A 57,671-nucleotide genomic window follows, 5' to 3' on the forward strand; every position below is an offset into this window, starting at 1 on the left:
GGAACGGCCCCACCTGGCCCTGAATTACTTAACCCCCAATCAAGTCCATTTGCAAGGAAAAAGCCCCGCCGGAAAATCCGAGCAGGGCCCTTGCCTTATTCCTGTCAACATATAGCCGGACGAGACACTTATCGACCCTGCGATTTACTCCTCGTGGTACGACACCAAGTCGTCGATAGGGGAGCGGATGATTTTACCAACTTCCATGCCGTGGCCCCGGGCCACCTGCGTCAGCACGTCGCGGAAATTATAGCCTACCGAGCCCACGCAGTTAAACGTATATTCCTGGTAGCGCGGATAGTGCAGCACCAGATTCTGAAAAAACGTCTCGAAGCCGTCGAGCACTATTTCGCGGCAGTAACTCACGTTGTTGTGGTCGTAGGCAAATTTGGCGAAGCTGGCCAGGAAGCGGTTGGGCAGCGGCTGGTTATAGAGCCGGTCCAGAATATCGTTGCGCGAGCCCAGGTTGTAGGTTTCGCGGAACGTTTCCTGCAGGCCATCGGGCAGCAGGCCGCGCAAGTAGTCGCGCAACAGCCGCTTACCAAAAAACGACCCCGACCCTTCATCGCCCAGGAAGTAGCCCAGCGAGTCCACGTTGTAGGTAATCTTCTCCCCATCGTAGAGGCAGGAATTGGTGCCCGTGCCCAAAATGGACGCAAAGCCGGGCTTGCGGCCCAGCAAAGCGCGCGCCGCGGCCAGCAGGTCTTCCGTCACCTTCACTTTGGCATTGGGAAACAGCTGCCGGAGCGCCGCCGCAATCACCTCTGCTTTCTGGGCCGACGATACGCCAGCCCCATAAAAGTGAATTTCGTGGACCTGCTCATGCGGGAGGGTATCGGGCAGGTGCTGGGTGAGCGAAGCCGCGATGGCCGCCGTGTCCATAAAATCGGGATTGTACCCCTCGGTATTAAAATACACCCGGTTGTGTGCGTCATCGAGCTGGCACCAGCTGCACTTGGTTGAACCGCCGTCTGCAATCAGAATCATACGTAAATTGAACAGGTAAATGGGGAACGAAAGTAAGGATTGTAACGCACTTGCCGTGCAACCGTACCAGAAGTATTTCTAACGACAGAAATTAAATGTCAATCCTGGAAATAAAAGCGTTGTAAAAGCTTTAAATTGCCGCATTGGTTGCTATTTTTACCAAGATTCAGGGAGTTCATTCTTGAGACTTCAAAAAAAATGCCCCCTGGAAATCAGATTTTGTTTTTTACCCACCTTTTTTTAATTTTTCACAAAAATGAAAAAACTCTTTACCCTCGCGGCCGCTGGAACCTTGGTTGCAGCGTCAATTAACGCCCAGGCACAGGTAGTGCTTGATGGTGTTATCAATGCCACCGAAATCGGTGCCGGCAAATACGTTTCGCTTGGCCGCTACACGGCTCCTCACCCTGCCGGTTTCGGCGATTGGGGCCTCCTGCAGATGTACGGTGCCAACACTGGCACCAAACTGCACCTGGCCCTGGCTGGCACCATGGAGCGTAGTGGCAACGGTTTCGCTTTCTACATCGACCTGCCCAACGCTACCGGCGTTCCGGTTGGTACGGCCCTGCCGCCCATTGTTTCCGCTATCCCTGCCAATGACAATACGTTCACGCGTGGCGGAGCCCGCCTCGACTTGCAGGCTGATATTGCCTTCAACCTGAAAGGTGATGCCGCCGGGCAGATTCCCCAGTTGGCCAACTACTCATCGGCCACGGTTGGTACTTCGGTGAACCTGACCGTAACGGCTCCGGCCGCCGGTACGGCCGTTGCCTTCCCGGCTGCTGCTACGGTTGGTACGTTCAGCAAATTCGCGGGTGGCCGCGTGGCTTACAAAGACTCGCCCGATGGCAAAGTGCTGACTAACCCCGGCAATGCCAACGGCGGCGGCGTCGGTTCTTTGGCCCTGGAGCTGGAACTGGACCGTACTGCTCTGGGCCTGCCTTCGGGCGCGTCCATCGTGCGCGTGTTTGGTGCCTACATCAGCGCCAGCGGCTTCTGGTCCAGCGACGTGATTCCGGAAGTGCTGACCGGCACGACGCCCAACTCGTCGAACTTTGCTTTCGACCCCGACTTCACGCAGGAGGCTGGTACCCAGGCGGCTACTTTCAACGTAGTACTTGGCACCAAGCAGGCCGATGAGGCTTCGGTAGCCATGAGCGTATTCCCGAACCCCTCGAACAGCCAGGCCACCGTTACCTACCGCGTGCTGAACGGTGCCGAGTATGTGAACGTGGTACTGACCGACCTCATGGGCCGCACCGTGCGCACCCTGCAGGATGGCAAACAGGCCGCCGGCTTCCAGAACATCGGCCTCAACAGCTCGACCATCGCCGCTGGCACCTACATGGTGCGCGTGCAGGTGGGCGACAAAGTAGCTACCCGCAAAGTAGTACTGCTGTAAGCTGAATTAATCAAGTAAAAAAGGCTCCGCTGCATTGCAGCGGAGCCTTTTTTTGTGCCTGAACATTGAATTTAATTGCTTTGTCAGGAAACGAATCCGAGGGTTAAATCAGTAATAAAGCATCCGCTTAACCTGCACCGTAATCAGGGAAATAACCCGAGTAATTATTTGTGCTTTGACGAGCTTATTTCTGCAAATAAAATAGGCTCAGCCACCGCTGAATGAAGTGGTAAATTCTTTGTTATTTACTTATTCAAATTGCGAATAGGTGAACTCCCGGAGCCACCTGTTTGCCGCAATTTCAGGCTGCGTTTCAGAGCGTCGTATTTATCAATTGCCTGGCCGTATCATCCGCCTCGCAAATGAGTTGCTGTTACGCAGCGGGGCTGGCGCGAGTAACAGACGCGCCAGCCCCGCTGCGTAACAGCAGTATTAGAACGAGTTATTTCGATACCCCTAAACAGTGTGAAGCATCAAACAAGGAAGTGTACTGGCATAAAAAAAGCCTTCCCACAGGAAGGCTTTTTTTATGCCAGTACACTTCTAAAACCGCTTTGGTAGAAGGATTTAGTAGCCCTGGTTTTGTACCAGATTGGGATTGGCCGACATGTCGGTAATCGGAATCGGGAACAGGTTGAATTTGGCGTCAACACCTTGGCCAGCGGGCGTATTGCCTTTGTAAGGCCACACATAGCTGCCGCTCGTGAACTTGCCAAAACGAATGAGGTCGGTACGGCGATAGCCCTCCCAATACAACTCGCGGGCGCGTTCGTCTTGGATGTACTGCATATTCATGGCCGCATCGGTGATGTTGCCAGTGGTTACGCCCGCAGTGTTTCCATAGGCGCGGTTGCGGATGTCGTTGAGTAAGCGCAAAGCCTTGCCCCGGTCGCCACCCGCGCCGCCCTGAATAGTAGCTTCGGCATACATCAGGTTCACATCAGCCAAACGGAATACCGGCCAGTCGGTGTCAGTAAAAGTGCCGCTGGCATCCTGGCCCGGTTGTAAAGCACCGGTAGACGTGGGCGTAGAAAGCACGTTGCGGAATTTCTTTACCGCGAAGCCATGGTTGAAGTTGTCGACAGCCGTGATTTCGAGACGCTGGCCATTAGTGTAAAACAGGAACCGCTTATCGGGGCAGGCCTGAGTGGTGTCAGGGAAGAGCAGGGGCAGGTTTTTCTTGGCCCGGGTGCCGGCCCAACCACCGCTGCTGATGCCGAACTGTTCGCCGGGCTTCATGCGCCGACCACCTACGGCAGCGTGAATTATAAATGTAGTGCCGCCATAGCCCTGGGTGCGCACGCCATCAAAGTTGGTAGTGAAAATGAACTCGGGCGACGTGTTGTTATCGGCTAGAAAATTGCGGGCGTAGGCCGGAAAAATTGAGGTTTTTGTAGTCTGCAGCACATAGCCCGCACCAATTACCTTGTCGCAGTAGGTAATACACTTATCGTAGCGGGGCGTGCCGGGCGTTGCGCCCACGCCCGTGTACACCACCGAGTTCAGGTACAGTTTGGCCAGCAACGTCCAGGCAGCAGCCTTGTCGGCGCGGCCGTACTCGTTTTGGCGGGGAGCAATCAGGTCACCGTCGATGGCAAGCAGCTCCGACTCCACGAAGTTGAACAGGCGTGTACGCGAATACTGCGGCGGGGGCGTGGCTCCTACGGCATCAGCTTCGGTCACGAATGGCACGTTACCGAACATATCCAGCGCGTGCCAGTAGCTTAAGGCGCGCATGAAGCGGGCTTCGGCGCGGTAGGCCTTCACGGTTTGCTTGTCGGCATCGGAAATGCCGCGCTCGCTCAGCTTGGCATCAGTGGTTTGGCGCAAAAACTCGTTGCACAACCCAATCTGATAAAAGATGCGGTCATACATGGCCCGAATAAATTCGTTGCCCGAGGTCCAGTTCATGTTCTGGTAAGCAGGCAAGTTGCCGTCGGCCCAGCCGATAATGGCCTCGTCGGTGGTCAACTCCTGTGCTTTCCAGTACCCGCGCAGGTAGTTGGTAAAGCCTTCATCGAGGCCCGTGATATCAGGGCGACCCGAAGGGCCCTGCTGCCCACTGATGGCTAGACCGGCGTAGATTTTGGCCAGGGCAGGCTTGTAATTAGCAAAATCCTGAAATACTTCCTCCGAGCCGGGCTCGAAGAGCGGCTGGCGGTCGAGGTTACAGGAGCTGACGGTTACCAGGCTGGCGGCGATTGCCACCGTGGTCAAACCGCGCGAGAATGCATATTTCATGGCAAATAGGGGTTGAGTAACGGTGGATTAAAAGCCGACGTTCAGACCGAGGGTAAAGGTGCGGGGCCGCGGGTAAAAAGTGCGGTCGATGCCGTTGTTGATTTCGGGGTCAATGCCTTTGTACTTGGTGATAACGAATGCGTTCTGAACAGCGAACGACAAGCCAAGGTTTGCCTTTTTGCCCATTACTTTATCAAAGTTGTACCCTAAAGTGGCATTGTCCATGCGCACGAACGAGGCATCGGTTACGTAGTAGTCCGACTCCCGCTGCACGGCGTTAAAACCAGTAGAAACAGCATCCTGTACCCGGTTATTGAGGAAGAGCACGCCGTTGCCGTAGGTGCCGGCGCGGTAGCCCAGGTCGGAGTTTACGTTGTTGTAAACGTAATTACCCAAGTTGCTGCGCAAGGTGAAAGCCAGGCTCAGGTTGCGATAGGTCATATTCGAGCTGAAGCCCAGAATGGTAACCGGCGCAGCCTGCTTGTAGCGGTACTTGTCGGCCGGCGTAATCTGGCCGTCGCCGTTCAGGTCTTCAAACGCATTGATGCCACCATTCACGCCGTTGGCTTGAATAGGTTGGCCTTGGTCGTTATACTTCTGCTTGTACACGTAGAAGGATTGGGGCGCAAAGCCCACCGTTTGTACTTGGATGCGCTGACCTACGCTGCCCGATATGTCACCGGTTTGCTGACCCACGCCGCCGGGCACGTCGTTGAGGGTAAGTTTGGTGAGCTTGGTGCGATTGAAGGCCACGTTGAAGTTCACGTTCCAGTTGAAATTGGTGCTTTGTACAGGCACAGCATTCAGGGCGAACTCGATGCCGCGGTTCTCGAGGCTGCCCACGTTAAAGAACAACTCGTTGGCAATGTTGGAGCCAGCCGGCGGTGAGGTGAAATTCAGCAGGCGGTCGGTTTTGCGCAGGTACACATCTACCGTACCGCTGAGGCGGTTGCCAAGCAAACCGTAGTCCAGGCCGGCGTTGAAGGTGCTGGTTTCTTCCCACTTCAGGTTGTCGAAATACCCTTGGGGACGGTAGGTACGGATGAAGTTGTTACCCAACTGATACGAAGCGGTAGCTTCGCTGAGCAGGTAGGTAGCCAGGTAACCGTAGAACTGGTCGCCCACTTCCTGTTGGCCCGTGATACCGTAGCCGGCGCGCAGCTTGAGGTCCGAGAACAGTTTCGAATCGCGCAGGAAGCTTTCTTCCTTCAGGCGGTAGCCCACGGCTACGGCCGGAAAATAGCCCGTGCGGTTGGCGGGAGCGAAGCGGGAGGAGCGGTCGGCCCGTAGGGTGGCCGTGAGCAGGTAGCGGTTCTTCAGGCTGTAGTTCAGGCGGGTGTAGTACGACTCGAGAGCATACTCACCACCCGAAAAGGCATAAGCCGGGGCCGCTGCTCCGGGCTGTGGGATGTTGATAGCCGTGAGGGCGATGTTGTTGGGAGCCCGGCGGAAGAACTCCTGGAAGGAGTGACCAGCCAACAACTCAACGCGGCCTGCCGACTCAAACTCGCGGGTGTAGTTCAGATAAAACTCGTTCAGCCAGTTGTTGCGGTTTTGGGAGTACGGGTTGTTCTCCCCATTAAGCTCGGGCTTGGCTACGTCTCGGATTTGCAGGGCCGAAAAGTTGGGTACAAACGTGTTGCCGTCGCTGCGCAGCACATCGTAGCCCAGGTTAAAGTTGGCACGCAGGCCGCTCACGAAAGGCAGCTTGTAGTCGAACTGAATGTTGCCGATGCTGCGCTTTACGCGGCTGGTAGCCTCGCGCAGCGCCAACTGGCCCACGGGATTACGCGGGGCCAGCGAGTTGGGACGGGTGCCTTCCAGGTCTTCGTAGTAGCCACCAAAGGCGGGGTTGCCCGAAAGAACGGACTGAGTGGGATTAAACCGAATCGCATTACCAATGGCTCCCTCGTCGCCGAAGGTATTATCGGTGATGGAGCCTTTCAGGTTGATATCAATCCGCAGGGCGTCGCTAAACAGGCGCGGGGTGAGGCCTATCGACAGTGAGTTACGCTTGAGCTCGCTGGTTTTCAAAATGCCCTCCTGGCGCAAATTGCCGTAGGAAACGCGGTAAGGCACTTTGGCTGCCGTGCCGCTCAGGCTTACGTTGTTGTCGAACGTATAAGCCGTGCGGAAAATCTCGTCCTGCCAGTTGGTATTGGCGGTGCCCAGCAAGTCGGCACCACGAGGCGCGCGTACCCGCGGGCCACCCGGCGCAACAGGGGGAGTAGTGGTGGTGTCGGCCAGCACATAGGCCCGGAATTCGTCGGCCGATAGCACGTTGGTGCTGCGCGTGCGCTTCGATACCGAGAACTGCGAGTTAAAGTTGAGGCGGAAGGTTTCGCCGGCCGCGCCTTTCTTGGTGGTGATAAGGATAACCCCGTTCGAAGCCCGCGAGCCGTAGATGGCCGTCGCCGAAGCATCCTTCAGCACGGTGAAGGTTTCGATGTCGTTGGGGTTGATGAGGGTGAGCGGATTGGTAACACCCTTGTTGTCGCCGAACTTAAATTCGGAGTTATCAATCGGCACGCCGTCGATAATATAAAGGGGCTCGTTGGTGGTCGAAAGCGAAGACCCACCGCGAATGCGCACCTGCGTACCGCTGCCGGGAGCGCCGCCACCGGTCGTGATTTGCACGCCGGCCACCTTGCCCTGGATGAGCTGCTCGGGGTTGGTTACCTGGCCTTTCACGAACTGGCGCTCGTCGACGGTGGCTACCGAGCCCGTCACGTCCTGGCGGCGCTGGGTGCCGTAGCCCACTACAATGGCTTCCGAGAGTTGGGTGGTGTTTTCGGTCAGGTCGGCCGAAATTTCGATGTTCTGGCCCGCAACAACCGTTACCGGGCGGCGCACGGAGTTGTAGCCCACAAACGATATTACCAGGGTCTGTGGACCCGCCGGCACGTTCTGAATGTTGTACGTACCGTCGACGTTGGACGAGCTGCCGAGGGAAGTGCCAGAAATGAGGACCGTTGCGCCCGGGATGCCTTCATTTTTGTTGTCAAGCACCCGGCCGCTTACGGAGCCGGTTTGAGCAAAGGCGCTTGATGGAAAACCCAGGCCCGCAAGCAAAAGCAGAAACATCAGCTTCGCTAAATAGGAGTGTTTCATAGGAAACGGATTTGGTGAAAAAATGGTGGGAGTTTTTTTTAACAAAATAGCTTGCTGAAAGCTCCGCAAGTTACCACTAAAACAGCGTGATAAGTGGTGTACAGGGGGCTCAGTAATGGCCAGTGGCCCACCTGTCGATTTTTAATAAATATACTGATTAACAACGAACTATGCAGAAATCGATTCGGGAAAAAAATAGGCCCAATTTTATTAACAACTGCTTTTAAACTAGGGTTTTAGCTTGAGGTCCATTTTGGCGCAATCGTTTGGAAAAATACGACAATCGATTGGTGAAATTTCTTAAAAGGCGGGACTTTCGGACTCAGCAAGCAGCCGTTTATCCGGTTTTTGGGCCCCACCACTATTTTCCGGATGGCAGGCAATGGTGACACTCAGGGTGCTGAGGCCGCTCTGGAACCGGCAGATTTGGTACCTTGCGGCTGGCTGGCGTATCCACCTCTCAATGGTACTCACTATGGTGGTTGGCGCAGCAGTTGCCTTGCCAGGCCGCCAACTCGTCGCTACTTTTGGCTTTTCCCTAGAAGATGAAAAAGCACATTTTGCTTATTGTGTTGCTGCTGGCCGCTACCCTGGCCAGCGCCGTGGCCCAGTCCCGGCCCGGTTCGCGCAAGCCCGTGCCCAAAAGCAGCGCTAAGCCGGTGCCCAGCGGTCGGAACGTCGTGAAGCCGCCCCCCGTGTACTCCACAATCCGGACGGAGAGCGACAATGATACCGAAGAAAAGCCCCTGCCCATGATGGTGAGCAAGGTGAAGATTAAGAAGCCGGTGCTGGTGTACTACGAAGAGCCGGCCCCCGGCAAATCGGTGCAGCAGCTCATCATGGCCGAAGAAAACCTGGGCCTGCTCAAAACCCTCGACCTGGAGAACCTCATGACGCGGCGCGAGGTGTTCGTGGATGGCCTGGGCAACCTGGCCCTGCCGGGCAGCGACGTAACCAAGTACCGCCTGCTGGGCACCAGCGCCATTGCCGAGGATACCCGCCGCCCCGTGGGCGACGGCCGCAGCTTCTATTCGCGGCTGAAGATGCCGTCGTCGAGCTTCCTGTACGTAGTGCGCGAATCGGCCGAAGAGTATCGGCACTTTGTGAAAGCGCCGCAGAAAAAAGGGTCGCTGCTCGACTTTCAGTCCAATGGCCTGCCGGGGGTCGACTCGGTGCGGGCCGTGTACACGCTCCGCAAGATGGATTCGGCGGAGCGGGGGGCAGGCAGCGGCGAAACGATTCGCTAACGAGCCACTCCTTCATGCAATTGAAAGCGCTGCTAACCAGTGGATTGGTGCTCGTAATGAGCCCGGTTTTTGCCCAAACGATTCTGAAGATTACCCGGGTTCCGGCTGCTACCCCCGCTGCCGATACCCTCTTCGTAGCTGGCTCGTTCAATAATTGGAACCCGCGTAGCCCTCGGTTCGCGCTGCGCAAAAACGCCGATGGCAGCTACCAAATCAACCTGCCTCTCAACTCCGGCCCGGTAGAATACAAGTTTACCCGCGGCAGTTGGCCAACCGTGGAAATCGACGGTAAAAACCAGCAGATTGCCAATCGCAAGGCCGATTTGACGGCGGCCCGTGAAATTTCGCATCAAGTGCTGGCCTGGGATGACCAAAGCGGAATTGTGGCTATGCCCAAAAAGCATACGGCCACGCCGCAGGTGCGTGTTTTGTCCACCTCCTTTTTGATGCCGCAGCTGGGTCGCCGCCGTCGGGTGTGGGTGTATTTACCTGCCGGGTATGCGAAAAACACGGCGCGCCGCTACCCGGTGCTGTACCTGCACGACGGGCAGAATGTGTTTGACGAGGCGACCAGCTACGGCGGGGAGTGGGGCGTAGATGAAGCCCTGGACCAGTTGAGCAAGGCTGGTCAGGACATGGGCGGCACCATCGTAATCGCCGTTGACAACGGTGATGAGTTTCGCTCCGACGAATACATTCCCTGGGTCAGCGCCGCTCTGAAAGGCCAGCCCCACCAGGGCGGTCAGGGTGGGGCCTACGTCGACTTTTTGGCCCAAACCCTGAAGCCGTACGTGGATGCCCACTATCGCACCCGGCCCGATGCGGCGCATACCGGCGTGGCCGGTTCCAGCCTGGGCGGACTGATTTCGGTGTATGCCGCGCTGAAATACCCCGGCGTATTTGGGCGGGTAGGGGTGTTTTCGCCGGCTTTCTGGGTGTGCAACGATTCGTTGCGGGCCTATGCCCGGAAGCACCCGGCCGCGTCCACGGCTCGGTTCTATTTCGTGTGCGGGCCCAAGGAATCGGAAACCATGCTGCTGCTGATGAAGCAGTGGCGCGACGAGCTGCGGGCCGAAGGTGTACCGGCTGCTAACCTGGCCTTTAGCGCCCCGGCCGATGGCGAGCACCGGGAGTGGTTCTGGCGGCGGGAGTTTCCGGCGGCGCATCGGTTTCTGTTTGGTCCGGCGGTGAAAACCAAGCCGTCAGCGACTCAATCGAGGTGAAAAACGGGTGTTGACTTGTTGAGAATAGCAGTTGCGAGATTAGCTGCAATAGAAACCTGTAGTTAGCAGGCTCGTACTGTTTTTTGATTGTGGTTGCAGGAATTCTAAAAAAGCTGCTATATCTTTGCATTGCGCTATCCGACATGGCGCTCGTTCAACATGACTTCACATCGTATTTCCCAGGCTTGGTGGTGGCAGCTCCGAAACATCGGACCGGCCTGCCTGTGTGCCTGGTGAAATCGAGTTTGATTTTGCCATTTATCACAAAAGCCCGGCCCCCAGCCGGGTTTTTTTGTTTTCGCATCGTCCCCAACAGTAGTTCTGCTGCCTCATTTGTTTCGTTTTCACCTCGTGTCTTACCAACTCACTACCCGCACCCGCCGCCTGCTTGCCGATACGGTGACCCCCGTGGGCCTGTTTCTGCGCCTGCGCGACCAGTACGCCAACTGCCTGCTGCTGGAAAGCGCCGACTACCACGGCCAGCAAAACGCCTTCAGCTACCTGGTGTGCGAGCCCCTGGCTACGTTTGAGCTGCGTCGGGGCGCGGTGCTGCACCAGGCCTTGCCCGGTGTTCCCGAAACTACCGAAACCCTGGCCCACCCGCGGGAGGCGCTGGCCCGGCTGCGGGACTTTGCCGCTGCCGGCACGCCCGATGCCACGGCCGAAAAGCTGCCTTTCATCAGCACCGGCCTGTTCGGCTACATGGGCTACGAGGCCGTGCAAAGCTTCGAGGACGTGACCCTGGACCCGGCGAAAATACCGGCCGGCGACATTCCCCTCATTCGTTACGGCGTGTATCGCTACGTTATTGCCTTCAACCACTTCCGGCAGGAGCTGCACCTGTTTGAGCACAGCGTGGCGGGCCAGACCTCAACCGAAACCGACGGCCTGGACCGCCTCGAAAACCTGGTGCGGCACCCCAGCGTCCCGAATTTCAGCTTTAGCACGCTGGGCGAGGAAGAGAGCAACCAGACCGACGAGGAGTTTCTGGCGCGGCTCGCGCAGGGCCAGGCCCACTGCCTGCGCGGCGACGTGTTCCAGATTGTGCTTTCGCGCCGGTTTCAGCAGGGCTTTTCGGGCGATGAGTTTAGCGTGTACCGGGCGCTGCGCTCCATCAATCCGTCGCCCTACCTGTTTTATTTCGACTACGGCGACTACAAAATATTCGGCTCCTCGCCCGAGGCGCAGGTACTGGTTCAGGGCCGCGAGGCCAGCCTGTTTCCGATTGCGGGCACCTACCGCCGCACCGGCGATGACGCGGCCGATGCCGCCGCCGCTCAGCGCCTGGCCGCCGACCCCAAGGAAAACGCCGAGCACGTGATGCTGGTAGACCTGGCCCGCAACGACCTGGCCCGCCACGGCACCCAGGTGCAGGTGCGCACGCTGCGCGAAATCCAGTTCTACTCGCATGTCATTCACCTGGTAAGCAAAGTCACGGCGGAGCTATCGGAAGGCACTGATACCCTGCAGGTAGTGGCCGATACCTTCCCGGCCGGCACGCTCTCGGGGGCCCCCAAGTTCCGCGCCATCCAGCTGATTGATGGGTTGGAACCCACCGCCCGCGGCTACTACGGCGGCTGCCTCGGCCACCTGGGCTTCGATGGCAGCTTCAACCACGCCATCATGATTCGCTCGTTTCTGAGCACTGGCAATCAGCTGTATTTCCAGGCCGGCGCGGGCGTGGTGGCGGCGTCCAATACGCAGTCGGAGCTGGAGGAAGTTCACCACAAGCTGGGGGCCCTGCGCGCCGCGTTGCGGGCCGCGGCGGAAGTGCGGTAGACCGTCATGCTTCATCTAACGTCCGCTTGTCGAAGCATCTCTACCGCTTCGTTGAGACAGCTTTAATTACTTCCCCGATAGAGATGCTTCGGCTACGCTCAGCATGACGTTCCTTTTTCGTCAATTCCCATGAAAATCCTCGTTCTCGATAACTACGACTCCTTCACCTATAACCTGGTACACTTGCTGCGCGAGCTGGGCCACGGCCCCAACCTCACGGTGACTCGTAACGACCAGCTGACCCTCGAAGCCGTGGATGCCTACGATGCTATTCTGCTGTCGCCCGGCCCCGGCATTCCGGCCGAGGCGGGACTGATGCCCGCCATCATCCAAAAATACGCGGCTACCAAGCGCATTCTGGGGGTGTGCCTGGGCCACCAGGGGCTGGCCGAAAGCTTTGGTGCCGAGCTGTATAACATTCCCGATGTGCTGCACGGCGTGGCCAACGAAGCCGAAGTGACGGTTGCCGATGAGCGGCTGTTTGCCGGCCTGCCAGCCCGGTTTCAGGTGGGCCGCTACCACTCCTGGGCCGTGCGGCCCGAGTCGATGCCGGCTACGCTGGAGGTGACGGCCCGCGATGCGAACGGCGAAGTCCTGGCCTTTCGGCACCGCGAATATGACGTGCGCGGCGTGCAGTTTCACCCCGAAAGTATTCTGACTGAGCACGGAGCCAGGATGCTGGAAAATTGGTTGAGCTGACTGGAGGTAAAAAGGCGGTCATGCTTCATCTGGCGTCCGCTTGCCGAAGCATCTCTACCGGGGGAGTTTTCAATGCTGTCTCAACGATGCGAGCGAGATGCTTCGGCTGCGCTCAGCATGACGTTCTACTTGTAATTCATTGTTTTGAAAAATATTCTCACCAAGCTTTTCGACCACCAGCCCCTGACGCACGTCGAGGCGCATGCTGCCATGCGCCAGCTGGGCGAGGGCGGCGCCAACCCGGCCGAAACCGCCGCCTTCCTGGCCGTGTACCGGATGCGGCCTATTACCGTGGCCGAGCTGGCCGGATTTCGGCAGGCATTGCTTGATTTGAGCCGTGACCCGGAGCTGGGTACGCACGAAGTTGTTGACATCGTGGGTACGGGCGGTGATGGCAAAAACACGCTCAATATCTCCACGCTGGCCTGTTTTGTGGTGGCCGGGGCGGGGGTGCAGGTAGCCAAGCACGGCAATTTTGGGGTATCGTCGGTATCCGGCGCGTCCAATGTGCTGGCCCATCATGGGTATGACTTCGAAGCCAGCTCCGACCAGCTGCGGCGGCAGCTCGACCGGGCGGGTATCTGCTTTCTGCACGCGCCGGCCTTCCATCCGGCCATGCGCCACGCCGGGCCGGTGCGCCGCGAGCTGGGCCTGCGCACCTTCTTCAACATCCTCGGCCCGCTGGTGAACCCGGCCCGGCCGGCGGCGCAGCTGCTGGGCGTGTTCAGCCTGGAGTTGCAGCGCCTCTACCACTACCTCATGCAGCCCACCGGCACCCGCTACGCCGTGGTGCATGCCCTGGATGGCTACGACGAGCTGGCCCTCACCGGCCCGGCCAAAGTGGTTTCTTCCTTCGAGGGCGAGCGCCTGCTGACCGCCGACACGCTGGGCCTGCCCGCCTGCACCGCCGACGACCTGGCCGGCGGCAGCACCGTAACGGCCGCCGCCGAACTGTTTAAGCAAGTGCTGGATGGAGCCAGCACCCCCGCCCAGCGCAACGTGGTGACGGCCAACGCCGCGCTGGCCCTGCAATGCGCCCGCCCCGGCCTGAGCTGGGAAACTGCCCTGGCCCAAAGCCGCGAATCGCTGGATTCGGGGGCGGCGAAACGCGCGTTTGAAACGATGTTAGCTACTCAATAACGCCCTCCGCGTCAATCTCACCTCCTGACCCCTGCCGGGCACGGCCCCTTTCCAAAAAAGAGGGGGCACCGGACGAATCAAATTACGAAAACGCAAAGTTGTAAAAAGTGCGCAAAACCGGTGCCCCTTCTTTTTTGGAGAGGGGGTCAGGGGGTGAGGTTTCACCCGCGCTATCGAAGTAAATTATCCTGCCTCATGTCCCAATTCACGATTCTCGATACCATTGTTGCCCACAAGCGCCAGGAAATTGCCGCACGCCGCGAGCTGGTGCCCGTCAAGCTGCTCGAAACCAGCTTGCATTTCAATTCGCAGCCGCTGTCGTTGCGGAAGTACCTGCTGCGCGAAGGCGGCAGCGGCCTCATTGCCGAGTTCAAGCGCAAGTCGCCCTCCAAGGGCTGGATAAATCAGTACGCGCCGGTGGAGCGCACCACGCTGGGCTACATGCAGGCCGGCGCGGTGGCCCTGTCCATCCTCACCGATACGGAGTTTTTCGGCGGCAAAAATGAGGACCTGACCACGGCCCGCCGCTTCAATTTCTGCCCTATTATCCGCAAGGATTTTGTGGTGGACGAGTATCAGATTCTCGAAGCCAAAAGTATTGGGGCCGATGCCGTGCTGCTCATTGCCGCCGTGCTCTCGCCCGCCGAAATCGACCGGCTGGGCCGCCTCGCCCGCTCGCTGGGTCTGGAAGTGCTGCTTGAAGTGCACGATGCCGAGGAGCTGGCCCGCTCCGCTAATGCCGAAGCCGTGGATTTAATCGGGGTCAACAACCGCAACCTGCACGATTTCAGCCTGAGCCTGGATACGTCCATGACCTTGGCGGAAGCCATTCCGGGTGAGTTTGTGAAAGTGTCGGAAAGTGGGATTTCCACTGCCAGGGCTATCGGCCAGCTGCGCGAAGTGGGCTACCGGGGGTTTTTGCTGGGCGAGGCCTTCATGCGCCACGCCCGGCCCGAGCGGGCCTGCGCCACGCTGGTGCAGGAAATCGCGGCGCTGCCCAAGCTGTCGGCTGCCACTGTTTAATGAGCTGATTATGAAAGCGCCCCGCCCCAATCTGCCTGCTTTTGCGCTTGCTGCCGGCGTGCCCGGTGCCGCCGAGTCGGTGCTGCCCCAGCCGCCGCCCGATGCCCCGGCACGGCTGCTGGTGAAAGTATGCGGCATGCGCGACGCAGCGGCCCTGGCCGAAGTGGGCGCGCTGGCACCGGATTTTCTGGGCTTCATTTTCGCGCCCAGGTCGCCCCGCTTCGTGGGCGATGTGCTGGCTCCCGAGCTGGTGCGCGCCCTGCCATCAGGCATCTGGAAAGTGGGGGTTTTCGTGAATGAAACCACGGAAAATATTCTTGCCACTGCCCGGCGCTTCGGTTTGGCCGCCGTGCAGCTGCACGGGCAGGAAACGCCCGCCCAATGCGAAGAATTAGGCGAAGCGGGCCTGCTGGTTATGAAGGCATTTTCGGTAGGGCAGGAGGTTGATTTTACCGCTCTGCTGCCTTATGTGCCGTATTGCGACTTTTTTTTGTTTGATACCAAGGGGGCCGCGCCCGGCGGCAACGGGGCCATTTTCGACTGGAATTTGTTGTCTGGCTACAACCTGCCCGTGCCGTACTTTCTGGCCGGCGGCCTGGGCCTGGAACACGCCGCCGAACTGGCGGTTTTACGCCTACCCGGCCTGGTAGGAGTCGATTTAAACAGCGGCTTCGAGACCGCGCCTGGCGTGAAAGACGCCGGCCGGCTGGGCCAGATGCTGCTGGCGCTGCGAACGAATAATTAAACCCAAAACGCCCGGCTCAGCCTGACGTCTCAACAACCTGTTCACGATGACTACTTCCTATCAACAGCCCTCCGTCCGTGGCTACTACGGCGAATTCGGTGGTGCTTTCGTGCCCGAAATGTTGTTCCCCAACGTGGAGGAGCTGCGCACGCAGTACCTGGAAATCATGGCCGACCCGAATTTCCAAATCGAGATGCAACAGCTGCTGCGCGACTACGTGGGCCGGCCTACGCCGCTGTTCGAGGCCAAGCGCTTATCAGCTAAATATGGCACGCGCATCTACCTCAAGCGGGAGGACCTTTGCCACACCGGTGCCCACAAAATCAACAACACGGTGGGGCAGATTCTGCTGGCCCAGCGGCTGGGCAAAACGCGCATTATCGCCGAAACCGGGGCCGGGCAGCACGGCGTGGCCACTGCCACCGTGTGCGCACTGATGGGCCTGCCCTGCGTGGTGTACATGGGCGCGACGGACATTGAGCGCCAGGCTCCCAACGTGGCCCGCATGCGCCTGCTCGGGGCCGAGGTACGCCGCGTGACCAGTGGCAGCCAGACCTTGAAAGATGCTACCAACGAGGCCATCCGCGACTGGATTGCCAACCCCATCGATACGCACTACATCATTGGCTCGGTGGTGGGGCCGCACCCGTATCCGGATTTGGTAGCCCGTTTGCAAGCCGTTATCAGCGAAGAGATGCGCAAGCAGCTGCTGGTGAAAACCGGTTCCGAGCTGCCGCAGTTCGTGGTGGCCTGCGTGGGCGGCGGCTCCAACGCGGCCGGCGCATTCTACCACTTTCTGAATGAGCCTTCGGTGCGATTGATTGCGGTGGAAGCAGCTGGTCACGGCATTTATTCCGGGCACTCGGCGGCTACGTCGGTGCTGGGCACGCCGGGCATCATTCACGGCAGCCGCACGCTGCTGATGCAGGACGAGCACGGCCAGATTACGGAGCCGTACTCGCTGAGCGCGGGGCTGGATTATCCCGGCATCGGGCCGCTGCACGCCTATTTGGGGGCAGTCGGTCGCTCAGAGTTTATCGCCATTACCGACGATGATGCCCTGGCGGCGGTGAGCGAGCTGAGTAAGATGGAGGGAATTATTCCGGCCCTGGAAACGGCGCACGCGCTGGCGGCACTGGGCCAACTGGGCGCGGGGCCAGACGATGTGGTGGTAGTGAACCTCTCCGGCCGCGGCGATAAAGATTTGGATACGTACCTCAAGAACATGGATAAGCTCATCTGATTTTTTTCACCGCAGAAGACGCAGAGGTTTTTCGCAGAAGACGCAGAAGAACGTCCGCTTCATTTTCTGCGAAAAACCTCTGCGTCTTCTGCGGTAAACGCCTCATGAATAGAATTCAACAAGCCTTCGAGAGCAAAACTAACCTGCTCAATACTTATTTCACTGCCGGCTACCCCAGTCTGCACGATACCATTCCGCTGGCCCAGGCGCTGGTAGCAGCCGGGGCCGATATCCTCGAAATCGGCATGCCCTTCTCCGACCCGCTGGCCGATGGCCCGGTCATTCAGGGCAGCAGCACGGTGGCCCTGGCCAATGGCATGAATCTGCCGGTGCTGTTCGAGCAGCTGCGGGGCCTGCGAAATGCCGTGGCCGATACGCCGGTGCTGCTCATGGGCTACCTCAACCCGGTGATGCAGTTTGGGGTGGAAGAATTCCTCCAAAAAGCCGCCGAAGTGGGCGTCGATGGCCTCATTCTGCCCGACCTGCCGCTCGCCGAGTACGAGGAGTTCTACCAGGAAACCTTCAAGAAATACGGTATAAAAGCCGTGTTCCTCATTACCCCGCAAACCTCGGAAGAGCGAATTCGCCGGCTCGACAGCTTGTCGGAAGCCTTTCTTTACCTCGTATCCGGGCCCGGCACCACGGGCGGTACCACTCTGCCCGATGCCGATGCGCAGCAGCTATACTTCGAGCGCATCGCGGCCATGAACCTGAAAAACCCCCGCCTCATCGGTTTCGGCATCGCCGATAAAGTCGGTTTTGACCGCGCCTGCGGCCACGCCGACGGGGCCATCATCGGCTCAGCCCTCATTCAGGCATTGCGGGATGTGGAGGATGTGCCCGACGCTGCCACCCGGTTTGTGCGCAGCATCAAGCAGGCGTAGCCATTTTTTGAACCTCCCGAACGACATGCGGAGCGCCGCGAAGCATGACGTTCTTTCTCCCTTAAATCCATGGTAATTCAACTCGAAAAAAACGCCTCCGTCGCTGCTATCACTGAGCACCTTAAGCAGCAGGGCTACAAAGCCACGGAGGTAACTACCCAGCACGCACACTACGTAGTGGCCATTGGGAAAAAGGACGTGGACATTCGCACCATCGGCCAGCTGCCGGGCGTGCGCGACGTGCACCACGTGAGCGACGACTATAAGCTGGTGAGCCGGAAGTGGCGCGTGAAACCCACCGTGCTCGACCTCGGCGATGGCGTGACGATAGGCGAGGGCACGCTGGCGCTGTGCGCCGGCCCGTGCAGCATCGAAAGCGAAGCCCAGATGGAAAAGGTGATGAACCACCTGGTAGAGAACGGCGTACGCCTGATGCGCGGCGGCGTATTCAAGCCCCGCTCGTCGCCCTACGCCTTCCGGGGCCTGGGCATGGATGGGCTCCGCGATTTCCACCGCATGGCCCGCGAGCGCGGCATCAAAATCGTGACCGAAGTCATGCAGGTGTCGCAGGTGGAGGAGATGCACGATTTCGTGGACGTGTTCCAGGTGGGGGCGCGCAACACCCAGAACTTCAACCTACTGGATGCGCTGGGCGGCGTGGACAAGCCGGTGATGATTAAGCGCGGCATTTCGGGAACTATCGAGGAGCTGCTGTCGTCGGCGGAGTACGTGTTTTCGGGGGGTAATGAGAAGCTGATTCTGTGTGAGCGCGGCATCCGTACTTTCGAAACGGCTAGTCGCAATACTCTGGATTTGAATGCAGTACCTATTTTGAAAGCCAAAAGTCACCTCCCCGTTATTGTCGACCCATCGCACGGCATCGGCATTCGGGAGTACGTGCCGGCCATGGCGCTGGCCGGCGTGCTGGCCGGAGCCGACGGCATCGTGTACGAAACCCACGAAACGCCCGAAACGGCTGCTTCAGACGGCGCGCAGACCCTGGATTTCGACGAATCGGCCCGCCTGATTCGCAACCTGCGGCGCGTTTACCAGCTGCGCGGTGAGCTGGAGTAACAAAAAATTAATTAATCAGAATACTTGTATTTCTGAAATCAGTTCCTAAATTCGTTTCACTTATGCGTCACCAATTCGTCAATCGTACCATGCTAGCGACTTGCCCCACAATGGGTAAGGGCGGGCTGCGATTGGCGCTAGAGGAAAACGAGGCATAAAACCCGAACTTCCTTAGAAACCTTTCGAAAGCCCGAATCCGCCAGGATATCGGGCTTTTTTTTCGTCTAATCAGCTATGTTCAACCAGCGCAACCTCTCCACCGCCCCCAACCAGGACAAGTTGGTCTGGAAAGTCCTCTTTGACCGGCAGACGGCCCTGTTGCACCGGCGCGCCGCTCCGGCCTTCAGCCAGGGGCTGGCCCGGCTGGGGCTGCGCCGCGAGGCCATCCCCGACATCGGCGAGCTGAGCGCGACGGTGCGGGCGCACACCGGCTGGCAGCTGGCCCCGGTGGGGCGGCCGTTCGAGCCGGCCGCTTTCTTCGCGCTGCTCGCCGAGCGCAAATTCCCCATCGTGACCCGCATCCGGGCTATGCACAGCTTCGATTTCAGCCCGGAGCCCGACCTGTTTCACGACTTGTTCGGCCACGTACCCATGCTGCTTGATGAAGGCCTGGCCGATTTTCTCCACAACCTGGGTCAGGCTTATCAGGCGCAGCCGGAGGGCTCGCCGGCTCGCGAGCAGCTGTGGGCGCTGTACTTTTTTACGGCCGAGTTTGGGCTGGTGCAGCACGAGGGCCAGCCCCGGCTGTATGGGGCGGGGTTGCTGTCGTCGGCCGGCGAAATCCACCATTGCGTGAACGAGCACACCCCACGCCCGGCCTTCGACCTGGCTACGGTGCTGCGCACGCCCGTGACGGGCACGCGCTACCAGAGCCAGTATTTCGTGCTGCCCGCCTGGGAGCAGCTCACCGACTGCGTGGCCGAGCTGGCGGGCATGCTGGCCACGGCGTGAAGGCCAGGAGGGTAGGAGGGCGTGGGGGTAGGCGGGTAGGAATTAAAACGACCCTGGCAACTCCTACCCCCATACCCTTCTACCCTCTTGCCCTTGTTATAGTAGCTTAGCGCCATGCTGTTTCAATTTAGTGCTTATAGCGGGTTGCTGCTGCCATTTGTGGTGCCGGGGCTGCTGCTGGTCCTGCACTTGCTGGTGCGGGCGGCCCGCTTCGGCCACCTGCCCGACGGGCTGCTGGGCTTGCTGCTGCTGCTGAATGTGCTGCCCGTGACGCAGTGGATGCTGGGCTACGCCGGCTGGTACGACAGCCACGACAGCTATTCCACCATCATGTTCTACGTGCCGTGGCAGCCGTGGCTGATGTGGGGCCCGGCTTTCTACCTGTACTTCCGGAGCCTCACCAACCAGGAGTTTGAGCTGCGCCGGCACTGGCGGCACCTGCTGCCGGGGCTGCTGTATGCGGGGCTGTACGCGGCGGCGGCCCTCTACGACCTGGGTTGGGGCCGGGCCCTGCACGGGCAGGGCCTGCCGTATCATTTCGGCACCAAAGGCGAGGCCGCTAATTGGCTGGACAGTATCAACGGGCCGGCGGGCTGGTTGGGCTACGCCCTGATGTTGGGCTACGGGCTGGCCACGCTCCGTCTGTTTCGGCGCTACCGCCGCTACCTCGACGACAATTTTTCGGACACGGCCCGGCTGCGGTTTCGCGGGCTGCGCGACCTGCTGGTGGCCGCGCTGCTGGGCTTGCTGCTATGGGTGGGCTTCGAGGTAGTGAACGAGGCCGTTGGCCCGCTGGGCTACGGCGGCTATTGGTACGCCTACTTCGCCAACGGAGCGCTGATTTATTACCTCAGCATCGTGGGGCTGCAAGCCAATTTTGCCTCCGTAGTGCCGCTGCGCTTCGAGCCCGAAGCCCTGCGCACAACCGGGGATGTGCCCTACGCACCCGCCCCGGCAATGCCAGGCCTGGATGGCGCCACGGAGGAAGCATTGGTAGCTGATGAGCCGCCACAGCCTGCCGCAAACCTGGAAAAAAACGCGGCGCGCCAGATTCTGGAGCCGCAGGAATTGCTGGTCGCCGAAACCCCAGTAGCTTTCGAACCGGTTGCTTTGCCTGCCGCCGGGCTGGCCCCCGAGCTGCACCCCTGGCGGGAGAAACTGCAGCAGATGATGACGGAAGAGCAGCCCTGGCTGGAGCCGGAGCTGACCCTGGCCGAGCTGGCCCACCGCCTGCGCACCAATACGTCCTTGCTCTCGCACGTCATCAACACCGGTTGCGGGCAGAACTTCAACGACTTTGTGAATAGCTACCGCGTGGCCGAGGCCGAGCGCAAGCTACAAGACCCGCGCCTGGGGCATTACTCGCTGGTAGGCATTGCGTTAGAGTCGGGCTTCAACTCGAAGTCAACCTTCAATCGGGTGTTTAAGAAGCTGACGGGCCGCACGCCGAGCGAGGTTAGCCGGCCCAAATCATAAGCTGGGACGGCCCAAGGCATAAGTTGAAGCGCGGGCGGAATGGGAATGGAGGAATTTTGGGGCATCACGTCACCAACCCCAATCCCCAACCCATGAAAAACTTCCTCACTTCCGTAGCGTCTGTGCGAGTACTCGCGCTGGCTTTGCTGCTGCTGCCGCTGCTGGCGCTGGCGGGCACCATCCATTCCAACCTGTTTATTGAGCCGGGCAAGCAGTTTATCCTGGGTGGCGACCAGCTGGGCGCGTTCAAGGTGGCGGCCAAAAACGTGGGCACCGTGCCCGTCGAAATCCGGGAGCGGCCCAAGGGCGGCGGCACGTTCGGCAAAGTCACGCTGGCCCCCGGCCAGTCGGGCGTGCTGAAATTTGCGGCCGGCTCCACGGCCGTGCTCCTCAACCCCAGCGCCACCAAAGCCAACCTCGACCTGACCATCACCGGCGATACCAAGCTGGGCATGATCTACGAGCCCGTGCAGGAATACGGCAAGCCAGCGCCGAAATAGCAGATAGTGAGGCGGTCCCGTAAAAGGCCGTTGTGCTCATCCGGAGCTTGCGCAGCCCCGGCACCTTTACCGCTGCGGTAGAGATGCCGGGGCTGCGCTCAGTATAATTGGCTTTATACTAACTGATTATCCGCGCGCACTTGCAGGAATTCGGTAATTTCATTTGAGTAAGTCAGCGTGAGCTGATGCATGGCCCGGGTGCAGGCCACGTAGAGCATGCTCTTATCGACCTCCGTTTTGTAGGTCCGGGCCGAGGCAAAGGGCACGATAACCTCATCGAATTCCAGGCCCTTCGCCAAATGGGCCGTGGTGATGATGACGCCTTCCTGGAAGGTCGTGGACTCTTCGGTGAGCAGCTGAATGCCGGGGGCTTGCAGCGCCTGATACGCCGCCGCGGCCTGCCGCTGGGTTTTGCAGATAATGCCCAGCGAATGATTGCCGGAGCTTCGGAAAGTGAGGAGCAGGCGTTGAATGGCCTGCAGCTCCTCGTCCTGGCTGGCGAAGCGTGCCACCACCGGCTCCGGCCCGTGCCGTTCGAGGGGGATGATGTGGGGGTTGGGCGTGATGCGCTGGGCGAAGGCCGTAATCTCGACGGTGGAGCGGTAGCTGCGGTACAGCTTCACGATTTCGGCCTGCGGAAAAACGCGCTCGATGGTTTCGGCCGAGGAGGAGCTGTAGGGGTTCACCGTCTGGCTGACGTCGCCGAGAATGGTTTTGCGGCACGCGAACAGGCGCGACAGCACGGCGTATTGCACGGGGGTATAGTCCTGCATCTCGTCCACCAGCAAGTGCTTCACGTGGTCGTAGGCGCTGATGCCTTCCAGGCGCAGGCGCAGGTAAATCAGGGGGAATACGTCGGCGTATTCCAGGCGCGGGTTCTGGTCAATCTTCAGGAGCTCGGGCTTGCCCAGCCAGCGGTAGAAATCCCGGTACAGGTCCGGCACCTGGTGGAACCGGAACATGCGCGGAATGGCCTCCCCAATGGCGTTTTTCTCCTGATTGGTGAGCTTACGGCGGGCGGCCTCGCGCACGTAGGCACGCACCTCCTCGGCCACCAGGGCAAAGCGTTTCAGGAGCGGCACCCGGTGAAAGGTGCGGAACTTGGCCAGCAGAAACGGCAGCGGCACCACGGTTTGGCCCACCCGTAGCTCCTTCACGGTGAAGTAGTTGTTCTCCACGTAAATCAGGTACTGATTCAGCTGGCTCAGGAACTCAAACGAGGACTTGAACCGGATGCGCTCGATGAAGGCGGGGGCGGGATTATCCAGCAGCACCGACACCTGCTCGAAGAAGGTCTGGAACGGGTGCCGGTGCTCTAGCAGGTCGGCCGCCAGCTCTTCCATGCCCAGCTCCGGGATATGCTCTTCGCCCAGCTCGGGCAGCACGTTCGAGATGTAATCGGCGAATACCTTGTTGGGCGAAATAATGAGCACGTCTTTGGCCGCGATGCTCTCGCGGTAGCGGTAGAGCAGGAAGGCAATGCGGTGCAGGGCAATGGAGGTTTTGCCCGACCCGGCCACCCCCTGAATGACCATCACCGGCGCGGTCTCGTTGCGAATCACCGCGTTCTGGTCCCGCTGAATGGTGGCCACGATGTTCTTCAGCTTGTCGTCGGACGACTTGGCCAGCTCGCGCTGCAGCACGTCGTCGTGGATGTTCACGTCGTTTTCGAGCATGAACTCCAAGCGGCCGTCCCGAATTTTATATTGGCGCTTCAGCTCAATAGTGCCCTCCATCACGCCGGCCGGGGTGGAGAACGCGGCCGGGCCCAGCTCGAAGTCGTAGAACATGGACGAGATGGGTGCCCGCCAATCGTAGATGAGGCTCTGGCGTCGCTGCTCGTCGATGAAGGAATACATGCCGATGTACACCGGCATTTTTTGCTGGCCCCGGGGCACGAAATCGATACGGCCGAAGTACGGCGACTGCCCCAGCTTCAGCAGCTTGCGCTTGCGGGCCACGGCGGCTTCGCCGGTAAAGGCCATGCGGTTGATGGACTGCCCGGCGGACACCATGTCGGCATCGTCCATGCTGGACTGGTGCTCGTGGATGTACTGTTTTTTCTCCCGGAGCTCGTCGGAAAACTGCTTCACGCTGCCATCAATCCGCCGGATGGCCAGCGTCAGCTGTTCCTTGATTTCTTCCAGGTATTCTCTTTCTTCTTGCGTTGTTGTGTTCATCCCGGGCGGCTCATGGAAATAGCCCGCAAAGGTCAGCGCAAATTTCGGTCTGCCGAAGCCGGCCGCGTACTTTATCCGGTGCCGTGCTCAGTGGCCCCACGCGCGGCCCGCAAATGATTCGCCCACGCACGTACACACACAGTCGTCTTTTTCTGCCTGAATCAGCAAGTCGGTATCGCCGAGGCACACCCGGTCGCCGGGCTCGAAGCGGACGGCCGTGCCGGCCGTGATGTTGAGGCGAAACCCGTAGGCCGCCGCGCGGTCGAAGTGCAGCGCGGCGTTGGTTTCGAAGAAGGCTAGTGCGAGTTGACCTGCACGGGCCGGCCGCTCCTGTTCACGACGGCGACCGTGACGGTGGCGCGGGTTTCGTTGAGGAGGCTGTCGCCGGCGGCCAGCAGGTATTCGCCGGGCGGCGGGGGGCTGGCTGCGCCGGGGCGCCCGGAATGGTGGCAGACTCCGACCGCAGCGGATAATTCATGGGCAACACCCACAAGGCCCTGCTGATGCCCGGACCCAGCTCTCGCATAGCCGACCCGTTTGCTTTTGCGCGAGCACTTAAAAGACCGTCTTGCTTATCCGGTGTCCGCGCGGCATCAATACCCCCAACCTAGCCGGCGGTACACGAAATGCAGCAGCCACAGCGGCCCAATCAGCAGAAACTGCAGGTCTTTTAGGAAGCTGGGTTTCTTGCCTTCCACCTTATGGCCCCAGAACTGGCCCACCCAGGCCAGCGCGAAAATGAGCAGACTGATGGCCCATAGCGGCAGCACCGCCACGCCCGCCACCACGCGCAGCATGGCCGCCATGGCCACCCACACCAGTACCATGCCCAGCGCCAGCCGCCCGCTCAGGCGCACGTAGTACACCAAGGCCAGGGCCATCACCAACGTGCTCCAGTTCAGCCACGGGCTGATTATTTTGGATGGCCACCGGCATTGGCACCGGCCACAGCAAGCCCAGTAGTGAAAATATTATCAGCGGTTTCCAAGCTGCTGTACATTTTTAAAGTGGGTTAAAAGTTAAAAGTGAAGAGTTAAAATCCTTTCAGGCTGTACTTTAACTCTTCACTTTTAACTTTTAACTAAGTACATCTGGGCGAAAACCGCTCTATCAGCGGCCCGCACGCCCAATGCATGAGCTTGTTAGTGGGGTTCTGGTGGCTTTCGCCGTATTCGGAAAGCAGGGCGGCAAGGCTGGCCATAGCGGTGGGTATTTGGGTGAAATGGAAGAAGCGTAGCAGCCAACAAATTAGCACAAAAAAAGCCTTCCCAACCGGGAAGGCTTTTCTGATTCCGGCAGTCGGAAAGCTTATGCCTTTAGCTTGAACTTACCGCGCAGGTACGCCAGGGCCTGGCCGTGGGCCTTGGCGGCGTACTCCTTGTTGAACTTGGGGTTGGAAGGGTTGGCGAAGGCGTGGTCGGCCTCGTAGCTCGCTACGGTTACTTTTTTGCCGGCCGCAGCCATGTCCTTCTGAAACTGGCCCACCACCTCGGGGTTAATCCACTTATCCTGGCTGGCGAAGATGCCCAGCACGTCGGTGTTCAGGGTTTTGAGTTTGGCCACGTCCTTTTCGGGCATGCCGTAGTACATCACGCAGCCCACGGTTTGCTTGCCGCCGAGCAGGGCTTCCTGCAAGCTCCAGCCGCCGCCGAAGCACCAGCCGATGCTGGCCAGCTGCGCCTTGGGACCAGCGTACAGCTGGGCCCCTTTGAGGATGGCCGCGGCGCGCTCGGTTTTCACCTCGCCCATGTATTTGCCGGCTTCGTCGGGCGTGGTGGCCACTTTGCCGTCGTACAAATCCACGGCGATGACGTTCACGCCGGGCATTTCGGCGGCGAAGGTGGCCGCTTCCTTCTTGATGTAGTCATTCAGGCCCCACCACTCGTGAATCACGAACAGGTACTTGTTGGAGGGCTTGGCGCTCTTGATTTCGAAGCCCTTACCGGTGCTGCCGTCCGGGGTCTTGAAGGTTATCATTTTGCCTTCACCCTTAAATTCGTAGGGCAGGGGCGCATCGTGGCCACCCGAGAAGTCTTTGTCGGTAGCCAGCATGGCGAAGGCCTCCGTAGCCGAAGCCGATAGGTTGGTGGCGGGCCGGGCGCAGCAGCTGGCCATTTTCTGGGCTGAGGCGGAGAAGGTGAGGCTGAGCATAGCCGCCCCGAGGGTAAGAAGCTTTTTCATGAAGAAGGTAAGATTGAAAACGATTGTGCCTGGCCAACAGCTTACCCGGCAAAACGTCCCGCACCATGCGGCGAAGTTTTAGTAATTCGCGGGCCGCCCGGCGGCGAAGAGCGGTTCAGTCAGTGCAACTCCACCCAATGTTTATCGGGTGGAAGCTAGGCGGGCCGCTATACTCAAGGCATCGGCCTGAACGATGACGTTTTGCGGCTTGGCGAAGAAGCGGATTTCGAAGCACTAAACTGTCTGCCAGCACTGAACTTGATACGAAGCACAAAGCTTCATTTAACCACTGAACCGCCAATTTTTTGCAGGTGCTGTTACCAGTAGTTGTTCTTTGTCCGCTCACTATCGTCATTCCGTTTTAAGTTTAGTGAAAGTATATTGAGTTTTATTTTTGTTTGGCCGGCCAAGTCGCAAATATTTTCCTTCAAATTTGAACGGTAAATGAGTTTCAATTTTATTTAAATAGTCTTTGAAATTTTGGTCTGCGTCGTCAAACGGAAAATACAAGTCAGGACTGCAAGAACAACTACGAGAAAGCCAAACTATAATACTTGATTTGTTTTGTTGGTTTGGCAATTCAATTTTTGTTGCCGGGTCAATAAAGTTGAAGTTAAATGAAACTATCAGTTCAACTGGTCCCAAAGTGAATTTAGGCCAAGATTGTCCTGCAATCAAATAGTCAAGCACTTTTGATAAGTCACGTTTGTCAAACTCCCACACATTTTTTGTTTGAGTAGAAGGAACACCACTTGGATAATGGTAAGATAACGGTTCTGTTTGGGGTTCTCCGAAAACTGTTCTTGTATCATCGATTATTTTGTCAGCAAGCTCTGGATGCTCGTCATCTTTCCAAGCGGAGTAAGCCGTCAACTGAATACTTGTCGGTTCGTTAATTGAAACAGTTGTGCAGTTCGCCAAAAAGGTGTTCAGACCAGTCCAAACTTTTTCAATATTTCCACCAGTCAGTCGCTGAGTTGTCCTACTTTTTGGAAGTGAGTAAAATATGAATGATTTATCTGCTATCATGTCTGTTCGTGTCGTCTTTTTACAATTACTGGTAACGGTAGGGCTTGCTGCTGTGCCGGAATTCATTGAACGTTCAGCCCGTAACCGCAGCCCGATTGAAAAAATGATGTTGAAGTTAAGAACAAGGCGGTGGTCCAAAGAAGGGTGAAATGTTAATTTAAGCAGGTTATACTTAGCTGTTAATTACTATTGGTCAATAACTTGCAAAGAAATTTAATTTGTTTGACCAATTGTTTGTCACCCTACTTTGGACCACCGCCAAGAACAAAAGCTGAAAGATATTCTTCAGCCGGAACAAATGCTGATAGCAAACCAAAAGATGAGGATTTATTCGTCAGCCGGCATAGAAGCAAGCCCCTTGTTGGCAGTAGTATTTGTTCCTTCCATTAATGAACATCAATTCCATCGAAATAAATTTCTGTAATTGCTGTGTCGTTAAATTTGCCCCCTTTGTAAACTTCAACTATTTCAAATCTTAATATTAAATCTGTCCCGTTTTTGTTGTGTCCAAACGTTCCTAATTTAAATTTTTGGTCTGACTTGCTGTCTTCTAAATTTAAAATTCCAAATGGCTTTCCGTTAACACTTAATTTTAATTTCTTAACTCTATTATTATTCTTCCAAGCAGTTTCAGATTTCATATAACCGTTAGAAATAATTATTTCAGTAATTCTCGGGCTATTGTTTTTGAAATAGTATTCTAAATATTCCCCAACCCCTTCATCTGGTTTCCCTTCAACCCAAGCCGTTCGATAGTTTAAATCGTTTGCGTTTTTTGCCTGGTATTTTATTCCCTTTTCAGAGTTAAGCGAAGATGAAGATTTAACTTCATAATTTCCACCTCCACAATACCAACTGCAACCACCGTCAACTATGTCCCACATACTTTCTACCACTTCACCATATTTTTCAAGTAGTATATCGAGCTCTTTCTGTTCTGTTGAAGTAAGTTTTTCTTTCTTCAAAAGTTCGGATTGCCTTTTTATTTCATTGTCGATTTTTGCACTCAAATCTGCTTTGAAAACACTTTTTGGAAAATAGTTTTTGAGTGAACCTTGTCCAAAAGCAAAGTTCATTGTAATTGTCAAAAATGTTATAGTTAGTAGGCTCTTCATGATATTACTACCAACGATTGAATATTACTGCCAACATCTAGATACCCGCAACTCGCAAGCCCAGCGAGTTGCGGGAAGCATGCCAATTTGGTATGCTTCCCGCAACTCGCAGGTGCTACTTAACTGAAGAGGCCAGGCGGCTGGCGGGAAATTTCAAAAACGAAAGATAGGCGGCCCCGACGGATTATGATGGCTGCCCGGGCAGTTGGTCGGCGGTGGTGGCAACCAGGCCGGTTTCAATCACCGCGCCCAGCTCTGTGAGCAGCGCGAACAGGCCCACGTACGTTCTATTCAGATAAATGAAGTGCTCGGAGCCGCGGGGCTCGCGCTGTTTGCGCAGCTCGGGGTCGGCCATCAGGTCGTCGCCCAGGGCGTAGAGGGCCGCCATGTAGCTGGGGTCGCCAAAGTCGAAGGTGGCCTGGCGGAAGGGGCGGCCCACCAGCTCCAACGATACCTGCATGGTGCGCAGGTACAGCGCCCGCATGGCCGGGGCATCGGTGGGGCGGAGCACGCCGGCCTGGGTGAGCAGCGCGGCCAGCAGGGTTTCGTCGGCCATGGTTTCGGGGGCCAGCAGGGCGCGAAACAGCTGGTGTACGTCGGCCGGCACGTCTTTCACGCAGCCGAAATCGAGCACGCCGAGGGTGCCGCCGTTTTCGGCGCGCATGAGGAAATTGCCGGGGTGGGGGTCGGCGTGCAGCTGGTGCAGGGTGTTGAACTGGAACTGGTAGAAGTCCCAGAGCGCCTGCCCGAGCTGGTTGCGCACCTCTTGGGTAGGGGTAGTGGCCAGAAACTCTTTCAGGTGCTGGCCGCCGAGCCAGTCCATGGTCAGAATGCGGTTGGTGGAAAATTCGGGGTAGTAGGCCGGGAATTCCAGGTTCTTCAGCTCCTGGCACTTAGCTGCGATTTCCGTGCCGCGACGCAGCTCCAGGGCGTAGTCGGTTTCTTCGAGCAGGCGGGTCTCCACTTCCTCCAGGTAGGGGCGCACCTGGGCTTCGTTCAGGCCCATCACGCGCAGGGCAATGGGCTTTACAAGGCGAATATCCGACTTGATGCTGTCGGCCACGCCGGGGTATTGCACCTTCACAGCCAGCGCTTTGCCATCCTTGCGGGCAAAGTGCACTTGGCCGATGCTGGCCGCCTGCCGCGCCTCCGGCTCAAAGGCATCAAAGAGCTGAAAGGGCGACTTCCCGAACGCATCCCGAAAGGCCTTTATCACCAGCGGGCCGGAGAGCGGCGGCGTCGAATACTGGGCCTTGGCAAACTGGTCGGCGTAGGCCGTGGGCAGCATGTTTTTCTCCATGGCCAGCATCTGGGCCACTTTCAGCACCGAGCCTTTCATCTCGCTCAGCGTGCCGTAGAGCTCGGCGGCATTGGCGGCGTGCAGGTCCTCGGTGGTCGATTCGGCTCCGACGGCCTTTTTGGCGTAGTGCTTCACGTAATTAGCTCCTACGTTGAAGCCGGTTTTGGCGAAGCGGGCGGCGCGGGCCACCTTGGTGGTGGGCAGGGAAGTTAGGGGTTCGTCCATTAAGGCAGTGAACAGTTAGCAGTGAGCAATGAACAGTTGGTCAGGATTCCGTTGAACGTTGCTGTTCATTGCTCACTGCTAACTGTTCACTGAAATTATTTTCGTACCAGAAACCGCACGAAATCAAAGGCCGAATCCAGCGTGTTGCGGCCTACTAAATCGAAGCTGAGCGTGACGGCTTTTTCCACGGCGGCATCGGTACGCTCGAAGTTCACGGTGTCGTCTTTGGCAAAGTAGCCCAGCACGAAGAGCGCCTGCTGCCAGAAGAAGCGCGGATAGCCTTCCTGCACCAGCGGGCGGTTGGCGATTTCGCCACTCACGCGGCCTTCGCGCAGCAAGTCGCTCACGAACAGCTCAAAATCCTGGCGGAAGTCGTCGAGCACGCGGGGCGTGAGCGCGGGCATGCGTTTCAGCGAGCGCCGCAGGCTCATCAGGGCGTAGGAGCGGTTGTTTTTGAGGATTTCGAGCAGCGTGTAGTAGAACGCCAATAGCCGCTCGCGGCTGCCGTAGCCTTCCCACACGGGCTCGGCGGCGGCGGTTTCGTGCGCCTGCCGACCAAAGTCAGCCCAGATTTCCCGGTCAATGGCCTCGAAGGTGGGGTAATGCTTATAGAACTCCTGCTCGGCCAGGCCGAGCTGCTGCGTGAGCTTGAATACTGATTGTGGCGGGTGGCCTTCGTTGAGTACGAACGCGAGGTAAGCTTGTTTGATGCGGTCTTTTTCCATGCTGCTGTAACCGCCGCGGAGGGCGGTAGGTTCGGGGGGGGCAACGCGGACTTTGTAGCACATGCTTCAGCTTGTGCATCGGAGAACGAAACCCGCACGGGCACAAGCTAAAGCATGTGCTACGACTCCCGCGCTACACTGCCGCGATGCGCGCCGCCCGAATAGCCTCCACCGACCGCTCCCGCGCAAACTTGTGCTCCACGATGGGCGCGGGGTACTTCGACGTACCAACCTCCGGCACCCAGCGCTTCACGTATTTCATCTCCGGGTCCACTTTTTCGAGTTGGCTATCCGGGCTGTACACCCGGAACCACGGGGCAGAAATGGCCCCGGTGCCCGCCATCCACTGCCAGTTGCCCACGTTGTTGGCCAGCTCGTAGTCGAGGAGCTTGTCGGCGAAATACCGCTCGCCCCAGCGCCAGTCGATGAACAGGTGCTTCACCAGGAAGCCGGCCACGGTCATGCGCACGCGGTTGGGCAGGTAGCCGGTTTGGTTGAGCTCGCGCATGCCGGCATCCACCAGCGGGTAGCCGGTGCGGCCCTCGCACCAGGCCTGGAACTCGTCCTCGTTATTGCGATAGTCGATATGCCGCATTTTGGGGTCGTAGCTCTCGGTGGCGGTGTTGGGGTAGTGCCAGAGTAGCATCATGAAGAAATCGCGCCAGATAATCTCGGCCAGGAGCTTTTGATTCAGCGCTTTGGCCTGCCGCATCACCTGCCGCACGCTGAGCGTGCCAAAGCGCAGCTGCACCGAAATGCGGGTGGTGCCGTTTTGCAGGGCGGGCGTGTTGCGGGTGTGGTGGTAGTTGCGCACCACGTCCTCGGCCGGCAGGTCGGCCACGGGCACGTACTGCTCCAGCCGCTCAAACCCCATGCTTTCCAGGGTCGGGCGCGGGCCGGCTTTTCCGTTGGAAAGCGGGTGCAGGTTAGCCTTTGTGAAATCACCGGCCGAGCCGTAGGGCAGCAGCATTTCGTCGGTCAGCTTCTCTGTGTACGTCTTCAGGTACGCACCAAAGACCTTGGGCACCGTGCCCGACTTGGTCATGATTTCGTCTTTGGCGAAAATGACCTGGTCCTTGTATAAATAGAAGTCCACGCCGTGCTTTTCCAGCAGCCTGGCCACGGCGTTATCGCGCTCGGTGGCGTAAGGCTCGTAGTCCTCGTTGGCATGCACGGTGGCCACCTCAAATTCTTTCACCAACGCCTCCAGCACTTCCAGCGGCTGGCCGTAGCGGGCCAAAAAAGTGCCGCCCGCCGCTTCAGTTTCCCGCGCCAGCTTCTCCACCTCGTCGTAAATGAAAGTGAGACGGGCGTCGGCCCTATCGGGCAGGTGGTCCAGAATGTCCTTGTCGTAGATGAATAGTGGGACTACCGGCAGGCCGCTGGCCAGGGCGGCCGCCAGCCCGGCATTGTCGTGCGTGCGCAAGTCGCGCCGGTGCCAGAAGATACAGATTCTCATAATGGTGCTTGGAGCTTGGTTGTTGGTGCTTGGTTGTTCAGGTCGAACGCATTAAAAACAGGGAATATGCTTTCATAGCGCCTAAAGGCATTTTTCTTTTCTCGATGCTGGAGAGAACGACAGCAACAAAAATGCCCGCAGTAGCTGGAATCAATATCCGCTTTTTTAATGCGTTCAACCTGTTGGTTGTTGGTGGGCGGCACTACCCAAGCACTAGATACCAACAACTAAGCACCAAACTCTGCTACTTCAATTTGCCCATGCCGCCATCCACGGCCATGGTTTGGCCAGTCACGAACGAGCTGTGGTCCGACAGCAGAAACGAGGCCGTGTAGGCCAGGTCCTCGGGCTGGCCAATGCGCTGCAAGGGGTGGCGCTTGGCTCCGGCCTCGGCCTTTTCGGGCGAGTTGAGCAGGGCGGCGGCCAGGGGCGTGTTGGTGAGCGAGGGCGCGATGCAGTTCACGCGCACGTTGCTGGCGGCGTACTCGGCGGCCAGGGCCCGGGTGAGGCCTTCCACGGCCGCCTTGGCCGTAGCAATGCTGGCGTGGAAGCTCATGCCGGTATCGGCCGCTACGGTGCTGAAAAGCACCACTGAAGCGCCGCCTTCGGCCTTTTTCAGCCGCTTGATGGTGGCCTGCAGCACCCGCACCGCGCCCAGCACGTTCAGGTCGAAATCAGCCAGAAAATCCTCCACCGGAATGCGCTCGAAGGGGCGGAGCTTGATACTGCCGGGGCAGTACACCACGCCGTGCAGCGTGTCGGGCAGGGCATCGAAGGCGGCGCCCACGGGCTGGGTGGCGTCGTAGGGCAGGTGGGTGGTGTTCAGCTCGGCCAGCTCGGGCGAGAGGTGGCGCGAAGCCGTGAACAGGTGTGCGCCGAGGCCGCTGAGCAGCCGGGCCGTAGCCAGGCCAATGCCGGAAGAGGCACCAACGATGAGGAAGTTTTTGTCGGAAAATTGCATGCGAGTGAAGAATGAGAGACAATTGCAACGGTAATGGCCTAACCCCGCCAGCGGTTGCATGTTTTGACAGCCGATGGCTCCTTGGCTTCCGTCTGCGCGCTTGGAAGCGATAAACGCCAGGTAGCAGCGGCTGGTATGACACGCGCGCTAGCCCGGAGCCAGCCCCATGCGTACTTGCCGTAATAAATTGGTAACAATAGGTCATTGGAGGTGACGGTCTGCCAATTGATAGTCCCGCAAACGATTGCGCTCGGTATTCCGCAGCCTTTGCAGTAGTTTCGCGGTAAGCGCGCCTAATTCCCACTGCCTTATATGAACATAACCAAACTCCTGGTCGCTAACCGCGGCGAAATTGCCATTCGCGTGCTGCGCGCCGCCACCGAGCTCAACATCCCCACGGTGGCCGTGTACACCTACGAAGACCGGTACTCGCTGCACCGCTACAAGGCCGATGAGGCCTACCAGATTGGTCGCGACGACGAGCCGCTCAAGCCGTATCTCGACATCGAAGGCCTGCTGCGCGTAGCTAAGGAGAACGGGGCCAACGCCATCCATCCCGGCTACGGCTTCCTCTCTGAAAACGCCACGCTCTCGCGTCGCTGCGCCGAGGAAGGCATCATTTTCGTCGGCCCCCGGCCCGAGGTGATGGAAGCCCTCGGCGACAAAGTGCGGGCCAAGGAAGTGGCTTTGCAGTGCCAGGTGCCCCAAATTGAAAGCAGTCTGGCCGAGCTGGTCGATTTTGAAACTGCCCGCACCGAAGCCAACCGTATTGGCTACCCCGTGATGCTGAAGGCGGCCAGCGGCGGCGGCGGCCGCGGTATGCGCATCATCCGCGATGATGAGCAGATGGAAAAAGGCTTTTTCGAGGCCCGCAACGAGGCCCTGAATGCCTTCGGCGACGACACGGTGTTCCTGGAGAAATTTGTGGAGCGGCCCAAGCACATTGAGGTGCAGCTGGTGGGCGACCAGCACGGCAACCTCGTGCACCTGTATGAGCGCGACTGCTCGGTGCAGCGCCGCTTCCAGAAAGTGGTGGAAGTGGCCCCGGCCATGAACCTGCCCGACCACCAGCGCCACCTGCTCTACGAATATGCCCTGCGCATCGGCCGGGCCGTGGGCTACGACAACGTGGGCACCGTGGAATTCCTGGTGAACCCCGAGTACGACCGGATTTACTTCATCGAAGTGAATCCCCGCATCCAGGTGGAGCATACGGTGACGGAGATGATTACGGGCGTGGACCTGATTAAAACCCAGCTGTTCATCGCCGCCGGCTACAAGCTCAGCGACCCCGAAATTGGCCTGGGCCCCGACGTGGTGCCGCTGCGAACTGGTTTTGCCATGCAGTGCCGCGTCACCACTGAGAACCCCGAGAACGACTTCAAGCCCGACTATGGTACCATCGTGGCCTACCGGGCGGCGGGCGGTTTCGGCATTCGGCTCGATGAAGGCTCGGTGTATCAGGGCGTGGTCGTGTCGCCGTTTTTCGACTCGATGTTGGTCAAAATCTCGGCTCACGCGCCCACGCTGCACGGCGCGGCCCAGAAAATGCTGCGCGCGCTGGACGAATTCCGGGTGCGCGGCGTGCAAACCAATATTCAGTTTCTGAAGAATATTGTCGGTAACGAGGAATTTCAGACAGGCCACGCCACCGTCGATTTTATAAAGGACCACCCTGACCTGTTCACCTTCGACCCCCGGCAGGACCGGGCCACGCGCCTGCTCAGCCTCATCGGCGATGTAGTGGTGAACGGCAACCCCGACGTCAGGAACCTCATCGACCCGCGCGCCACCCCCCGCCGTCCGCTTATCCCGCATTCCGACCACGCCGCGCCCGCGCCCGGCACCAAGCAAAAGCTGGACGAGCTCGGCCCCGAAGCCTTTGCCCAGTGGCTGCGCGACGAGCCCCTGATTCACTACACCGACACCACCCTGCGCGATGCTCACCAGAGCCTGCTGGCCACCCGCATGCGCACCTGGGACATGCTGAAAGTGGCCGGGGCCTACGCCCGGCAGCACCCTCAAACCTTCAGCCTCGAGGTGTGGGGCGGGGCCACGTTCGACGTGGCCCTGCGCTTCCTGCACGAAGACCCCTGGGAGCGGCTGGCCAAGCTGCGCGAAGCCATCCCGAACATCCTGCTGCAAATGCTCATTCGCGGGGCCAACGGCGTGGGCTACAAGGCCTACCCGGATAACCTGACGGAGCGGTTTGTGCAGCAGGCCGCCGAAACCGGCGTCGACGTATTCCGCGTTTTCGATTCGCTCAACTGGCTCAAGGGCATGGAATCCTGCATCGGGTTCGTGCGCAACAAAACCGACCGGCTGGCTGAAGCCTGCATCTGCTACACCGGCGATATCCTCGACCCCAGCCGCACCAAGTACACTCTCGATTATTACCTCAAGCTGGCCAAGCAGCTGGAGGATGCCGGCGCGCACATCCTCTGCATCAAGGACATGGCCGGCTTGCTGAAGCCCTACGCCGCCACCGAGCTGATTGCCGGCCTGCGCGATACCGTGAAGCTGCCCATCCACCTGCACACCCACGACACTTCCTCGCTGCAAGCCGCTACCTACCTCAAAGCCGTTGAGGCTGGCGTCAACGTCATCGACGTGGCACTGGGCTCGCTCTCGGGCCTCACCTCACAGCCCAACTTCAACTCGGTGGTTGAAATGCTGCGCCACACGCCGCGCCACCGTGAGTTCGACCAGGCCTCGCTCAACGAGTTCAGCAACTACTGGGAGGCGGTGCGCGAGATGTATTATCCCTTCGAGTCGGGGCTGAAGGCGGGTACTTCGGAAGTGTTTCAGCACGAGATTCCCGGCGGGCAGTACTCCAACCTGCGCCCACAGGCGGCCTCACTGGGCTTGCTCGACAAGTTTGAGGAAGTGAAGCAGCGCTTCGCCGACGTGAACGACATGTTCGGCGACATCGTGAAAGTCACGCCCAGCAGCAAAGTAGTCGGCGACATGGCCCTATTCATGGTCAGCAACGGCCTCACGCCGGCCGATGTGATGGAGCGCGGGGAGGGCCTGAACTTTCCGGAGTCCGTGCGCGAGCTGTTTCGGGGCGACATCGGCCAGCCCGAGGGCGGCTGGCCCGCCGCGCTGCAAAAGCTCATCCTCAAGAACGAAGCACCCTTCACCGACCGGCCCAACGAGCACCTCGCACCCATAGCTTTCGATAAGGAATGGCCCGCCTTCCAGGCGAAATTTCCCGGTGCGAAGTTCACCGATATGCTGTCTTCGCTGCTCTATCCCAAGGTGTTTGAGGAATACTGGGCCTTCCGCCAGAAGTTCGGCAACGTGAGCAAGGTGCCGACTTCGGTGTTCTTCTACGGCCTGAAACCGGGCGAGGAAACCATCATCGAAATTGCCCGGGGCAAGTCCGTCATCGTGCGGCTGGAGTCGGTAGGCACGCTCAACGAGGAAGGCTGCCGCACCATTTTCTTCACCCTCAACGGCCAGACCCGCAACCTCCAGGTTCGCGATAATTCGGTGGCCGCGACCAAAATCAGCAACGCGAAAGCCGACAAAGCCGACCCGCATCAGATGGGCGCGCCGCTCCAGGGCATGCTCAGCAAAGTGCTGGTGAAACCCGGCCAGGCCGTGCCCAAAAACACCCCGCTCTTCGTCATCGAAGCCATGAAAATGGAAACCACCATCACCGCCCCGCAGGACCTGACCGTGGCCACCGTAACGCTGCAAGAAGGTGCCCGCGTGGCCGCCGATGATTTAGTGCTGACGCTGGGGTAGCCAGGGCTGCGAAGTTGCTTGCAGCCAGCGTTGAATGAGGCCGATTAAATCGTAAAAGGTTAAATCGGCCTCATCCTGTTCATATGTTACAGCATATTCAGGCAGACTTCGGCGAAAACCTTTGTATCGAGTAGTAGTGAGTTAGCCATCAGGCAGGCCCTGGGAACTGTACTAGAGCAGTTCCGGGGTTAGTGTACATTTTTGAAAACAGTTAAAAGTTGAGAGTTAAAAGTTAAAACCCAATACGTCTGATTTTTAACTTTTAACTCTCAACTTTTAACTCTGTACATGGCCCTGGGAACCGTACTAATCCGAATGGCTCACAACTTACTTCCCGACCTTAAACGTGAGGCCCGCGCCCACGGTAGCGGTGCCGGCTGCCAGCCCGCTCACTACCTGGCCCGCCGTCACGTCGAGGCGCAGCAGGGGCAGGGGGCGGAAATATAGCCCGGCCGTGGTGCCCGTACTCAGGCGGCCGCGGCCGGTACCGTAGGCTTCCACGAAGAAGCCGGCCTTGTCGCCCAAAGGCCCGTTGAGGGCCAGCGTGCCTAGGAACTGGCCTGCTTCCAGGTCTTTGGTGGTGAGGCCGCGCTGCTGAAAGCCGAAGTTGGCCTCCAGCCCGAACCGTTCCCCGATTTGCTCGCTCACCAGCAGGCGGCCGCCCGGCCCCCACTTGCTGCCGCGCAGGCCCGCGCTGCCCGTGCCGGGTACTGCCGATTCGATGAGGATGGCTACCTGGGTGCGCGTGTCATAATTGGGCGACACCATGAACTTCGCCCCCACCACTACCGGGGCCCAGCCGCTCGAATCGACCAGGCCGGCTTCGGTAAGGCGCGAGGGGCCACTGTGGAAGTAGGGCTGGCTCACGCGCAGCTCCATGCTGTTGAAAAACCCGATGCGCAGCGTGGCGGCGCTCAGGCTCTGGGTCGGGCCGGGGCCGCCCAACTGCCGCTGAAACCCGGTTTCGAGCTGGAAGCGGCCGGGGCGCAGCACCTGCGCCGTAATGGTTTGGCCGGGCCGGTCGGCGCGAATGTTGCGCACGAAAGGGGAATCGATGTTGGGGTTGTTTTCTTCCGGCGTATTTTGAGCCAGGGTGAGGCCGGGGCTGCCCAGCAGGGCGGCGGCGGCCAGCAGAGTGGTCTTGCGCATGCCAACCAGACCGGCCTCGCTACGGCAGAGTTCATTTTAGGTTGCCGACCCGGCCAGGTTCTACTGATAATGCTAACGTGTTTTATCATAATGCCAGCGGCCGGCTATTTTAACGGCATCCGCGTACAATTCTTTCTATCATGAAAATATCATCCGTACTTCGCGTTGCCGCGCTTGCTCTACTGCTTTCGGACCGCCTCCCGGCCCGGCAAATCTTCCCCATTTACACCGGTACCGTGCCCGATTCCAAACCCAGCGCCGTGCGGGAAACCAGCCTGACCCTGGAAAGCGGCGGGGTGCGGATTGCCAACGTGGTGCAGCCCAGCCTCACGGCCTTTCTGCCGGCGGCAGGCATGGCCACTGGTTTTCGTACTAATACCACCAAAGGCCTTTGGCCCGACCGCTTCCGCAACTGGCGGGACGCTGATGATTGGCTGACTAACTAAGAATGAGGTCACTTTTAATCATTACAGTAGTAGCCTCAGCGCTGGCTGGCTGCGAGCAGAAGGCGTTTGTGACCGAGAAAGCGCCCCCGCTTTCCACGGTCATTGGCCCGGCCGTGGCCCCGCCGCCACCGCCACCGCCGGAAAAAGCGCCGGTGCCCGTCCCGGTGCGCAAGCCGCCAGTAGTGTACCGGTCGGGCTGGGCCCCGCCCGCCCGGCTGGATACGGCCATCGTGCTCAACGGCCAGCGCTACCGGCTGCGGGTGCAGGCCGAAACGGATTCCACTGAGCGACTCAAAACCACTTACCAGCCCTACGCGGGGCATTTCGAGCAGGCGCGGGGCTACCAGGGACGCTATACGTTCACGCTGCACGATGGTAGCGGCCGGCAGGTATTCCGGAAGCAATTGCGCAAGGCCGATTTCTTCAAAAGTGCCGGCGGCGATATCGTGACCGAGAGCGAGGCGCTGCTGCCCGAGCTGCTGGCCTACAGCGCGCCCTTCGGGGCCCTGGTTTTTACCCTCGATTTTATGGTGCCTGATAGCGACGTGGGCTCGCAGGTGGTGCTGTTGCTGGACCTCTCGGGCAAGGTGCTGCGCCTGAGCGACGGCCGGGGCCCCGGCAGCGGCCCCGACTGCGACCCCGCCCTCACCGCCGACGGCCGCGCCCTGCTCACGGGCTCCGAGCTGCTGCGGCCCCGCCAGCCGCCCCTGCGCCTCACCCGGCCCGACGCCGACCTGGCCGGCGCTTTCCTGCTGAGCGACACGACCCTGCTGGTGGTGTACGCGCCCGGCAAATCGCGCCTCATTCAGTCGCCCGGCGCCCCCGAAAGCTACGGCCGCACGCCCACCCAACAGCAGCTGCGCGCCCCCAATGCCTACGTGCGCCACACCCGCACCGGCCGCGTGCTGAGCCGCTTCCGCTACGGCGGCTTCTACGAGGAGATGGGCTACACCATTCCGCGGCACTACCTGTCCGGCACGGCCACGCACTACCTGCTCGACGAGAAGCGGGGCCTGCGCCTGGTGCCATTGGCCCGGCCGAAGCTGCCTACCGAAGTCCGCTTCGCGGCCATGGTCCGCTACGCGCCGCCCCAAAAACCAGCTGAAGTGCGGTTTGAGATGCAAAGCAGCAGCACTGGTTTCGCCTTTTATGTGGATACTACCACTCAGACGCCGCGCATTCGCTACCGGCGGCTGGAATATTAGTCAGCTGCCAGTGCACCAGCAGGCGGAGTACCCCGAATTTCTAATTCGGCCTGTAGAAACGACACCCGCCCAAGTCACTCCGGCGGGCCGAATTAAAAATTCGGGGTACTCCGCCTCGCGCTTAAACGGCTAGCCCGGGCGGCTTGTATCGCTCCAGCTCCCGAACTATTTCGCTGAATAACGGCCTTATGGCGGGTTCCGGGGCTACGCAGCGGCTCTGAAGCTGCCACAGCGCCGCCGCTGTCGTCGGCTCAGCGTCTGACTGGCTATGTGCCAATAGCTCTTCCAGCAGGCAGCCGAAGGCCCGCACTTCGAGCCGTTGCAAACCACTAGCCGTGGGCAAGTCCTCGGGTGCGAAGAAGCAGGCCGCCCCGAAATCGCCCAGCAGGGCATCGCCTTCGGGCGTGTTCAGGATATTATGGGCATACAAATCGCCGTGCAGGATGCCCTGACGGTGCAGATGCCCGGCCGCCGCCGCGATGCCCTGGGCCATGCGCAGCGCCGCCGCCAGGGTAAATCCCGTGCCGGCCGCATACACGTCCCGCGTGCAGGTTTCGAAGCTGGGCGGGCCGGCCAGGTTGCCGAACGCGGGGGCAATCAGCTCCAGCACCAGGCCTTCGGCCCCGGTGGGGTGCCGGGCAAGCTGGCCCTCCACGGCAATCAGGTTGGGATGGGGACCGGCGCTGATGCAGGCCATCATTTCGCTGTGCGGCAGGCCGTCGCTGGTTACGGCTCCTTTGAAGAGCTTCACGGCAACCGCGGTCGGGGCGGCCGTCGGGGGTTGCCACCGGGCGCGGTATATCACCCCCGATGCGCCTTCGCCCAATTGCGCTTCCATCGCCAATTCTCCCCAATCAATGCTGCGGATAGGGTGCCGGGCCACCGCCGCCGCCTCGGCGGGCGCGCAAAACGGGTTGCCCGCGTACGCCAGCCACGCCAGGCGCGGCATGGCCAGCAGCCACGCCGGCAGCTCGGTGAGTCGGTTGGCGGCGATGCGCAGCAGCTCCAGATTCGTGCAATTGGCCAGGGTTTCGGGCAGTTCGGTGAGCTGGTTGCCGGCCAGCATCAGCTTCTGAAGCTGCCGGCAGTTGCCGATTTCGGCCGGCAGCGCTGCCAGCCGGTTATCGGTGAGAATAAGCCAGCGCAGCTGTGGGGGCAGGGCCGCCGCCGGCAGCGTCCGTATCTGGTTGGCCTTGAAGCCTACCATGCGTAGCCGCGGGCACTGCCCCAGCACGGCGGGCACTTCGGTAAACTGATTATCGGAGCAAAACAGTACTTGCAGCCGGTGCAGGCGGCCCAGGTCATCGGGCAAGGCGGAGAGGGCGTTGCCGGAGAGGTTGAGGATTTCCAGTGAATCGGCCAGGGCGAAGATTTCGCGGGGAAATTCGGTGAGGCCGGCGGATAGATTGAGCTGCCGGGTGCCGGCGAGCTGCCCGGTGCGCAGTTGGTCGAGGGTGTGCATGGGGGCAAAGGTCGCAGTAGCGCGGACTTTGTAGTCCGCGAGTGAACGGGGCCACTCGCGGACTACAAAGTCTGCGCTATAACCTAATAGCTCTCTTTCCGGAAGCCCCAGCTCCGCAGTTCCGCCTCAAACGTATCCGGGAAATTCGCCTTCAGCGCATAAATCACGGCTTGCAGCGTCTTGCGCAGCTCCTGCTTCGCGGTGTCTTTCTGGCTCACCGACCGGCTCACTTTACCGGCCAGGCCATCGGTTTTGCCCAGCAGCGTTTTGTATTCATCGAAGCGCGTTTGCCAGTAGGCGGTGCCATAGTCGCGCCCGGCGAAGGGCGCGGCGGCCACGCTGGGCAGCAGCAGCTCGCGCAGGGCTACGAGGCGCTGGTCGCGGTCGCGGCTCAGGATAAAGCCGCCGTTTTTGTTGGCCAGCAGGCCGAAGCCGGGCAGGCGGGCATCGGTGCGGGCCTTGTCGTAGCCACTGTCCTCGTTCACGTACTTTTTGAGGATTCTTAGGCCCTCGTCGAACTGGTCGTCCAGCTCTTGCAGGCGCTGGCTTTGCGGGGTGCGGGCCGTGGCGGCGCTACGCTTCTCGGTGAGGCCGGCGGTGAAGTCAGTAACCACCTTCACGAAGTCGGCCTGGGTTTTCCAGCGCAGTGCAAACCAGGTTTCTTTGCCCCAGGCCTCGGCTACGAGCCGGCCTACTTCGGCCAGCGGGCCATCTTTTTTGGGAATGAGGAGCTTGGGATTCACCACCGCATCGGTGGCAGGCATGGGGGTGGGAGCGCCGGCCGAAACGGGCGTGGTAGCTTGGTCTGCCATGAGGTAAACGAGTAAGAATGAAGGATGAAAGGTGCCGTAATACTACGGTTCGGCTAGGGTGCGCAAAATTTTGGTAAAGGCCCTGTTTCGCCCCGACCTGTTGGGCCGCCGGGGCCGCTGGCCCAGGGGCAATCCCTCCGGCTTCAGTCGGCCGTGCCAGGGGCACCGGGAGCTCCCCCCGGCGGTCGGCTCCGGCGGCCAGGGGCACCGGAGGCTCCCCACCGCCTTCAGCCGCCCGCGCCCAGGGCTCCGGGGACTCCCCACCGCTCCCGGCACGAGGTGACATGGGCAGCGGGGGATTTCTCTCAGGGCTACACCGCTGGCGCACGTCCGCGACGCGCTGCCGCCTGGCTGCGAGCCTATGGCTTGGGCATTGGGCCGGGTGTGCCAGCCCAGCCGCTAGTCGTTCGCCCCCGAGCCGCAGGCTCGGCCCCAGTCGGCAGCGCGTCGCAGACGCGCGCCAGCGGAAGTTGCGGAGAAAAGTTGCGGAACTGAGAGCATCTAAAGTGGCAGAAGAAACTAAGCTGCAACCATCCCAGCCTGCTTCTTTTTTTGTCCCAAACTGTAAATAATTCCAGCAATTAAGCCAATGACTCCCCCGGCATAGCTAAAATTATGCATAGAGCCCACCGTAATAAAACTTTTGAAGTCGATGATATTATCAGGAATGTACCAGTTGCTGAATAACTCTATTGGTTTATTTGCCAGAACTAAACGTCCGTAAATAAGGCCGACGATTCCGGTTGTAAATGCTACAGCCATTGTGACCAGAAAGGCTTTAATTGTTATGCGAAACATTGTTTGCCAACTGGTATGAGTCAGCCCAAACAATCCCAGGATGAGGCCAATTGGTATGCCCATCCACCAAGTTGCTAAAAAACCTACTGCAGCAACCCAAACTCTTGGATTCGCGGGATTCGCTTCTGGCCCTTCATCTACTAATTCAAATTGAATGAATTTGAACTTGGTGTAGTATTCCGGTGAAATTGTATAGGTCAGTTGGTCGTGTATTGCTCCGTAAATACCGCCAATCAGTGAAGCCATAATTACAATTAAAATCAGGGCGAGAAATTTTTTCATGAATTTTATTGAATGAGTTGCCTCACACTTCCACCACTTCCCCCGTCCCGAAATAATAAATAACCCCCTTCACCTCCGCATAGCCCAGCTGCTCAAATAGCGTGGCGTAATTCCGCAGCAGCCGCTGGTGTTTCTCCTGCGGCGGGGGCAGCCGGAAATCCAGTAGCGTGACCCGGCCGCCGAGGCGGTGGTGGGCTTCGAGGGAGGGTTCGAGCACGATGCGGTCGGGCTTATAATCGCGCAGCTTCACGCCGCCCACCAGGATTTCGCGCTCCGTTTCCACGCTCAGGTGCGGGGCGAAGTAGGGGGCCAGGCGCGGGTCGCGCACCAGCCGTTCCAGGCTGGCCACCAGCTCCGGCCGCTCGCGGGCGCTGAGGATGCCTTCGGCCACGAGCTGGCTGGCCACCCGGCCCACATCGGCGGCCGCGAGCAGGCGGCGCAGGGCAAAGTGCAGCTTGCGGTTCCACTCGCCCTGGGCCTTTTGCTCGTCGAAATCGAAGAGGGCGGTGGCGTGGCGGCGCAGTTTCAGGCGGTCTTCCCAGGGCGCGGCGGCGAGATTGGTTAACTCATAGTTGGTGCCTGGTGCCTGGTGCCTGGTGCTTGGTTTGGCAGGCGTGCCTTTGGAGATGACGAAAGACACCTGTTCTTCCTGCCACTCGCCCCGGCTTTGCAGGTAGCCGTGGAGCAGGTCGGCCACGGTGCGGGCGGCGGCCGTGGGGGCTGATGCTTCGGTTTCTTCCGTAGCCTTGGCGCTTTTCTTTTCTTCCGGTTTTTTGCTGATGATGTAGAGGCGGTGGCGCGGTCGGGTGAAGGCCACGTACAGCGTATTGAGCCCTTCGAGGAAGGTTTTTTCGCGCTCCTCGTCGTACTGCGGCCCCAGCACCGTCTGCTGCATGGTTTGGCTGAGGCGCACCACGGCCACGTCGGGCATGGTTGCAAATGGCTTTTCGTCGGCCTCCAGGTGCCCCCACAGCAGCGTGCCCCGGTGCGGTTCCAGGCTCCAGTCGGCAAACGGCACAATCACCACGCCATACGCCAACCCTTTGGCCTTGTGCACCGTGGTGATGGTAATAGCGGCCCGCCCGCCCGGCGCGTTGATGCTGATGCGCCCCTTGCGCTCCTCCCAGTGCGTGAGGAAATTGCCCAGATTATTGCCGAATTTCAGGCTGTATTCCAGCGTCAAATCAAGGAAGCGAAACAGGTAGTCGCTCTCCCCGTTGCGCCCCAGCAGCCCGAACAGGCTCAGCAGCCGCTCGGCCAGCTCGTAGAGGCCCAGGTTGCCGGTTTCGGCTTCGTTTACATCATAGCCCAGCGCCCGAAGCTCATCAAAAAACGACGTGCCGCCCGCCGTATTTGCCACGTCGGCAATATGTCGGGCGCGGGCCGGCGTGGGGGCCAGGCCCCGCACCACCCGGTCCACGAGCAGCAGGGCCTCGGCCCGCGCCAGCGTATCGGCCGGCTGGTGCAGCACCCGCAGAATGCTCACCAGCAGGTTCACCACCTCGGCAAATTCCAGCGCCAGCGAATCGGCCGAAATAATGGCGTAGCCCCGCTCTTTCAGGAACTTGGCAATGGTCTTGCTGGCTCCGCGCGTGCGGCACAGCACGGCGATATCGGCCAGTGCATAGCCGTCGCGCAGGGCCTGTTCTATTAGTTGCAGCGTGAGGTAGCAGGTGCTTTCGTCGTAGCCCAGCCGCGCCTCGGCCGCGTGGCCGGGGAGGGGTTCGGTGGTGTAGGTGCCGGTGGCGGGGTCGTAAAGGAGGGCGGGGGCATCCTTTTGGGTAAAGAGGAGTTCAACGTGGCCAACTGGTTGAATTAAAAATGAAGAATTAAAAATTAAAGATTGTGCGTCTGCTTCTTGCGTTTTGCCATCATTTTTAATTTTTAATTCTTCATTTTTAATTGCCCCCCCTGGCGACAACTGCCCAAAATGTGCGTCATAAATCCCCGTCACCAGCCCCAGCGCCTCATGCCGCTCACTCACCGCCGTAAAAAATGCGTTGTTAAAATCAATAATCTCCCGCGCCGAGCGGTAGTTCACCTGCAAGGCTTTTGGCTCCAGCACGCCATCCAGAGTCTCATACCGCAGCCGCAGCAGCTCGCGCGTCTCGGGTTCCCGCGCCCGCGCCACCAGCGCCGCCGTATCGCGCTGGTGCAGACGCAGAATCTGTTCCATCTCGCCCCCGCGCCAGCGGTAAATGGCCTGCTTGGCATCGCCCACCGCCAGGCTGCTGTAGCCGTTGGCCAGCGTGTTCTCCACCAGCGGCAGCAGGTTATTCCATTGCAAAACGGACGTATCCTGAAATTCGTCAATTAAAATATGCTCGTACCGCTCGCCCAGTCGCTCGTACAAAAACGGCACCGGCTCCGTGAGCACAATACTGGCAATACGGCGGTTAAATTCCGAAATCAACACCACGTTTCGCTCGCGGCTGATTTGCTCCACTATTTTATTTAATTCACTTAGCAGCGAAGCGTGAAATAAATACGGCTGCATGGCCGCCAGTAATATATAATTCGATAAATAAGCGTCGCGCAATTGCGCCACTGCCGCCACCACGCCGCGCAACGGCTCCTTCACCGCATCGACGCGCGCCCGGTCAGCATCGGTTTTGATTTTGCCGCTGTACCATTTGTCGTCGTTCAGCGTGGCGCTCACGTAGCTGTTCGGCCCCGCCTCGGGTGCCAGCAAGTCGGTGCCCTTCTGCACGTAGCCGAAAATGCCGCGCTTGCCCTGGAAAAAGTCGCCCTCCGTGGCACCCGCCTCGGCCAGCACCGCCACCGCTGCGTCGCGGGTTTGGGCAAAAGCGGCCTCAATCTCCGTGCGCTTCGCCCGAATCTGCCGGTCCAGCCGCCGGAAATCGGCCAGGCTCAGCTTGTCCAGCTGCGCCACCGCCTCCTGCACCGTCTCATTAAACAGCACCCGGCCAAAGCCGGCCAGCTCCTCCGGCAGCCGGCTCCAGCTTTTGCCCTCCTCAGCCTGGCCCAGCGCATACTCCGCCAGCGTCTGCGACAGCAACTGGCTGTTCGGGTCGCGGTTCACCTTATCCAGCAGCGCGGCCACCGCGCTTTGCAGCACGCTGTCCGTATCGAGCTCCACCTCAAACGTGGCCGGCAAGCCCAGTTCCCGGGTAAACGCCGTCACAATCCGCTGCACAAACGAGTCAATCGTGCTCACCCCAAAATCAGCATAATGGTATAGCACCAGCCTAAACGTAGCCGCCGCCCGCCGCTGCACTTCCCCCGCCGATAGCCCCAATTCCGCCGCCACTTCCGCCAGCAGCCCGTCCACTTTCCCGCTTTCCGGGTACGCAAACCGCCGCAACGCCCCCACAATCCGCTCCTTCATTTCCCCCGCCGCATCGTTGGTGAAGGTGATGGCCAGAATGTGCTTGAAATACGCCGGGTCATCGCTGCCCAGCGCCAGCAGCAGGTATTCTTTCGTTAATTGGTACGTCTTACCTGAGCCGGCCGAAGAGGAGTAGATGCGGAAGGAGGGAGGCATAATTAGTTGTTTTAAATTACTTTCGAGGTTACGAAGCCAATACTATTAAGACAAGCAATTATGGCCCTATTCATGTTGCCGATTTTATTTGCTGCCGTATTTTCTTTCTCGATGGTTATTCTCATTATTGGTAGCTGGGTAGCAAGGATTCTCGGATTTATAAATGAAAACAAACCAAACCTATTTACCCTATTTGCTCAAATCTCGGCTGTTTTTGCAATTCTGTCTATAAATAGGTTTCGTTATTCGTTATGAATGGCTTGCTGCACACAACCTTTTAATAAATTAGTGCATTAGCAAGGGGAGACAGGTTTGATTTGACTGCATTACTCTTTCGTCAGCCAACTCACCATCTCCGCCGTCACTCGCACTGGCCGGCCACTCTTTGGGTCGAGCAGCACCCAAGTGGTTTCGGCCTCGCACAGCAGCACGCCATCACTGGCGCGGGTGAGGCGGGTATAGCGCAGCGACGTGGCCCCGCTGGTTTCGCCTACCCAAGTGGTAGCCCGCAGCGTCTCATCGGCGAAAGCCGATTGCAGATAGCGAATCCGGTGCTCGCGCACCACCCAGATAATTTGTTCGCGCAGCTCGGCCGGGCAGATGCTCAGCCAGTGCGCACCGGCTACATCCTGCACCCAGCGCACGTATTCCACGTTATTAGCGTGGCCCAGCGCATCAATGGCACTATCCGGCACCCGAAATTCATGGGAGAAAGCGTAAGCAGGTGCGTCGGGCATGCTGTATAAGAGGGAAGGTAACGGGACAAAGGTCGGTATCCCTTGAAAAAAATACCTATCGACTTGGTCATATGGAATTTCTGCCTATCTTTGACGCAACCTAAGAAACCAAGCCACGGTGGCCCAAAAGCTTAGGGAAACCCACAACACAACCACCATGCCCACCGGAACGGTAAAATTCTTTAATGAGACCAAAGGCTTTGGTTTCATCAAAAACGACGAAACTGGCGAAGACATTTTCGTACACATCAGCGACCTGCAAGTAAGCTCGATTCGCGAAAACGACAAAGTTCAATTTGAAGTAGCCCAGGGCAAAAAAGGCCCGAACGCTGTTAAAGTATCGCTGGTTTAGTCCTGCTTTAGCTTTGTGTTAAGAAAGCCCGCCTTTGGTGGGCTTTTTTTTGTGCCCGGCGCAACGGTTAGAAAGAGCGTCATGATGAGCGTAGCCGAAGCATCTCGCGTGCTTTAATGTAGTCGTGCAGAAGCAATCTTGTAAACGTAATCGTGCCTTTTGCCCCGTTCCGCCGACCTCCCCCCGGCCCCTCTCCCGCGGAGAGGGGTGCCAGCCGACGGTTCGGAATTAGCCCCCCTCTCCGCCGGAGAGGGGCCGGGGGGGGGAGGTTACGCCGGCCGCACCGTTTGCATGATTCCTTCTGCATGACTACTTTCTACATGACTACTTAAAGCACGCGAGATACTTCGGCTACGCTCAGCATGACGTTCTTATGAATTCTCTAGCTTTTACAGAATAAAAATCCTACCTTTGCACCCGCATTTGAGGACGGCCCTAAGTCCGCGCAAGCCTAAGAGAGGCATAACGCATTGGCCGCATAGTTTTTTGGTTGTTTTTCCCGCCTGATTGTGACAAGGTAGAAGGAGGGGAAACGTCGCTGAGTACGGCTGTTTTCGGAGCGAGTCTCTTACCCCTTACCTTTTTCCACATTCATGGAAGCTGAAAAAATTGTAGTTCGTTTCGACGAGCTGAACCTCTCAGAGGAAGTACAACGCGCCATCACCGAGATGGGCTATGAGGAAGCCTCGGCCATTCAGGCTGCTGCTATCCCCGTTTTGCTCGCCGGCAAAGACGTAATCGGCCAGGCCCAGACGGGTACCGGCAAAACCGCCGCTTTCTCTATTCCCGCCATTGATGGTGTGGACACCGAGAGCCGCGACGTGCAGGTACTGGTGCTCTGCCCCACCCGCGAACTCGCAGTGCAGGTTTCGGGCGAAATCCAGAAGCTGGGTAAATACAAGCGTGGTTTGATGGTTGTGCCGATTTACGGCGGCAGCCCTTACGACCGTCAGCTTCGCGCCCTGGAGCGTGGTGTTCAGATTGTTATCGGTACGCCCGGCCGAATCATGGACCACATTGAGCGTGGCACCCTGAAGCTGGAAAACACCACCAAAATTATTCTGGATGAAGCCGACGAAATGCTCGACATGGGCTTCCGCGACGACATTGAGTTCATTCTGAGCAAGATGCCGAAAGAGCGCCAGACGGTGTTTTTCTCGGCCACGATGAGCAAGCCCATCATGGAGCTCACCAAGAAGTACCAGCGCGACCCGCAGGTAGTGAAGGTGAACCACCAGACGATGACGGTGACCAACATCGAGCAGAGCTACTTTGAGGTGCGCGGCCCCCAGAAAAAGGATGTGCTGACCCGCATTCTCGACATGTACAACCTGAAATCGTCCATCGTTTTCGCCAACACCAAGCGCATGGTGGACGAAATTGTGGCTGATTTGCAAGCCAAAGGTTATTTCGCCGAAGGCCTGCACGGCGATATGGGCCAGCAGCAGCGCCAGAACACGCTGGATAAATTCCGCAAGTCGACCATCGAAGTTCTGGTTGCTACCGACGTAGCTGCCCGCGGTATCGACGTGGACAACGTGGAGGCCGTATTCAACTACGACCTGCCCGCCGACGAAGAATATTACGTTCACCGCATTGGCCGCACGGGCCGGGCTGGCAAGTCGGGCAAAGCCTTCACGTTTGTGAGCGGCCGCGACATTTATAAGCTGCGTGACATCATGCGCTTCACCAAGGCCCAGATTAAACTGGAGCAGGTGCCGTCGTTTGCCGATGTATCGGAAGTGAAAACCACGCTGTTCCTGAATCAAATCAAGGAGCTTATCGAAAAGGGCAACCTTGAGAAATACGTGGGCCGCGTGCAGCGCCTGCTCGACCAGAGCGAGGAAATTACTTCGCTCGACATCGCCGCCGCGCTGCTGAAAATGACGATGAAGGAAGACAAGAGTGCTCAGCAGAGCCTCGACGCCAGCAAGGCAGCCGGTACGGCCCGCCCCGGCTTCACCCGTCTGTTCGTCACCATGGGTAAGAAAGACCGGATTCATCCCCGCGACATCGTGGACCTGATTTCGGAGTCGAGCAACCTGACCGGTGCCAAAGTGGGCGACATCGCCCTCTACGACAAGTTCAGCTTCGTGGAAGTACCGTCGGAATACGCCGATGAAATCGTGGGCAAACTGGGCCGCACCAGCATCCAGGGTACCCCGGTTAGCTTCAGCATTGCTACTCCGGTGCAGGAAGGCGCAGCTAAGGAAGAAGGCTTCAGCCGCACTGGCGGTGGTGGTCCCGGCGGCTTCGGCGGCGACCGTGGCGGCGAGCGTCGTTCCTTTGGCGGCGACCGCCGTGAGGGTGGCAGCGGCTACGGCGGAGGCTATAAAGGCAACCGTGACCGCGAAGGCGGCAGCGGCTACGGCAGCAAGCCAGCTTACGGCAACCGCGAAGGTGGCAGCAGCTACGGCGGTGGGTACAAAGGCGGCAACCGCGAAGGCGGCAGCGGCTACGGCAACAAGCCAGCTTACGGTAACCGCGAAGGCGGTAACCGCGAAGGCGGTAACCGCGAAGGCGGTAGCAGCTACGGCAATAAGCCAAGCTACGGCGGCAACAAAGGCAGCTACGGCGACAAGCCCAGCTACGGCAACAAGCCGAGCTATGGCAATAAGCCCAACACCGGTGCGCCCCGCGAGTATGAAACCCCTCGCACGCCCCGCAACGAAAGCTTCGACGAATAGCCCATTGCTTCAGTCAATCTATTAGCATTATCCTGATTGCTTGTGCATTAATCAGCTATTCGGTATCCATTATCCGATTGACGTGTTTAATTTTTAGGTTATCATTTATTATCGACAACAAAAAAGCCGCTCAATTGAGCGGCTTTTTTGTTGTCGATAAATTCGTATTACTCTATTGTATTGGCAACAGCAGAATTACTTAGCGGAATCACGCAACGACTTGATTGTGCCATGGGCTTCCGTTACGCCTTGGTATTGCTTCTCGATAACCGATTTCAAAGGCGAGGGCAGGTCCTGCGCTTTCAGGGCGGTCTGGTAGGCTTTCACGGCATAATCTTCGCCGCGCTCGCACTCGGTTAGTACGGCCTTGCTGTCTTTGCTGGTAAGCGCCGCTTTGAGGTCAATCCAGGCGCGGTGCACGGTGGCGGTTACGGAGCCACTGGCGCTTTCATCGGGTTTCAGGTCCAGCTTAAACATCTGGTCCTCAATCTCGGTGATATAGCCAGCGCGCTGTACGGCGTATTTTTTAAAGGTTTCCTTCAGGTTGGCATCCTCAACATCGGTCATTGCGTCGGCATAGCCTTTCTGGCCGTCTTTGAGGGTTTCAACCAATTCGTTGAGCAGGGCTTGAGTGGCTTTGGCTTCCATGTGGAAAAAAGAAATAGGATGAGGTGAAAAGTTACCCTACTCTTTACTGCCTCACCGCCGCCAAGGTTACAGACACTTCGCTGGGGGCTTTGGGACTGGTGGCAGGAAAATTCTGTTCATTTGGACAGGATTTAACCCTCGTTCTCCTTTGCCATGGCTTGGCCGGCCAGAAAGCCGGTGGTCCAGGCCGCCTGAAAATTGAATCCGCCTGTGATACCGTCAATATCCAATACCTCGCCCGCGAAGTGTAGATTGGGAATGCGGCGGCTTGCCATGGTTTTCAGGTCAACTTCAGGAAGTGAAATGCCGCCACAGGTCACAAACTCCTCTTTGTAAGTGGTTTTGCCCCGCACCGCCAGGGAAGTGCGGAGCAGCAGCTCAAGCAAGCGGTTTTGGGATTTGGCCGGCAGGTCGCTCCAGCGAGTATCGGCCGCAATACCGGCCTGCTCGGTCAGGTTGCGCCACAGGCGTTGGGGCAAGCCAAACTGCGGGTTGGAGGCGACGGTTTTTTTGCCATTTTCTTGGCGAAACTCTTGTAGCCAGGTTCGCAGCGTTTCGTCGGTAAAGGACGGCACCCAGCTGATGAGCGCCGTGCCAACGTAGCCGAGCTCGTGCAGCCGCCGCGCGCCCCAGGCCGACAGCTTGAGCACGGCCGGGCCGCTCACGCCCCAGTGCGTAACCAGCAGCGGGCCTTCGTAATGCAGCTTCTCGCCGGCCAGCACCACGCGGGCGTGGGGCACGCTCACGCCCATCAGCTCACTCAGGGGCGACTGCGGAATATTGAAGGTGAAGAGCGAAGGCACCGGCTCGGTAATAGTATGACCCAGGGCCCTTAGCCAGTCGTAGTTAGTGCTTTTAGGGTTGCCGCCGGTGGCCACCAGCAGGCGGCTGACCCGGAGTTTTCCGCCGCCGAGCTGGGCCGCGCCGCTACCACTGAGGACGAGCTCAAAGCTTCCATCGGTACTCGGCTCGATTTTATCAACGCTGGTATTGGTCAGAATGCGGACGCCGGCCTGACGGGCGGCGTCTTCCAGGGCTCGCGCGATGGTTTCGCTGGAATCGGTGGTAGGAAACATGCGACCGTCGACCTCCGTTTTCAGCGCCACCCCACGTTTGGCAAACCAGGCAATGGTTTCGGCTACTCCGAACTGTTGGAAAGCCGCTTTAAGCTGCTTGCTGCCGCGCGGGTAATGCGCCGCCAGCTGGGCGGGAGTGTCGCAGGCGTGGGTGACGTTGCAGCGGCCGCCGCCCGAAATCCGGACTTTGGCGAGCAGCTTGCCCGTTTTTTCGAGTAGTATGACCGGGACGTTGGGGTTGGCTTCGGCGCAGGCGATGGCCCCGAAAAAGCCGGCCGCTCCGCCGCCAAGCACGGCCACGAGGGGGGAAGCTACAGCATTATTCACGGGGCAAAGGTACGCCGGGCCGGGCAGTCGCTACGGCTTAATGCTAGCAGTAGGGAAGCGCCGCCAGCACATCATCGTGCTCAAACTGATAGGGTACCAAGCTGCGCACCAGGCTGCTGTCGATGGTTTTGCCGGTGGCTTCGCACTCGTCTTTAAACGTCGGCGACTCCAGCTTAAGGTATTGAGCCGCTGCTGGATAGAAATCGCGGCGTAAGGGATGCTGGGCCGCGCAAACGTTGAAGGTGTGGCCCCATACGGCATGCTTGATAATGGCGGCGAGTACGCCTACTACATCGGTAAGATGCACTAGGTTGACGGGAGCATTGCCCTGGGAAAGGTCGCGGCGACCGGCCAGGAAGCGGCCGGGAGCGCGGCCAGGGCCAATCAGGCCGCCGAGGCGCACGACCGTGCTTTTCCACTGGCCGTAGCGGGGCACGAAATGCCCTTCGGCGCGCAAGATATCCGAAGCGGCGTCGCGGGTGCTGATGGCATCGGCCTCGCGCATCTCGCGGGCTTCAGTAGGATACACGCTGGTGGAGCTCACGAAGAGCACATGTCGGGTGCCGGCCGTCGCTACGGCCCGATGCACGGGCCGCAGCAGCGTCGGGTAGGCCCCGGCGGCGGCGGCGCGGGGCGGCACATTGAGCACCAATACATCGGCTTGCGTGAGGAGGCGCAGCAGCAGCGCCTCGGCCGAAGCAGTAAAGCTGGTGCCCAGCTGCAGCAGATGGGCCTCAATGCCCGCCGCCGCCATTCCGGCTATGTTTTCGGGCGAAGTGGTGGTGCCCAATACCCGGTGCCCGGCCGCTACCAGGCGGTGAGCCAATGCCATGCCCAGCCATCCGCATCCAAGAATTAATACGATAGTGGGCTCCGCTCCTGAAGCTTCGATTGGGGAGCCCCCGGAAATGGAATTAGTCATAGATAAGCCAATGCAAGTGTCTTGGGGCACGAAGGTGCGAAGAAAATGCGTAACACTATATTCAACATCGAAAATAAAAAAACGGAAATTTCTGACCACTTCACCTAATATTCGGATCAGCAGCCTTGTACCTTCGGGTCGCGGATTACGCCGCAGTTCCCACTAATTTACCTGCTTGCGCATGACAACTCCCTACACCCAGCCCATGCTGCGCGACAACGCGTTGGCCGGCAAAACCATAATCGTGACTGGCGGCGGTACCGGCCTGGGCCGCGCCATGACCACCTACTTCCTGCAGTTGGGGGCCAATGTTACCATCACCAGCCGCAAGCTGGATGTGCTGGAAAAAACCGCCGATGAGCTACGCCAGCAAACCGGCGGCAAAATTCTGGCCATTGCCTGCGACGTGCGCAAGTACAACGAAGTGGAAGCCATGCTGGAACGCACCATTCAGGAGTTTGGTGGCGTTGATGTGCTGCTCAATAATGCGGCGGGCAACTTCATCAGCCCGACCGAACGCCTGTCGCACAAGGCCTTTGATGTGATTGTGGACATCGTGCTGCGCGGGTCTTACAACTGCACCCTGGCCGTGGGCAAGCACTGGATTGCTGACAAAAAGCCCGGCACCATTCTCAATATCGTGACGACGTACGCCTCGGTGGGGTCGGCGTTTGTGGTGCCTTCGGCGGCGGCCAAGGCGGGCGTGCTGGCCATAACCCGCTCGCTGGCAGTGGAATGGGCCAAGTACGGAATCCGGTCCAATGCCATCGCGCCAGGGCCTTTCCCCACGGAAGGAGCCTGGAGCCGGCTATTTCCTGAGCCGCTGGCCAGCAAACTAGACCCGGCGGCCAACGTACCGCTCAAGCGGGTGGGCCAGTACCAGGAGCTTGCCAACCTGGCGGCTTATCTGGTGTCGGACTTCTCCGCTTACGTCAACGGCGAAGTAGTGACCATTGATGGCGGCGAATGGCTGAACGGCGCGGGAGAATTCAATAAGCTGGAAATGCTGACCCCGGGTATGTGGGACCAGATTGAAAAAACCATGCGCCGCTAAATCACGGATTAAGCGGATTTTAGCGGATTTCACGGATTTTGTAGTCGATTATCGACTTGCCCTGACCACCAAAAAAGCTTGCTGTTAGGCAAGCTTTTTTGCGTTATTGAAGGCGTTGGCGATTATCGACTTGCCCTGACCACCAGAAAGGCTTGCTGTTAGGCAAGCTTTTTTGCGTTATTGAAGGCGTTGGCGGATAAGTGGATAATCGACTACAAAATCTGTGAAATCCGCTAAAATCCGCGTAATCCGTGATTATAGTTTATAGTCTTTGTAATCTTTGGTGAATTCGACCAGAGGAATAGTTTGGTTGGGGACTACGTCTGTAAATTCGAATTTTTCGAACAATCCTTTGTCATCGTTTACCTGAACCAGGGTAGGCAAATACGTTTTACTATCAACGCAAACAACAGTGCGACGGCCGTAGGAATTAGGCACCTGCAATACTTTGCCCTCCGGAATATTATCGCCGATACTAAGTCCATTGCGTTCAACCACCCGGTATTCACCGCAGCCAAACCGTTCGGCAACGGTGGAAATAGTTTCGTTTTTGCCAGCTTTGTAGCTTACATACCGGAACTGCGGATAATCGGAACGCAATACGTAGCCGGGACGGCCCTGCACCATCGTATCGCCAACGAAACGAAACGAGCGGCTGAAGGAATTATCCTGCCGAAGGCCGGTAGTACGCAGTAAATCGGAAATAGTGCCGAAGCCGGCTTGCAAGGCAGTGTGGTGCTGGCTGCTCCGCATGAGCTTGCCTTTGGGGTCGAGACTGAGCGTGACGTAGGGAAAGCTGGCCGGGTACACCCACGCATCGCCGCCGTTCTGGCCAGCTACCCAGAGAACCTCAACCCCTTTCTGATTCTTTATATAGATGCGTAATGGTTTGTAGGTCAGCTTCATAATGCTGCGGGCCTGATTGATATTGCCGCCGATTCGCTCCTGCGCCTTCACGGTGCAACGCAGGGTTTTAAGGTTCTCGATAGCGGCACTGAGGCGAGCGGTAAGCTGGTCGGTGGTGAGGGCTGGCGGGGTGGCCGGTGCAGCGGCTCCAAGCAGTGCCAGTGCGCCAACGGACAAGGCTACGCGAACTGAAGTAGAAGAAGCGCAGGAAGTTAACAAAGCAAACATGGAATGAAAATCGAGTAAGAGTCAGGCTGCCGAGCGACGGTAGCTCAGTTTAGGCTAATAGGAGGGAAGCGCGAGGATGCGCTGTCAAAAATAAACAGCTCATCAATTTCCACGCCATGTAGGTAGGGGTAAAGGGGGAACTGCTCAACCACGGCCTGCACCGCGGCAGCATCGTCGCCGTTCATCGTGACCCAGCCCCGGCTCCGGTCGCTGCTGATGGCATAGACTTCCACCACTTTATCGGCAAAAAGCTGATTGATAAAAGCGCGATGCTGAGGGATAAGGGTGATGAACGCCTCGTCGAAGGTATCGGGCAAGCGTAGGGAAACGACAAATTTAGGCATAAATCAGGGCGAGCTAACGGACCAACTAACGTTCGCCTCACCCGGAAAGTTGATAAAAGCACGCTTATACAAGTTGGTCGTATTTGGCAGAGAATGGACTGAATAGGATGAGTAAATTAACTTGCTGAATTACTGCTCATCAGGACAAAAAACAACCGCCAGAGCTACCTTGTCAGGCTGTCTCCGGCGGTTGCATTTCGTGGTAGTATGCTTACGAATGTCCGAGTTCGGCCACGCTGGGCTGGGCCGCATCGCCAAGGGCGGGCCGGGCAGCGGCATCGGGCAGGGCGGCTCCGCTGGGGGCCGGCTGGCGGTGCGCCGCCTCTTCCCACTCGCGAAAGCGAACGATTTCACCTTGAAATTTACCCACATACCAGCTTACGAGGCTCAAATCATCAAGGAAGCCAAGTATGGGGATAAAATCCGGCACCAAATCGATGGGCGAAAGCACGTAGAGCAACACGGCCAGCCCAGAAATGATGGTGCTGGTGGAGATTTCACGGTATTCGCCGCTGATGTAGCTGCGGATAAGGCGCACCAGGGTGAGGGCTACCTCGAAAAGCTGGCGGAATTTATTGGTCTTGCTTTCCTTATTGGCTAATTTTTCGGCCACTTCGTTCAGGACCGTGACCACTTTGAAAGGACGGCCCAGCAGCTGCGTAGCCCGGCCGATAAAGACGTTGAAAAGCGCGTTTTTGGAGATTTTGAGACCTTTGTCGAACAGGGAAGACATAATGCAACAGGAGAGAAGTGATGGCGGGGCTTACGCACAAGCGCTTTCCCGCGTTGTTGCCTGGTGCATAAAGTCCCGCGCCGGCCTACCGCTCAAACAGCGGAGAGGTGCCGCCCACCCAGTCTTTGTCTTTATTAAAATCGACGCCAATCATTTCGCCCCGGCTCAATCGGCCGAGGCCGGTGACTAACTGCGGGCTCGCCTCACCATCAGGCCAGATATAGAGCAAGCGAATTTCGCATTTTACCAGCCCATCGGGCGATTGTACCACTGGCTCATAAGCTACTTTGCGCTGTAATAAATAATTATGCTTATCGGGTAATGCGTCGAGCTCAGCGGCCGTGATGTGGAGGCGCACGCCGGCCCCGGCGAAGGAGAACAAGGGCTTAAGAACGTAATTGGACAGGTCTGATGGGTAGGTTTTTAGGTCTTTCAGGAAATAGCTGGGCGGCACGAATGGGCCTTGCAGGAAGGGTAGCGTGTATTTGCTCACGCGAAAAAACCAGTTAGGGTGCCCTACCCAGGACACGTCGACATCAGCGGTTAAATTAAATTCGGTAATTAAGTCAGGATAACGCTCTAATTCGTCAAATATGATTCGATTGTAGATGCGCTTAACTGAAATTAACTGGCCGTTATTTTCATAGAATAAATCGCGACCATTACGGCGAATTTTAGTTAGACAAACGGTTTCGATATTCCATAATTTCCTGGATAGCGCGAAATCAACGCGCGTTTTTTGGCGCTCCGGAAACAGCTCCAGCAGAATAACATTTTCGGCTGGCTGGCCGCCCAGAATAAACTGGCGCATTCGGGTTTGGTAGGCCTCAAAATCAGGCACGGTTAGGAAAGGGGAAACAGAATCAGGGATGGGGAAAAAGCGAGCAAATTCGCCCGGCAGCCACGACTGAAAAGCGTAGAGCGACGGAAATCCCTGCATTTCAATAAGCTGCGGCTCCAATTCGCCGTTGGCGTGGCGGCACACGGCAAAGTCAAACGTTAGAAATTCGGGCCGCGCACTTTCGTTGGGCACCCGCTGATGCGGCGGAATGGCACCTTCGGTCAATTCCTTGAAATCCGGCTGCTCAATTACCCGAATGATGCTCTCACCGGCCGCAATCAATTTATCGCGCAACAGCGCGGGAACAAAAACCGGCGTTTCGGCTACCCGAAAATCGAGCTGCCCCGGCAGCTGCCGGTCAATATCGGCCAGCATTTGCTGGTAGCGGGCGGGGCTGAAGGCCGCGTTGTACGTCTGGCGGTGTTCCGGAATCATGGGCAGGACAGCGGCGGCCAAGGCCGGTTATGCAGTGGTGAGCTGGGCCACCTGGGCAATGGCACGCCG

Annotated in this window: 46 protein-coding genes and 1 pseudogene (1 of these 47 running past the window's edge); 20 read left to right on the top strand and 27 right to left on the bottom strand. The window is 58.6% G+C overall.

Going from position 1 to position 57,671, the window contains the following annotated elements; genetic code table 11:
* Positions 1–144: 144 nt before the first annotated feature.
* Positions 145–987: an N-acetylglucosamine kinase gene (locus ABD819_RS06205; RefSeq protein ID WP_345122152.1), complete on the bottom strand. Its 843-nt coding sequence runs from the start codon at positions 985–987 to the stop codon at positions 145–147.
* Between the two features lie 256 nt (positions 988–1,243).
* Between ABD819_RS06205 and ABD819_RS06210 the strand changes: the two genes are divergently transcribed.
* Complete coding sequence (locus ABD819_RS06210; protein WP_345122154.1) at positions 1,244–2,389, top strand: T9SS type A sorting domain-containing protein; 1,146 nt, start codon at positions 1,244–1,246, stop codon at positions 2,387–2,389.
* 567 nt (positions 2,390–2,956) lie between these two features.
* On the opposite strand, the gene ABD819_RS06215 is transcribed toward ABD819_RS06210, so the two are convergent.
* Together ABD819_RS06215 and ABD819_RS06220 are read right to left on the bottom strand one after the other, a co-directional pair.
* The gene (locus tag ABD819_RS06215; RefSeq protein WP_345122156.1) at positions 2,957–4,630 is read right to left on the bottom strand and encodes a RagB/SusD family nutrient uptake outer membrane protein; all 1,674 of its coding nucleotides are present in this window, start codon (positions 4,628–4,630) and stop codon (positions 2,957–2,959) included.
* A gap of 27 nt (positions 4,631–4,657) precedes the next feature.
* A complete protein-coding gene (locus ABD819_RS06220; RefSeq protein ID WP_345122159.1) occupies positions 4,658–7,741 on the bottom strand; it encodes a SusC/RagA family TonB-linked outer membrane protein in 3,084 nt (1,027 codons plus the stop codon).
* A gap of 545 nt (positions 7,742–8,286) precedes the next feature.
* Between ABD819_RS06220 and ABD819_RS06225 the strand changes: the two genes are divergently transcribed.
* From ABD819_RS06225 to ABD819_RS06285, 13 genes are all read left to right on the top strand, one after another.
* A complete protein-coding gene (locus ABD819_RS06225; protein WP_345122161.1) occupies positions 8,287–8,988 on the top strand; it encodes a hypothetical protein in 702 nt (233 codons plus the stop codon).
* Positions 8,989–9,002: 14 nt separating this feature from the next.
* Positions 9,003–10,211 (top strand): alpha/beta hydrolase-fold protein, encoded by a 1,209-nt coding sequence (locus tag ABD819_RS06230; RefSeq protein ID WP_345122163.1) that lies wholly within the window; start codon positions 9,003–9,005, stop codon positions 10,209–10,211.
* 351 nt (positions 10,212–10,562) lie between these two features.
* Positions 10,563–11,990 (top strand): anthranilate synthase component I family protein, encoded by a 1,428-nt coding sequence (locus ABD819_RS06235; protein ID WP_345122165.1) that lies wholly within the window; start codon positions 10,563–10,565, stop codon positions 11,988–11,990.
* 129 nt (positions 11,991–12,119) lie between these two features.
* A complete protein-coding gene (locus ABD819_RS06240) occupies positions 12,120–12,689 on the top strand; it encodes an anthranilate synthase component II (protein ID WP_345122167.1) in 570 nt (189 codons plus the stop codon).
* A 144-nt stretch (positions 12,690–12,833) separates the two neighbouring features.
* Entirely contained in the window at positions 12,834–13,829 is a 996-nt protein-coding gene (gene trpD, locus ABD819_RS06245) for an anthranilate phosphoribosyltransferase (protein ID WP_345122169.1), read from the top strand.
* A gap of 195 nt (positions 13,830–14,024) precedes the next feature.
* On the top strand, positions 14,025–14,852 hold the full coding sequence (trpC, locus tag ABD819_RS06250) for an indole-3-glycerol phosphate synthase TrpC (protein WP_345122171.1): 828 nt from the start codon (positions 14,025–14,027) through the stop codon (positions 14,850–14,852).
* A gap of 10 nt (positions 14,853–14,862) precedes the next feature.
* A complete protein-coding gene (locus ABD819_RS06255) occupies positions 14,863–15,597 on the top strand; it encodes a phosphoribosylanthranilate isomerase (protein ID WP_345122173.1) in 735 nt (244 codons plus the stop codon).
* Between the two features lie 46 nt (positions 15,598–15,643).
* Positions 15,644–16,840, top strand: coding sequence for a tryptophan synthase subunit beta (gene trpB, locus ABD819_RS06260; RefSeq protein ID WP_345122175.1), 1,197 nt, complete (start codon positions 15,644–15,646; stop codon positions 16,838–16,840).
* Between the two features lie 104 nt (positions 16,841–16,944).
* Positions 16,945–17,724: a tryptophan synthase subunit alpha gene (gene trpA, locus ABD819_RS06265; protein ID WP_345122177.1), complete on the top strand. Its 780-nt coding sequence runs from the start codon at positions 16,945–16,947 to the stop codon at positions 17,722–17,724.
* A 69-nt stretch (positions 17,725–17,793) separates the two neighbouring features.
* Positions 17,794–18,798 (top strand): 3-deoxy-7-phosphoheptulonate synthase, encoded by a 1,005-nt coding sequence (aroF, locus tag ABD819_RS06270; protein WP_345122179.1) that lies wholly within the window; start codon positions 17,794–17,796, stop codon positions 18,796–18,798.
* Between the two features lie 234 nt (positions 18,799–19,032).
* Positions 19,033–19,749, top strand: coding sequence for a phenylalanine-4-hydroxylase (locus ABD819_RS06275; protein ID WP_345122181.1), 717 nt, complete (start codon positions 19,033–19,035; stop codon positions 19,747–19,749).
* Positions 19,750–19,863: 114 nt separating this feature from the next.
* Positions 19,864–21,225: a helix-turn-helix domain-containing protein gene (locus ABD819_RS06280; protein ID WP_345122183.1), complete on the top strand. Its 1,362-nt coding sequence runs from the start codon at positions 19,864–19,866 to the stop codon at positions 21,223–21,225.
* Between the two features lie 92 nt (positions 21,226–21,317).
* The gene (locus ABD819_RS06285; RefSeq protein ID WP_345122185.1) at positions 21,318–21,725 is read left to right on the top strand and encodes a hypothetical protein; all 408 of its coding nucleotides are present in this window, start codon (positions 21,318–21,320) and stop codon (positions 21,723–21,725) included.
* A 113-nt stretch (positions 21,726–21,838) separates the two neighbouring features.
* On the opposite strand, the gene ABD819_RS06290 is transcribed toward ABD819_RS06285, so the two are convergent.
* The 10 genes and pseudogenes from ABD819_RS06290 to ABD819_RS06335 all read right to left on the bottom strand — a co-directional run bounded on the left by ABD819_RS06290 (position 21,839) and on the right by ABD819_RS06335 (position 32,900).
* Complete coding sequence (locus ABD819_RS06290) at positions 21,839–23,905, bottom strand: HelD family protein (protein ID WP_345122187.1); 2,067 nt, start codon at positions 23,903–23,905, stop codon at positions 21,839–21,841.
* A gap of 87 nt (positions 23,906–23,992) precedes the next feature.
* Positions 23,993–24,396: pseudogene (gene ureB / locus ABD819_RS21490) on the bottom strand (urease subunit beta).
* Between the two features lie 102 nt (positions 24,397–24,498).
* On the bottom strand, positions 24,499–24,786 hold the full coding sequence (locus ABD819_RS06300; protein ID WP_345122189.1) for an Mpo1 family 2-hydroxy fatty acid dioxygenase: 288 nt from the start codon (positions 24,784–24,786) through the stop codon (positions 24,499–24,501).
* A gap of 427 nt (positions 24,787–25,213) precedes the next feature.
* Complete coding sequence (locus tag ABD819_RS06305) at positions 25,214–26,086, bottom strand: dienelactone hydrolase family protein (RefSeq protein ID WP_345122191.1); 873 nt, start codon at positions 26,084–26,086, stop codon at positions 25,214–25,216.
* A gap of 351 nt (positions 26,087–26,437) precedes the next feature.
* Positions 26,438–27,253, bottom strand: coding sequence for a hypothetical protein (locus ABD819_RS06310; RefSeq protein ID WP_345122193.1), 816 nt, complete (start codon positions 27,251–27,253; stop codon positions 26,438–26,440).
* Between the two features lie 248 nt (positions 27,254–27,501).
* The gene (locus ABD819_RS06315) at positions 27,502–28,230 is read right to left on the bottom strand and encodes an NADase-type glycan-binding domain-containing protein (RefSeq protein WP_345122195.1); all 729 of its coding nucleotides are present in this window, start codon (positions 28,228–28,230) and stop codon (positions 27,502–27,504) included.
* A gap of 184 nt (positions 28,231–28,414) precedes the next feature.
* Positions 28,415–29,755, bottom strand: a complete 1,341-nt coding sequence (locus ABD819_RS06320) for an ABC1 kinase family protein (RefSeq protein WP_345122197.1) — start codon at positions 29,753–29,755, stop codon at positions 28,415–28,417.
* 95 nt (positions 29,756–29,850) lie between these two features.
* Positions 29,851–30,480 carry a TetR/AcrR family transcriptional regulator gene (locus ABD819_RS06325; protein ID WP_345122200.1) on the bottom strand — a complete coding sequence of 210 codons (630 nt, stop codon included), beginning with the start codon at positions 30,478–30,480 and terminating at the stop codon, positions 29,851–29,853.
* A 133-nt stretch (positions 30,481–30,613) separates the two neighbouring features.
* Positions 30,614–31,939 (bottom strand): cryptochrome/photolyase family protein, encoded by a 1,326-nt coding sequence (locus ABD819_RS06330; RefSeq protein WP_345122203.1) that lies wholly within the window; start codon positions 31,937–31,939, stop codon positions 30,614–30,616.
* Positions 31,940–32,183: 244 nt separating this feature from the next.
* The gene (locus tag ABD819_RS06335) at positions 32,184–32,900 is read right to left on the bottom strand and encodes an SDR family NAD(P)-dependent oxidoreductase (RefSeq protein ID WP_345122205.1); all 717 of its coding nucleotides are present in this window, start codon (positions 32,898–32,900) and stop codon (positions 32,184–32,186) included.
* A gap of 312 nt (positions 32,901–33,212) precedes the next feature.
* On the opposite strand from ABD819_RS06335, the gene ABD819_RS06340 reads away from it, so the two are divergent.
* A complete protein-coding gene (locus tag ABD819_RS06340) occupies positions 33,213–36,653 on the top strand; it encodes a pyruvate carboxylase (protein WP_345122207.1) in 3,441 nt (1,146 codons plus the stop codon).
* A gap of 327 nt (positions 36,654–36,980) precedes the next feature.
* On the opposite strand, the gene ABD819_RS06345 is transcribed toward ABD819_RS06340, so the two are convergent.
* A complete protein-coding gene (locus ABD819_RS06345) occupies positions 36,981–37,802 on the bottom strand; it encodes a transporter (protein ID WP_345122209.1) in 822 nt (273 codons plus the stop codon).
* Positions 37,803–37,942: 140 nt separating this feature from the next.
* On the opposite strand from ABD819_RS06345, the gene ABD819_RS06350 reads away from it, so the two are divergent.
* Both ABD819_RS06350 and ABD819_RS06355 read left to right on the top strand, forming a co-directional pair.
* A complete protein-coding gene (locus ABD819_RS06350) occupies positions 37,943–38,248 on the top strand; it encodes a hypothetical protein (protein WP_345122211.1) in 306 nt (101 codons plus the stop codon).
* 2 nt (positions 38,249–38,250) lie between these two features.
* Positions 38,251–39,453, top strand: a complete 1,203-nt coding sequence (locus tag ABD819_RS06355) for a hypothetical protein (protein WP_345122212.1) — start codon at positions 38,251–38,253, stop codon at positions 39,451–39,453.
* Between the two features lie 121 nt (positions 39,454–39,574).
* Here ABD819_RS06355 and ABD819_RS06360 read toward each other — a convergent pair whose 3' ends face one another.
* From ABD819_RS06360 to ABD819_RS06380, 5 genes are all read right to left on the bottom strand, one after another.
* A complete protein-coding gene (locus ABD819_RS06360; RefSeq protein ID WP_345122215.1) occupies positions 39,575–40,915 on the bottom strand; it encodes a leucine-rich repeat-containing protein kinase family protein in 1,341 nt (446 codons plus the stop codon).
* 83 nt (positions 40,916–40,998) lie between these two features.
* Positions 40,999–41,727 (bottom strand): hypothetical protein, encoded by a 729-nt coding sequence (locus tag ABD819_RS06365; RefSeq protein ID WP_345122217.1) that lies wholly within the window; start codon positions 41,725–41,727, stop codon positions 40,999–41,001.
* 519 nt (positions 41,728–42,246) lie between these two features.
* Positions 42,247–42,807: a hypothetical protein gene (locus ABD819_RS06370; protein ID WP_345122219.1), complete on the bottom strand. Its 561-nt coding sequence runs from the start codon at positions 42,805–42,807 to the stop codon at positions 42,247–42,249.
* 22 nt (positions 42,808–42,829) lie between these two features.
* Positions 42,830–46,312, bottom strand: coding sequence for a UvrD-helicase domain-containing protein (locus tag ABD819_RS06375; RefSeq protein WP_345122221.1), 3,483 nt, complete (start codon positions 46,310–46,312; stop codon positions 42,830–42,832).
* A 326-nt stretch (positions 46,313–46,638) separates the two neighbouring features.
* Complete coding sequence (locus ABD819_RS06380) at positions 46,639–47,049, bottom strand: acyl-CoA thioesterase (protein WP_345122223.1); 411 nt, start codon at positions 47,047–47,049, stop codon at positions 46,639–46,641.
* A gap of 157 nt (positions 47,050–47,206) precedes the next feature.
* Here ABD819_RS06380 and ABD819_RS06385 point away from each other — a divergent pair, with 157 nt between their 5' ends.
* Both ABD819_RS06385 and ABD819_RS06390 read left to right on the top strand, forming a co-directional pair.
* Positions 47,207–47,401 (top strand): cold-shock protein, encoded by a 195-nt coding sequence (locus ABD819_RS06385; protein WP_035564390.1) that lies wholly within the window; start codon positions 47,207–47,209, stop codon positions 47,399–47,401.
* A gap of 593 nt (positions 47,402–47,994) precedes the next feature.
* A complete protein-coding gene (locus ABD819_RS06390) occupies positions 47,995–50,088 on the top strand; it encodes a DEAD/DEAH box helicase (protein WP_345122229.1) in 2,094 nt (697 codons plus the stop codon).
* Positions 50,089–50,283: 195 nt separating this feature from the next.
* Here the strand turns inward: ABD819_RS06390 and ABD819_RS06395 are convergent, their stop codons facing one another.
* The 3 genes from ABD819_RS06395 to ABD819_RS06405 all read right to left on the bottom strand — a co-directional run bounded on the left by ABD819_RS06395 (position 50,284) and on the right by ABD819_RS06405 (position 53,061).
* The gene (locus ABD819_RS06395; protein ID WP_345122231.1) at positions 50,284–50,736 is read right to left on the bottom strand and encodes a PA2169 family four-helix-bundle protein; all 453 of its coding nucleotides are present in this window, start codon (positions 50,734–50,736) and stop codon (positions 50,284–50,286) included.
* Between the two features lie 131 nt (positions 50,737–50,867).
* On the bottom strand, positions 50,868–52,139 hold the full coding sequence (locus tag ABD819_RS06400) for a BaiN/RdsA family NAD(P)/FAD-dependent oxidoreductase (protein ID WP_345122233.1): 1,272 nt from the start codon (positions 52,137–52,139) through the stop codon (positions 50,868–50,870).
* Positions 52,140–52,182: 43 nt separating this feature from the next.
* Positions 52,183–53,061: an NAD(P)-binding domain-containing protein gene (locus ABD819_RS06405; protein ID WP_345122235.1), complete on the bottom strand. Its 879-nt coding sequence runs from the start codon at positions 53,059–53,061 to the stop codon at positions 52,183–52,185.
* A gap of 181 nt (positions 53,062–53,242) precedes the next feature.
* Here ABD819_RS06405 and ABD819_RS06410 point away from each other — a divergent pair, with 181 nt between their 5' ends.
* Positions 53,243–54,115, top strand: a complete 873-nt coding sequence (locus ABD819_RS06410; protein WP_345122237.1) for an SDR family oxidoreductase — start codon at positions 53,243–53,245, stop codon at positions 54,113–54,115.
* A gap of 255 nt (positions 54,116–54,370) precedes the next feature.
* On the opposite strand, the gene ABD819_RS06415 is transcribed toward ABD819_RS06410, so the two are convergent.
* From ABD819_RS06415 to ABD819_RS06435, 5 genes are all read right to left on the bottom strand, one after another.
* Complete coding sequence (locus ABD819_RS06415) at positions 54,371–55,249, bottom strand: LysM peptidoglycan-binding domain-containing protein (RefSeq protein ID WP_345122239.1); 879 nt, start codon at positions 55,247–55,249, stop codon at positions 54,371–54,373.
* A 44-nt stretch (positions 55,250–55,293) separates the two neighbouring features.
* The gene (locus ABD819_RS06420; protein WP_345122241.1) at positions 55,294–55,566 is read right to left on the bottom strand and encodes a hypothetical protein; all 273 of its coding nucleotides are present in this window, start codon (positions 55,564–55,566) and stop codon (positions 55,294–55,296) included.
* 238 nt (positions 55,567–55,804) lie between these two features.
* Positions 55,805–56,326 carry a YkvA family protein gene (locus ABD819_RS21495; RefSeq protein ID WP_425553936.1) on the bottom strand — a complete coding sequence of 174 codons (522 nt, stop codon included), beginning with the start codon at positions 56,324–56,326 and terminating at the stop codon, positions 55,805–55,807.
* An 85-nt stretch (positions 56,327–56,411) separates the two neighbouring features.
* Complete coding sequence (locus tag ABD819_RS06430; protein ID WP_345122430.1) at positions 56,412–57,602, bottom strand: hypothetical protein; 1,191 nt, start codon at positions 57,600–57,602, stop codon at positions 56,412–56,414.
* A 27-nt stretch (positions 57,603–57,629) separates the two neighbouring features.
* On the bottom strand, positions 57,630–57,671 hold the final stretch of the coding sequence (locus ABD819_RS06435) for a type 1 glutamine amidotransferase (protein WP_345122243.1). Its footprint extends 783 nt past the window's final position; only the last 42 of its 825 coding nucleotides appear in the window; the start codon falls outside the window, past its right edge; the stop codon is at positions 57,630–57,632.

This window comes from Hymenobacter antarcticus (genome assembly GCF_039539545.1).
GTDB classification, from domain to species: domain Bacteria; phylum Bacteroidota; class Bacteroidia; order Cytophagales; family Hymenobacteraceae; genus Hymenobacter; species Hymenobacter antarcticus.

What these genes read in the sequence shown, in the direction of transcription:
- ABD819_RS06415 (WP_345122239.1), bottom strand. Translation starts at nt 55,249, where the DNA reads ATGTTTGCTTTGTTAACTTCCTGCGCTTCTTCTACTTCAGTTCGCGTA.
- ABD819_RS06390 (WP_345122229.1), top strand. Translation starts at nt 47,995, where the DNA reads ATGGAAGCTGAAAAAATTGTAGTTCGTTTCGACGAGCTGAACCTCTCA.
- ABD819_RS06405 (WP_345122235.1), bottom strand. Translation starts at nt 53,061, where the DNA reads ATGACTAATTCCATTTCCGGGGGCTCCCCAATCGAAGCTTCAGGAGCG.
- trpA (WP_345122177.1), top strand. Translation starts at nt 16,945, where the DNA reads ATGAATAGAATTCAACAAGCCTTCGAGAGCAAAACTAACCTGCTCAAT.
- ABD819_RS06330 (WP_345122203.1), bottom strand. Translation starts at nt 31,939, where the DNA reads ATGAGAATCTGTATCTTCTGGCACCGGCGCGACTTGCGCACGCACGAC.
- ABD819_RS06225 (WP_345122161.1), top strand. Translation starts at nt 8,287, where the DNA reads ATGAAAAAGCACATTTTGCTTATTGTGTTGCTGCTGGCCGCTACCCTG.
- ABD819_RS06335 (WP_345122205.1), bottom strand. Translation starts at nt 32,900, where the DNA reads ATGCAATTTTCCGACAAAAACTTCCTCATCGTTGGTGCCTCTTCCGGC.
- ABD819_RS06380 (WP_345122223.1), bottom strand. Translation starts at nt 47,049, where the DNA reads ATGCCCGACGCACCTGCTTACGCTTTCTCCCATGAATTTCGGGTGCCG.
- ABD819_RS06285 (WP_345122185.1), top strand. Translation starts at nt 21,318, where the DNA reads ATGAAAAACTTCCTCACTTCCGTAGCGTCTGTGCGAGTACTCGCGCTG.
- ABD819_RS06215 (WP_345122156.1), bottom strand. Translation starts at nt 4,630, where the DNA reads ATGAAATATGCATTCTCGCGCGGTTTGACCACGGTGGCAATCGCCGCC.
- ABD819_RS06370 (WP_345122219.1), bottom strand. Translation starts at nt 42,807, where the DNA reads ATGAAAAAATTTCTCGCCCTGATTTTAATTGTAATTATGGCTTCACTG.
- ABD819_RS06280 (WP_345122183.1), top strand. Translation starts at nt 19,864, where the DNA reads ATGCTGTTTCAATTTAGTGCTTATAGCGGGTTGCTGCTGCCATTTGTG.
- ABD819_RS06340 (WP_345122207.1), top strand. Translation starts at nt 33,213, where the DNA reads ATGAACATAACCAAACTCCTGGTCGCTAACCGCGGCGAAATTGCCATT.
- ABD819_RS06300 (WP_345122189.1), bottom strand. Translation starts at nt 24,786, where the DNA reads ATGGCCCTGGCCTTGGTGTACTACGTGCGCCTGAGCGGGCGGCTGGCG.
- ABD819_RS06275 (WP_345122181.1), top strand. Translation starts at nt 19,033, where the DNA reads ATGTTCAACCAGCGCAACCTCTCCACCGCCCCCAACCAGGACAAGTTG.
- ABD819_RS06240 (WP_345122167.1), top strand. Translation starts at nt 12,120, where the DNA reads ATGAAAATCCTCGTTCTCGATAACTACGACTCCTTCACCTATAACCTG.
- ABD819_RS06360 (WP_345122215.1), bottom strand. Translation starts at nt 40,915, where the DNA reads ATGCACACCCTCGACCAACTGCGCACCGGGCAGCTCGCCGGCACCCGG.
- ABD819_RS06350 (WP_345122211.1), top strand. Translation starts at nt 37,943, where the DNA reads ATGAAAATATCATCCGTACTTCGCGTTGCCGCGCTTGCTCTACTGCTT.
- aroF (WP_345122179.1), top strand. Translation starts at nt 17,794, where the DNA reads ATGGTAATTCAACTCGAAAAAAACGCCTCCGTCGCTGCTATCACTGAG.
- ABD819_RS21495 (WP_425553936.1), bottom strand. Translation starts at nt 56,326, where the DNA reads ATGTCTTCCCTGTTCGACAAAGGTCTCAAAATCTCCAAAAACGCGCTT.
- ABD819_RS06345 (WP_345122209.1), bottom strand. Translation starts at nt 37,802, where the DNA reads ATGCGCAAGACCACTCTGCTGGCCGCCGCCGCCCTGCTGGGCAGCCCC.
- ABD819_RS06430 (WP_345122430.1), bottom strand. Translation starts at nt 57,602, where the DNA reads ATGATTCCGGAACACCGCCAGACGTACAACGCGGCCTTCAGCCCCGCC.
- trpC (WP_345122171.1), top strand. Translation starts at nt 14,025, where the DNA reads ATGTCCCAATTCACGATTCTCGATACCATTGTTGCCCACAAGCGCCAG.
- ABD819_RS06355 (WP_345122212.1), top strand. Translation starts at nt 38,251, where the DNA reads ATGAGGTCACTTTTAATCATTACAGTAGTAGCCTCAGCGCTGGCTGGC.
- ABD819_RS06365 (WP_345122217.1), bottom strand. Translation starts at nt 41,727, where the DNA reads ATGGCAGACCAAGCTACCACGCCCGTTTCGGCCGGCGCTCCCACCCCC.
- ABD819_RS06385 (WP_035564390.1), top strand. Translation starts at nt 47,207, where the DNA reads ATGCCCACCGGAACGGTAAAATTCTTTAATGAGACCAAAGGCTTTGGT.
- ABD819_RS06290 (WP_345122187.1), bottom strand. Translation starts at nt 23,905, where the DNA reads ATGAACACAACAACGCAAGAAGAAAGAGAATACCTGGAAGAAATCAAG.
- ABD819_RS06395 (WP_345122231.1), bottom strand. Translation starts at nt 50,736, where the DNA reads ATGGAAGCCAAAGCCACTCAAGCCCTGCTCAACGAATTGGTTGAAACC.
- ABD819_RS06410 (WP_345122237.1), top strand. Translation starts at nt 53,243, where the DNA reads ATGACAACTCCCTACACCCAGCCCATGCTGCGCGACAACGCGTTGGCC.
- ABD819_RS06220 (WP_345122159.1), bottom strand. Translation starts at nt 7,741, where the DNA reads ATGAAACACTCCTATTTAGCGAAGCTGATGTTTCTGCTTTTGCTTGCG.
- ABD819_RS06210 (WP_345122154.1), top strand. Translation starts at nt 1,244, where the DNA reads ATGAAAAAACTCTTTACCCTCGCGGCCGCTGGAACCTTGGTTGCAGCG.
- ABD819_RS06255 (WP_345122173.1), top strand. Translation starts at nt 14,863, where the DNA reads ATGAAAGCGCCCCGCCCCAATCTGCCTGCTTTTGCGCTTGCTGCCGGC.
- ABD819_RS06305 (WP_345122191.1), bottom strand. Translation starts at nt 26,086, where the DNA reads ATGAAAAAGCTTCTTACCCTCGGGGCGGCTATGCTCAGCCTCACCTTC.
- trpB (WP_345122175.1), top strand. Translation starts at nt 15,644, where the DNA reads ATGACTACTTCCTATCAACAGCCCTCCGTCCGTGGCTACTACGGCGAA.
- ABD819_RS06320 (WP_345122197.1), bottom strand. Translation starts at nt 29,755, where the DNA reads ATGGACGAACCCCTAACTTCCCTGCCCACCACCAAGGTGGCCCGCGCC.
- ABD819_RS06325 (WP_345122200.1), bottom strand. Translation starts at nt 30,480, where the DNA reads ATGGAAAAAGACCGCATCAAACAAGCTTACCTCGCGTTCGTACTCAAC.
- ABD819_RS06205 (WP_345122152.1), bottom strand. Translation starts at nt 987, where the DNA reads ATGATTCTGATTGCAGACGGCGGTTCAACCAAGTGCAGCTGGTGCCAG.
- ABD819_RS06375 (WP_345122221.1), bottom strand. Translation starts at nt 46,312, where the DNA reads ATGCCTCCCTCCTTCCGCATCTACTCCTCTTCGGCCGGCTCAGGTAAG.
- ABD819_RS06315 (WP_345122195.1), bottom strand. Translation starts at nt 28,230, where the DNA reads ATGAAGAGCCTACTAACTATAACATTTTTGACAATTACAATGAACTTT.
- ABD819_RS06230 (WP_345122163.1), top strand. Translation starts at nt 9,003, where the DNA reads ATGCAATTGAAAGCGCTGCTAACCAGTGGATTGGTGCTCGTAATGAGC.